The sequence below is a fragment of the Bacillus stratosphericus genome (assembly GCF_020524495.1).
Taxonomy (GTDB): domain Bacteria; phylum Bacillota; class Bacilli; order Bacillales; family Bacillaceae; genus Bacillus; species Bacillus stratosphericus_B.
The window spans coordinates 57,672-106,762 of record NZ_JAIVLB010000005.1 but is presented as its reverse complement, the minus strand read 5'-3'; the positions used below and the strand labels follow the sequence as shown (position 1 = coordinate 106,762).

General features: G+C 40.6%; 54 protein-coding genes (1 of these 54 only partly in view). 10 read left to right on the top strand and 44 right to left on the bottom strand.

All coding sequences use genetic code 11. From position 1 onward, the window contains the following. Positions 1-144 precede the first annotated feature (144 nt). The 7 genes from pstB (LC033_RS03425) to LC033_RS03395 all read right to left on the bottom strand — a co-directional run bounded on the left by pstB (LC033_RS03425) (position 145) and on the right by LC033_RS03395 (position 8,346). Entirely contained in the window at positions 145-927 is a 783-nt protein-coding gene (gene pstB, locus LC033_RS03425) for a phosphate ABC transporter ATP-binding protein PstB (RefSeq protein WP_226566863.1), read from the bottom strand. A 15-nt stretch (positions 928-942) separates the two neighbouring features. Next, a complete protein-coding gene (pstB, locus tag LC033_RS03420) occupies positions 943-1,755 on the bottom strand; it encodes a phosphate ABC transporter ATP-binding protein PstB (RefSeq protein WP_376776395.1) in 813 nt (270 codons plus the stop codon). A 23-nt stretch (positions 1,756-1,778) separates the two neighbouring features. Then, positions 1,779-2,663 (bottom strand): phosphate ABC transporter permease PstA, encoded by an 885-nt coding sequence (pstA, locus tag LC033_RS03415; protein WP_226566862.1) that lies wholly within the window; start codon positions 2,661-2,663, stop codon positions 1,779-1,781. Further along, positions 2,663-3,589 carry a phosphate ABC transporter permease subunit PstC gene (gene pstC, locus LC033_RS03410; RefSeq protein WP_226566861.1) on the bottom strand — a complete coding sequence of 309 codons (927 nt, stop codon included), beginning with the start codon at positions 3,587-3,589 and terminating at the stop codon, positions 2,663-2,665. The genes pstA and pstC overlap by 1 nt, the downstream gene beginning before the upstream one ends. Positions 3,590-3,668: 79 nt before the next feature. Continuing rightward, a complete protein-coding gene (locus LC033_RS03405) occupies positions 3,669-4,586 on the bottom strand; it encodes a phosphate ABC transporter substrate-binding protein (protein ID WP_226566860.1) in 918 nt (305 codons plus the stop codon). Positions 4,587-4,801: 215 nt separating this feature from the next. Further along, positions 4,802-6,937 (bottom strand): peptidoglycan D,D-transpeptidase FtsI family protein, encoded by a 2,136-nt coding sequence (locus LC033_RS03400; RefSeq protein WP_264188617.1) that lies wholly within the window; start codon positions 6,935-6,937, stop codon positions 4,802-4,804. 122 nt (positions 6,938-7,059) lie between these two features. Then, entirely contained in the window at positions 7,060-8,346 is a 1,287-nt protein-coding gene (locus LC033_RS03395) for an MFS transporter (protein WP_226566858.1), read from the bottom strand. Between the two features lie 174 nt (positions 8,347-8,520). On the opposite strand from LC033_RS03395, the gene LC033_RS03390 reads away from it, so the two are divergent. Beyond that, positions 8,521-8,703: a hypothetical protein gene (locus LC033_RS03390; RefSeq protein WP_226566857.1), complete on the top strand. Its 183-nt coding sequence runs from the start codon at positions 8,521-8,523 to the stop codon at positions 8,701-8,703. 75 nt (positions 8,704-8,778) lie between these two features. After that, the gene (locus LC033_RS03385; protein ID WP_312887855.1) at positions 8,779-8,916 is read left to right on the top strand and encodes an IS3 family transposase; all 138 of its coding nucleotides are present in this window, start codon (positions 8,779-8,781) and stop codon (positions 8,914-8,916) included. A gap of 39 nt (positions 8,917-8,955) precedes the next feature. On the opposite strand, the gene sodA is transcribed toward LC033_RS03385, so the two are convergent. After that, positions 8,956-9,564 (bottom strand): superoxide dismutase, encoded by a 609-nt coding sequence (sodA, locus tag LC033_RS03380; RefSeq protein WP_226566856.1) that lies wholly within the window; start codon positions 9,562-9,564, stop codon positions 8,956-8,958. A 184-nt stretch (positions 9,565-9,748) separates the two neighbouring features. After that, positions 9,749-10,234 (bottom strand): DUF456 domain-containing protein, encoded by a 486-nt coding sequence (locus LC033_RS03375; RefSeq protein ID WP_226566855.1) that lies wholly within the window; start codon positions 10,232-10,234, stop codon positions 9,749-9,751. Between the two features lie 143 nt (positions 10,235-10,377). Between LC033_RS03375 and LC033_RS03370 the strand changes: the two genes are divergently transcribed. The 3 genes from LC033_RS03370 (at position 10,378) to ispG (ending at position 12,798) form a co-directional block, all read left to right on the top strand. Further along, positions 10,378-11,130: a DUF1189 domain-containing protein gene (locus LC033_RS03370; protein ID WP_264188616.1), complete on the top strand. Its 753-nt coding sequence runs from the start codon at positions 10,378-10,380 to the stop codon at positions 11,128-11,130. A 145-nt stretch (positions 11,131-11,275) separates the two neighbouring features. After that, on the top strand, positions 11,276-11,578 hold the full coding sequence (gene yqfZ / locus LC033_RS03365) for a protein YqfZ (RefSeq protein ID WP_226566853.1): 303 nt from the start codon (positions 11,276-11,278) through the stop codon (positions 11,576-11,578). A 104-nt stretch (positions 11,579-11,682) separates the two neighbouring features. Then, positions 11,683-12,798, top strand: a complete 1,116-nt coding sequence (gene ispG / locus LC033_RS03360; RefSeq protein WP_226566852.1) for a flavodoxin-dependent (E)-4-hydroxy-3-methylbut-2-enyl-diphosphate synthase — start codon at positions 11,683-11,685, stop codon at positions 12,796-12,798. Between the two features lie 42 nt (positions 12,799-12,840). Here the strand turns inward: ispG and LC033_RS03355 are convergent, their stop codons facing one another. Beyond that, positions 12,841-13,203, bottom strand: coding sequence for a DUF308 domain-containing protein (locus LC033_RS03355; RefSeq protein ID WP_226566851.1), 363 nt, complete (start codon positions 13,201-13,203; stop codon positions 12,841-12,843). A 138-nt stretch (positions 13,204-13,341) separates the two neighbouring features. On the opposite strand from LC033_RS03355, the gene LC033_RS03350 reads away from it, so the two are divergent. Continuing rightward, positions 13,342-13,920 (top strand): 5' nucleotidase, NT5C type, encoded by a 579-nt coding sequence (locus LC033_RS03350; protein WP_226566850.1) that lies wholly within the window; start codon positions 13,342-13,344, stop codon positions 13,918-13,920. A gap of 438 nt (positions 13,921-14,358) precedes the next feature. On the opposite strand, the gene zur is transcribed toward LC033_RS03350, so the two are convergent. The 4 genes from zur to LC033_RS03330 form a co-directional block, all read right to left on the bottom strand. Next, positions 14,359-14,778, bottom strand: a complete 420-nt coding sequence (gene zur, locus LC033_RS03345) for a zinc uptake transcriptional repressor Zur (RefSeq protein WP_226566849.1) — start codon at positions 14,776-14,778, stop codon at positions 14,359-14,361. Further along, complete coding sequence (locus tag LC033_RS03340) at positions 14,756-15,616, bottom strand: metal ABC transporter permease (RefSeq protein ID WP_226566848.1); 861 nt, start codon at positions 15,614-15,616, stop codon at positions 14,756-14,758. Before LC033_RS03340 ends, zur begins: the two co-directional genes overlap by 23 nt. Continuing rightward, the gene (locus LC033_RS03335) at positions 15,616-16,392 is read right to left on the bottom strand and encodes a metal ABC transporter ATP-binding protein (protein ID WP_226566847.1); all 777 of its coding nucleotides are present in this window, start codon (positions 16,390-16,392) and stop codon (positions 15,616-15,618) included. Before LC033_RS03335 ends, LC033_RS03340 begins: the two co-directional genes overlap by 1 nt. Positions 16,393-16,527: 135 nt before the next feature. Continuing rightward, positions 16,528-17,409: a YitT family protein gene (locus LC033_RS03330; RefSeq protein ID WP_226566846.1), complete on the bottom strand. Its 882-nt coding sequence runs from the start codon at positions 17,407-17,409 to the stop codon at positions 16,528-16,530. Between the two features lie 140 nt (positions 17,410-17,549). Between LC033_RS03330 and LC033_RS03325 the strand changes: the two genes are divergently transcribed. After that, positions 17,550-17,804 carry a DUF2624 domain-containing protein gene (locus LC033_RS03325; RefSeq protein WP_226566845.1) on the top strand — a complete coding sequence of 85 codons (255 nt, stop codon included), beginning with the start codon at positions 17,550-17,552 and terminating at the stop codon, positions 17,802-17,804. A gap of 49 nt (positions 17,805-17,853) precedes the next feature. Here the strand turns inward: LC033_RS03325 and LC033_RS03320 are convergent, their stop codons facing one another. Both LC033_RS03320 and LC033_RS03315 read right to left on the bottom strand, forming a co-directional pair. After that, entirely contained in the window at positions 17,854-18,747 is an 894-nt protein-coding gene (locus LC033_RS03320) for a deoxyribonuclease IV (protein WP_226566844.1), read from the bottom strand. Further along, positions 18,741-20,075, bottom strand: coding sequence for a DEAD/DEAH box helicase (locus LC033_RS03315; RefSeq protein WP_226566843.1), 1,335 nt, complete (start codon positions 20,073-20,075; stop codon positions 18,741-18,743). Before LC033_RS03315 ends, LC033_RS03320 begins: the two co-directional genes overlap by 7 nt. A 155-nt stretch (positions 20,076-20,230) precedes the next feature. Between LC033_RS03315 and vrrA the strand changes: the two genes are divergently transcribed. Together vrrA and LC033_RS03305 are read left to right on the top strand one after the other, a co-directional pair. Continuing rightward, a complete protein-coding gene (gene vrrA, locus LC033_RS03310) occupies positions 20,231-20,947 on the top strand; it encodes a VrrA/YqfQ family protein (RefSeq protein WP_226566842.1) in 717 nt (238 codons plus the stop codon). 159 nt (positions 20,948-21,106) lie between these two features. Then, positions 21,107-22,051, top strand: coding sequence for a 4-hydroxy-3-methylbut-2-enyl diphosphate reductase (locus LC033_RS03305; protein ID WP_226566841.1), 945 nt, complete (start codon positions 21,107-21,109; stop codon positions 22,049-22,051). Between the two features lie 36 nt (positions 22,052-22,087). Here the strand turns inward: LC033_RS03305 and LC033_RS03300 are convergent, their stop codons facing one another. The 25 genes from LC033_RS03300 to rpsU all read right to left on the bottom strand — a co-directional run bounded on the left by LC033_RS03300 (position 22,088) and on the right by rpsU (position 45,387). Continuing rightward, complete coding sequence (locus tag LC033_RS03300; protein ID WP_226566840.1) at positions 22,088-23,209, bottom strand: Nif3-like dinuclear metal center hexameric protein; 1,122 nt, start codon at positions 23,207-23,209, stop codon at positions 22,088-22,090. Beyond that, a complete protein-coding gene (locus tag LC033_RS03295) occupies positions 23,202-23,918 on the bottom strand; it encodes a tRNA (adenine(22)-N(1))-methyltransferase (RefSeq protein ID WP_226566839.1) in 717 nt (238 codons plus the stop codon). The genes LC033_RS03300 and LC033_RS03295 overlap by 8 nt, the downstream gene beginning before the upstream one ends. Positions 23,919-24,037: 119 nt before the next feature. Continuing rightward, complete coding sequence (gene cccA, locus LC033_RS03290) at positions 24,038-24,397, bottom strand: cytochrome c550 (RefSeq protein WP_226566838.1); 360 nt, start codon at positions 24,395-24,397, stop codon at positions 24,038-24,040. Between the two features lie 301 nt (positions 24,398-24,698). Further along, the gene (gene rpoD / locus LC033_RS03285) at positions 24,699-25,820 is read right to left on the bottom strand and encodes an RNA polymerase sigma factor RpoD (RefSeq protein WP_008342392.1); all 1,122 of its coding nucleotides are present in this window, start codon (positions 25,818-25,820) and stop codon (positions 24,699-24,701) included. Positions 25,821-26,022: 202 nt separating this feature from the next. Next, positions 26,023-27,852 carry a DNA primase gene (gene dnaG, locus LC033_RS03280; protein WP_226566837.1) on the bottom strand — a complete coding sequence of 610 codons (1,830 nt, stop codon included), beginning with the start codon at positions 27,850-27,852 and terminating at the stop codon, positions 26,023-26,025. 33 nt (positions 27,853-27,885) lie between these two features. After that, complete coding sequence (locus LC033_RS03275; RefSeq protein ID WP_226566836.1) at positions 27,886-28,386, bottom strand: YaiI/YqxD family protein; 501 nt, start codon at positions 28,384-28,386, stop codon at positions 27,886-27,888. 260 nt (positions 28,387-28,646) lie between these two features. After that, positions 28,647-29,468 carry a pyruvate, water dikinase regulatory protein gene (locus tag LC033_RS03270; RefSeq protein ID WP_226566835.1) on the bottom strand — a complete coding sequence of 274 codons (822 nt, stop codon included), beginning with the start codon at positions 29,466-29,468 and terminating at the stop codon, positions 28,647-28,649. Between the two features lie 25 nt (positions 29,469-29,493). Next, on the bottom strand, positions 29,494-30,132 hold the full coding sequence (ccpN, locus tag LC033_RS03265; RefSeq protein WP_024423017.1) for a transcriptional regulator CcpN: 639 nt from the start codon (positions 30,130-30,132) through the stop codon (positions 29,494-29,496). Between the two features lie 166 nt (positions 30,133-30,298). Then, on the bottom strand, positions 30,299-32,344 hold the full coding sequence (gene glyS, locus LC033_RS03260) for a glycine--tRNA ligase subunit beta (protein WP_226566834.1): 2,046 nt from the start codon (positions 32,342-32,344) through the stop codon (positions 30,299-30,301). Then, on the bottom strand, positions 32,337-33,224 hold the full coding sequence (glyQ, locus tag LC033_RS03255; RefSeq protein WP_226566833.1) for a glycine--tRNA ligase subunit alpha: 888 nt from the start codon (positions 33,222-33,224) through the stop codon (positions 32,337-32,339). The genes glyS and glyQ overlap by 8 nt, the downstream gene beginning before the upstream one ends. 330 nt (positions 33,225-33,554) lie before the next feature. Then, positions 33,555-34,325, bottom strand: coding sequence for a DNA repair protein RecO (recO, locus tag LC033_RS03250; protein WP_226566832.1), 771 nt, complete (start codon positions 34,323-34,325; stop codon positions 33,555-33,557). A 35-nt stretch (positions 34,326-34,360) separates the two neighbouring features. Continuing rightward, positions 34,361-34,504 (bottom strand): YqzL family protein, encoded by a 144-nt coding sequence (locus LC033_RS03245; protein ID WP_226566831.1) that lies wholly within the window; start codon positions 34,502-34,504, stop codon positions 34,361-34,363. 135 nt (positions 34,505-34,639) lie between these two features. Then, a complete protein-coding gene (era, locus tag LC033_RS03240) occupies positions 34,640-35,545 on the bottom strand; it encodes a GTPase Era (protein ID WP_226566830.1) in 906 nt (301 codons plus the stop codon). Beyond that, positions 35,538-35,936 carry a cytidine deaminase gene (locus LC033_RS03235; RefSeq protein ID WP_226566829.1) on the bottom strand — a complete coding sequence of 133 codons (399 nt, stop codon included), beginning with the start codon at positions 35,934-35,936 and terminating at the stop codon, positions 35,538-35,540. The genes era and LC033_RS03235 overlap by 8 nt, the downstream gene beginning before the upstream one ends. Positions 35,937-36,052: 116 nt before the next feature. Beyond that, entirely contained in the window at positions 36,053-36,436 is a 384-nt protein-coding gene (locus tag LC033_RS03230) for a diacylglycerol kinase family protein (protein WP_226566828.1), read from the bottom strand. Then, the gene (ybeY, locus tag LC033_RS03225) at positions 36,414-36,893 is read right to left on the bottom strand and encodes an rRNA maturation RNase YbeY (RefSeq protein ID WP_226566827.1); all 480 of its coding nucleotides are present in this window, start codon (positions 36,891-36,893) and stop codon (positions 36,414-36,416) included. The genes LC033_RS03230 and ybeY overlap by 23 nt, the downstream gene beginning before the upstream one ends. Next, on the bottom strand, positions 36,894-39,023 hold the full coding sequence (locus tag LC033_RS03220; protein ID WP_376776393.1) for an HD family phosphohydrolase: 2,130 nt from the start codon (positions 39,021-39,023) through the stop codon (positions 36,894-36,896). Positions 39,024-39,099: 76 nt separating this feature from the next. Next, positions 39,100-40,059 (bottom strand): PhoH family protein, encoded by a 960-nt coding sequence (locus LC033_RS03215; protein ID WP_226566826.1) that lies wholly within the window; start codon positions 40,057-40,059, stop codon positions 39,100-39,102. Between the two features lie 3 nt (positions 40,060-40,062). After that, positions 40,063-41,253: a sporulation protein YqfD gene (yqfD, locus tag LC033_RS03210; protein ID WP_226566825.1), complete on the bottom strand. Its 1,191-nt coding sequence runs from the start codon at positions 41,251-41,253 to the stop codon at positions 40,063-40,065. Between the two features lie 18 nt (positions 41,254-41,271). Continuing rightward, positions 41,272-41,553: a sporulation protein YqfC gene (gene yqfC / locus LC033_RS03205; protein ID WP_012010618.1), complete on the bottom strand. Its 282-nt coding sequence runs from the start codon at positions 41,551-41,553 to the stop codon at positions 41,272-41,274. Between the two features lie 204 nt (positions 41,554-41,757). Continuing rightward, the gene (locus tag LC033_RS03200) at positions 41,758-42,240 is read right to left on the bottom strand and encodes a YqfB family membrane protein (protein WP_226566824.1); all 483 of its coding nucleotides are present in this window, start codon (positions 42,238-42,240) and stop codon (positions 41,758-41,760) included. A 31-nt stretch (positions 42,241-42,271) separates the two neighbouring features. Beyond that, complete coding sequence (gene floA / locus LC033_RS03195; RefSeq protein WP_226566823.1) at positions 42,272-43,264, bottom strand: flotillin-like protein FloA; 993 nt, start codon at positions 43,262-43,264, stop codon at positions 42,272-42,274. A gap of 26 nt (positions 43,265-43,290) precedes the next feature. Then, a complete protein-coding gene (locus LC033_RS03190; RefSeq protein ID WP_226566822.1) occupies positions 43,291-44,604 on the bottom strand; it encodes an NfeD family protein in 1,314 nt (437 codons plus the stop codon). A gap of 145 nt (positions 44,605-44,749) precedes the next feature. Then, the gene (locus tag LC033_RS03185; RefSeq protein WP_226566821.1) at positions 44,750-45,199 is read right to left on the bottom strand and encodes a GatB/YqeY domain-containing protein; all 450 of its coding nucleotides are present in this window, start codon (positions 45,197-45,199) and stop codon (positions 44,750-44,752) included. Positions 45,200-45,213: 14 nt separating this feature from the next. Then, positions 45,214-45,387: a 30S ribosomal protein S21 gene (gene rpsU, locus LC033_RS03180; RefSeq protein ID WP_003152957.1), complete on the bottom strand. Its 174-nt coding sequence runs from the start codon at positions 45,385-45,387 to the stop codon at positions 45,214-45,216. Between the two features lie 181 nt (positions 45,388-45,568). On the opposite strand from rpsU, the gene LC033_RS03175 reads away from it, so the two are divergent. After that, positions 45,569-46,498 carry a Na/Pi symporter gene (locus LC033_RS03175; RefSeq protein ID WP_226566820.1) on the top strand — a complete coding sequence of 310 codons (930 nt, stop codon included), beginning with the start codon at positions 45,569-45,571 and terminating at the stop codon, positions 46,496-46,498. Positions 46,499-46,537: 39 nt separating this feature from the next. Here LC033_RS03175 and mtaB read toward each other — a convergent pair whose 3' ends face one another. The 3 genes in view from mtaB to prmA are tightly spaced (at most 22 nt apart) and all read right to left on the bottom strand, a layout consistent with a single transcriptional unit that may run on beyond the window. Further along, positions 46,538-47,896, bottom strand: coding sequence for a tRNA (N(6)-L-threonylcarbamoyladenosine(37)-C(2))-methylthiotransferase MtaB (mtaB, locus tag LC033_RS03170; RefSeq protein ID WP_226566819.1), 1,359 nt, complete (start codon positions 47,894-47,896; stop codon positions 46,538-46,540). Next, complete coding sequence (locus LC033_RS03165; RefSeq protein ID WP_226566818.1) at positions 47,884-48,666, bottom strand: 16S rRNA (uracil(1498)-N(3))-methyltransferase; 783 nt, start codon at positions 48,664-48,666, stop codon at positions 47,884-47,886. The genes mtaB and LC033_RS03165 overlap by 13 nt, the downstream gene beginning before the upstream one ends. Before the next feature lie 22 nt (positions 48,667-48,688). Continuing rightward, positions 48,689-49,091, bottom strand: partial view of a 50S ribosomal protein L11 methyltransferase gene (gene prmA, locus LC033_RS03160; protein WP_226566868.1) — the 3' portion only. 533 nt of this gene lie beyond the right edge of the window; only the last 403 of its 936 coding nucleotides appear in the window; the start codon falls outside the window, past its right edge — the gene reads right to left on this strand; it ends in the stop codon at positions 48,689-48,691.

The window sequence follows — 49,091 nt, the reverse complement described above, 5'->3', positions numbered from 1 at the left end:
TGGATAACTCACTCTTGTCCCCATAGAAAAAACACCTCCATGTTTTATTTCGGATCACAACGGTCCGTTTTCAAACTTGAAGGTGTTTTTTATTTGTCTCATCTTAGGGGGTCAGTCCCGCACTGATTTCCAGGGGGTTTTTTATTATCCAAAACGTCCAGATATATAATCATTCGTCCTTTGATCGTTTGGCTCTGAGAACATCACATTCGTATCATTGACCTCAACAAGCTCGCCCATCAAGAAAAAGGCTGTTCGATCTGAAACCCTTGCCGCCTGCTGCATATTGTGTGTGACAATGGCAATCGAGTATTTTTCTTTCAGTTTCATAATCAATTCTTCAATCTTTAAAGTTGAAACAGGATCAAGCGCTGATGTGGGTTCATCCATTAATAGGATGTCTGGGCTTGTGGCAATCGCTCTTGCGATACAAAGACGCTGCTGCTGACCGCCGGAAAGACCTAATGCAGGCGCACTTAAACGATCTTTCACTTCATCCCAAAGAGCGACATCACGAAGCGCTTTTTCAGCGATTTCTTTCAATTGCTGCTTGCTCTTCACACCATGAATTCTTGGGCCATATACGACATTATCAAAGATAGACTGAGGGAATGGATTCCCTTTTTGAAACACCATTCCCACGTTTTTACGTAGTTCAACTAAATCGACACGGCCTTTTAAGATGTTTTCACCGTTATACATCATATCCCCTGTGATTTTCACACCTGGCACTGTTTTGACCATGAGATTTAAAGTTTTAATAAATGTTGACTTCCCGCAGCCTGAAGGGCCGATAATCGCTGTGACTTCATGCTTCCTAATGGCTAAGTCGATATGTTTCAGTGCATGATGCTCCCCATACCAAAGGTTCATATCATGCACACGAAACACTTCTTTTGCTGCTGTTTCAGTTGCTACTGCATTCATCAAAATCCACCCGCCTTATCCAAATCGACCATTGATATAGTCTTCTGTTTTTTGCTGCGCAGGACGTGTAAAGATACGTTCAGTGGCATCATATTCCACTAGATCACCGTTCAGGAAAAAGGCCGTATGATCAGATACACGTAACGCCTGCTGCATGTTGTGTGTGACAATGACGATGGAATAATCATTTTTTAATTCTGTCAATAGCTCTTCAATTTTTGCATTTGAGATTGGGTCTAGGGCAGAAGCTGGTTCATCTAATAGAAGCACACTCGGTTTCATCGCAAGAGTACGTGCAATACACAGACGCTGCTGCTGACCACCTGATAATGACAATGCAGAGCGGTGCAGACGATCTTTGACCTCATCCCATAACGCTGCTTTTGTTAAGCTTTCCTCTACTGCATCATCAAGCACTGATTTTCTTTTTTCACCCGCATACTTTAACGCATGGGTAATGTTATTGTAGATCGATTTTGGGAATGGATTTGGCTTTTGAAAGACCATCCCGATTTCTCTTCTTAAATTCACCACATTAATGCGATCATCAAGAATGTTCAACCCTTCGTACATGATCGCGCCTTCACTTCTCGCACCTGGAATCAGGTCGTTCATTCGGTTAATGCTGCGTAAAAAAGTTGATTTCCCGCAGCCTGAAGGGCCGATTAAAGCGGTAATGGCGTTCTTTTCAATTTCGAATGAAATTTGATTAACTGCACTTTTTTCACCATAATAAATACTTAAATCCTGCACCTGTAAAATTTGTTCCGCCTGAAGTGGAGCCTTTTTTGCTGCAATCTCTTTTTTCTCTGCGAGCATTTGAACCATATCCCCTTCACACCTCTCTCAATTTATTTTGACGTAAGCTTCTTATGAATAAATGAACCAAGCCATCTAGCTGCTAAGTTAAAAAGTAGAACTGAAAGCACAAGTACGGCTGAAGCACCATTTGCAATGGCCTCTGCATCAGGAATGATCCCTTGTGTATTGACGTTCCAAATATGAACGGCCAACGTTTCTGCCGGTCTAAAAATATTTAGTGGTGACGTATCGGAGAAAGGATTCCAGTTCGTAAAATTAAGCCGTGGTGTTGTCAGACCTGCTGTGAAAAGAAGTGCTGCCGCCTCACCAAAGACTCTTCCTGATGCTAAAATAGCGCCAGTAATAATAGACGGAATTGCGCCTGGAATAAGAACGGTCTTGACTGTGTGCCACTTTGTCACACCGAGTGCAAGTGATGCTTCCTTTTGATCCTTGGGTACTGAACGAATCGCGTCTTCTGTTACCCTGACCATCACTGGTAAGTTAAACACAGTGAGCGCAAGAGCTCCTCCAATGATCGTATAACCCCAGCCTGTTAAATTAACAAACATCAGTAAACCAAACATACCAATGACGATTGATGGTAGTGACGATAGCACTTCAATACATGTACGAATAAAATCCGTGACTTTGTTTTGAGGTGCATACTCAGCCATATACACTCCGCCACCGACGCCAAGTGGAACAGTGATCATCATTGTAATAAACAGAATGTAAAACGAGTTAAACAGTTGATCTCGAATTCCGCCGCCAGACCCAATCGCACTTGAGCGTGTTGTCAGAAAATCAAAATTTAATTCTTTTGCACCGTTGAAAATGATATAAGAAAACAAACCAACAAGTATTGCGGTAATAATGGCGGCACATAATCCAAAAACAAACGTGGCAAAACGATCCGTCATTTTACTATTCATTAAATCTTCCTCCTAGACGATAAGTATCTGATCATGAGTATAAACATAAATGATACAACTAGAAGGACAAGTCCCATTGACCAAAGTGTATTATTTTCAACACTTCCATACGTAGTGTGACCCATGTTTAACGTAATAATGGTTGTTAAGGTACCAGCTGTGTCCATAATGCTCTCTGGTAGATTACGCGTGTTTCCAATGACCATCTGAACGGCAAGTGCTTCTCCAAATGCTCTAGCCATCCCAAGTACGACCGCTGTCATTAATGTCGGAAGAGCTGCCGGTACTAGAACACGTCTGATCGTTTGCCATCTTGTTGCTCCTAATGCATACGATCCCTCACGTAAACTTTTTGGAAGTGAAGCCATTGCATCAGTGGCAATGGATGTAACAGTAGGCAGAATCATAATAGACAGGACAATCGTTGCTGCTAAAACACTATGCCCTGAGCCGCTTGACTTAAAGTGTCCAATAAACGGCACCAATACTGTAAGACCTATGAATCCGTAAACTACGGATGGAATCCCTACAAGCAATTCAATGACTGGTTGGAGAATTTTCCGTCCCCATGCAGGTGCAATTTCCGTCATAAAGATCGCTCCTGCGATGCCTAGCGGTGCTGCAATGAGTGCCGATAGGAGCGTGACGGCGATTGATCCAAAAATAAATGGAAACGCGCCGTATTGCGGGTTTTCTGCTGTTGGGTTCCAATTGATACTGGTTAAGAACTCAATTGGGCTTACACCATTTACGATGAAAGATTGTAAACCCTTAATGCCAAGGAAGATCGTGATGGCGATCGATACAGCAATCATTAAGAAAGCGCAAAATCTCACCAAAATACTTCCTATTACTTCATCCATTTGCCTATTTTTCTTCGAGCTGATCAGTCGATCGCTCGCTTCTGTATGTTCTATCTGTTTCATCTTTTTCTACACTCCTATGAATGTCATAAAAGGAAAAGTGAAAAGTTCCACTTTTCCTTCATCATCAATTCAAGACCTCTTACTTATCTGTTTGTTTGCCTGTTGCATCTCTTTCTACTTGCATATTAGAGACTGAGATGTAGCCTTGGTCTTTGATAATTTCTTTTTGTACTTCGTCACTCATTAGGTAATCTATAAATTGTTTTGTTAGACCTTCTGGCTCACCTTTTGTATAAGAGTGCTCGTATGCCCAAATTGTATATTTACCGCTTTCTACATTGCTTTCTTCCGGTTTCACCCCATCAATGCTAAGCGGTGTAATGTTGTCATCTGTTAAATAAGAGAATGCTAGGTATCCAATCGCACCTGGTGTTTCTGCAATCAGTTTTTTCACTGTGTTTGAAGAATCTTCTGTGATTCCTTCTGCAGGAGTTTCACCATCAAGTGCATATTTCACAAATGTTGCACGCGTTCCTGAAGAATCAGGTCTGTTGACAAGTGTGATTTTTTGGTCTTTCCCACCAAGCTCTTTCCAGTTTTTGATTTTGCCAGTAAAGATTTTTTTCAATTCGTCCTTTGTGATGTCTTTGACACCAACTTCAGGGTTTACAGCTGCTGCCATTCCAACAACTGCCACTTTGTGGTCTTTTAAAACGTTTGCGTCGATTCCGTCTTTCTCTTCTGCGAATACATCTGAGTTACCAATTTGTACAGATCCTTCAGATACTTGAGAAAGGCCTGTTCCTGAACCGCCGGCTTGTACTTGAATATCGGCTTTTGGATGTTTATCCATGAATTTTTCTGCTGCCGCAAGAACTAAAGGCTGCATCGCAGATGATCCTGAGATGGTAATGGAACCTGATGCCTCATCTTTGTTTGAAGCATTTTCTTTACTGTCTTTTGAATCATCGCTTGAGCTGCTGTTTCCGCATGCTGTGACGAATGCTAACAATGCGATAGTAAGGAAAGTAAGCAGCCATAATTTGTTCTTTTTCATTTCAAGAATACCCCCTGAATAATTTGTCCTACGAGTAATACATTAAAGGTTTTTTATTAATTTCGTTTAAATGGAATGTTAAGTTTTTGTAAATGCCGAAGATTTGTAGAGATCTTGCGGAGTTTTTTATGTTTTTTGTCAATTTGAATCGAAAAGTTTGAAGAAAACATAAAAAAATCGCCCACAAAAAGTGAGCGTTTTTACCTATGAAAGGTCTAGTTATTTGTTTCTGCTTCATTTTCAATTTTATTTTTATTTTTTGCTTGTGTATCATCGCTTTCCTGTTTCGATTTCAGTTCAAAGTATTTGTCTAATACTTGTTCACCAATGTCATTCGTAATCGAATAACGCTGGTTGTAGTCTTGATACACCCACGGGACAACGACCGAAATGGCCACTTCTGGATTATCAGCAGGCGCATATGCAACAAGTGTTGTGTTATACGTCTGTGTGCCGCGTTTGCTTTTAATTGGGCCGTCATAGAACGATTGAGCGGTCCCTGTCTTTCCAGCTGGATTATAATTTTTGTTGCCAAAGTTCGAATACGCTGTTCCTCTTGGGTTTTGCATAACAAGTTTGAACCCTTGCTGTACCCGCTTGATCTCATCACTTGTCATATCCAGCTTATTCAAAACATCCGGTTTAACAGATTCGGTCACAGCGCCAATGCCGCGCTGCGGATCTGGCTCTCTGACTTCTTTTACAAGCTGCGGACGTAAACGGTAACCGCCATTTGCAATCGTTGAGACGTATTGCGCCATTTGCAGCGGAGTAAACGTGTCGTATTGTCCAATCGCATAGTCAAGTAAGAGACCAGATTGTGTAGACGTTCCTCGATAGCCAGTTGCTTCGTTCGGAAGATCAATACCTGTTTTGACTCCAAGACCAAATTTACTGAAATTATAGCGGAACGTATCAAATGCTTTCGTATCAATTGGGAGCGGCTGATTCTTCCGATATTCCCCTTTCCCAATCGCAATCGCTGTTTTGAACATATAAACGTTTGACGAACGCTCTAGTGCAGTTAAATCATTAATGAGTCCCATATTTTGATAGGATTTCTTTGGCGGTGATTGCGCGATATAGAGAGGTTCATCATACTGGGTGCTTCCAATATGAATGACGCCTGTTTTATATCCTGTCAGTACTGTTGCTCCTTTCACTGCTGATCCCATTGCATAAGAAGATGTCATGGATCCTAATGCATAGTCATCGAATTTGTATTTTCCATTTTTGTTTGTAATCTGCTTACCTGCAATAGAGAGAACCTCTCCATTTCTCGGATCCATCATGACCACAAACGCACGATCAAGAAGCTCTGTTCCACCTCGTTGCTTCGCACTTCTCAAATTCTTTTCAATGATTTTTTCGACCTCTTTTTGCAGCTGAATATCAATGGTAAGCACGAGGTCTTTCCCGCTTTTCCCTTCTGTTAAGACTTTAGAGCTTGTGACATTACCCTCTTTATCGGTTGTATTCTGTTCTTTTTCTTTTTGACCTTGCAATACATCTTCATATTGATATTCAAGATAGCTTTTTCCTACACGGTCATTTCGGCTGTAGCCTAGTGACAGATAATGTTCAAGCAGCGATTGCGGAAGGCCTTCATCACTTGAAGACACACTACCGAGCATACTGCGGAGCAACCCTTTATATGGATAACTGCGCATCCAGTCTGTTGTGACATCAACGCCTGGCAGCTCGTCCAAATGCTCTGAGACGTAAGCAATTTCGCTTGGCTTCACATCTTCATTTTTGATGAATTGAGGTGTAAGCGCATAGCCTGCATCCATCTGTCTTTTAATCGCAAGCACTTGCAAATCTTTTTTCGTCAGCTGATTTAATTCCTTGTCTGTGATGCGTTTAAGTTGAAGTTCGTATAGTTTATCATCAGAGAGCTTATCGTCACCCTTTAATTCTGATTCCTTTTGAACAAGCTTTTTGGCTTCATTCGGATGCGTTAAGATCCAAAAATCTTTTTTATCACGATCTGTGACTTTTTTCGTACTCACATGAATCATATCCGCTAATTTTGTTGCCACTTTGAGTCGCTCTTCTTGTGATGTCGTCGAGGTTCTCGTATATGTAATGGCATTTAGCGCTTTATTGCTGACGATCGTGTTATAGTTTCGATCATAAATTTTTCCGCGCGGAGCAGATGAGCTGACATTCACATCATTTTGTTTCTCTGCCTGCTTTTTATAATCTTCTCCATTGACAATTTGCACAAAACCGAGTCTGACCACAACACCGGTAAAAATTATGAATGCAGCTAAAAATAATAAATTTAACCGAATCGGAAGTGTTTTGCGCCCTTCCTTCGCATCTTTTTTGTTTTTCTTGTTTCTCATCACATCACCTTTTCTATAAAGAAAGAAATGACACCCCTTTTTGTGTATAAAAGATGCCATCATCATTTTAGCGTTTTTTCTATGATTTATCTAGAAATTTGCTGTTCCAATGGTAAGAAATTTTACCTTTCTCCCTTAATAAGGTTTGTGTGAGATACTGGCTTTTGACTGTCAGCCTCTTTCATATCAGCTGTTTTTTCTTTTAATTGAATATCCTTTACAAAATAATAAATAAGAGTATGTCCCGCTCCGAGAACAACTAATGATGCAGGAATGCCAACCTCATCGCCTAGTAAGGTGACAAACAAAAGAAACAACACAATGGAGCAAATACGTCCCGCATTTAAAAATAGTTCTCTAACCACAATATATTCAATCCGGGCTTTTCTTGCATACCTAGCGTGGCCGATCACATCGTAGGTTAATGATACATACGGGACAAGCAGGAGCGGATATCCTATGGCAATGGCCACTGCATACATGAGAAGCGATACATAGGACAAGTGAAAAACAATTAAAAATAGTGCGCCAAATAAAATAAGCCCACCAAGCATAATCGCTTTCTTCCGCCATTTTTTCTTAATTAGACGTGTAGCGAAAAAATAAGCAAAAAAGGCGACACCTGAGTTCACTAAACCAAATGTTCCAAGAGCAAGCTCACTGTTTGTCGCAATAAACACAAAAACACTAATTAAAAAGACAAAGACGCCTTCTCTAAGCCCCTGAAAGAAGTGAGCCGTTGTAATCTTACGCCAATTCTCGTCTGCATGCCGCTCTTTCCAAATTTGCTTGATCATAAACTTCCCTTTTGACTGCCTTCTCTTGAGAAAGAAACTCATGACGACCGCTAATGAAAACAAAAGAAGCGATAACGTAAAAATGACTGTATAACCCGTATCATCCGTTAGTTTAGAAATGACAATACCAGCAATTAGTGGACCGATCATGCCAGCTGTAGACGTGAGCACTCCTAGAAATCCATTGAAGAAATCTCTTGTTTCAGGTTCAGTGATTTCAAAGGTGAGTACATTAAAAGCAAGCCAGTAAAAACCATAGCCGATCCCAAGGACACTCCCTAATAAGACAAGCCGCGCAGCCGCTTGTTCTCCTGCCATTAGTACAATTAAGTAAAAAGCGGATAAGAAGATGACACCGAAACGAAGGACAAACGCACGGTCTATTTTTTTAGCGAGCCGACCAGCAAATAAAAAAGTAATGGGCTGAAGCACAACAATCGCCAAGTTATAAATCGCAAGATCCGTAAATCGCCCTGACTGTTTCCATAAGTACACATTCACAAACGTATTCGAAAGTGCAATGGCAAGTGCGTACAATCCGCCAATCGTTAGGAGGAGCAATAAATCTCTTGTGACATCCATGTCCCCGAACATTTTCTTTAATCTGCTCATATATTTCATTCTCCTTTTCTACACAATAGTCTGTCTCATCACAAGGCAGATATGTAAGAAAAGGAGGGAAAATATAAAAAGACCCGCTTTATGGTATGTTCCCATCTAAGTAGACAGTGTAGAAAGCCCAATTTTCATAATCGGCTGTTACACTATACTTGGAGGGGATTTTTTATGGCGAGAAAAGGACAATCTTTTGAAGACATAGGAAAAAATACAAAGTCAGAAAATCCTTTTAGTGGATGTCCTAAGTCTATCTTTAAAAGTGTGGAAGAAGAAAAAGATTATTTAAAGGCACAGGTAAGCGTTATCCAAATCTTCACGGGGAGGACGGATTTTGAAGACTGCACGGTTTGAAGTTGTTCACGAATTAAAGACCCTTTATCTGTTGACATGGCTGGTGTATCCATGGCGTAAGAATCAAGGGTTTGAATCGAATTATTTTTCTCTCATCTCAAAACACTTCACAAGAGCATAGAAGATTACATTCAATTCTATAATCACGATCCATTCCAGAAAAAATTAAACCAGTGTGCTCCGGTAGAATACCGTCACACACTGGCTACTTAGGCTTTTTATATGTGTCTACTTGACAGGGATTAGACCAATTTATTTTGCTTGGCTGTAAAGGCGAGCCACTTCATCCCAGTTCACAACATTCCAGAATGCAGAAATGTAATCAGGACGACGGTTTTGGTAGTTTAAGTAGTAAGCATGCTCCCAAACGTCAAGTCCTAGGATTGGTGTTTTCCCTTCAGTTAAAGGAGAATCTTGGTTTGGAGTGCTTGTGATTTCAAGTTTGCCGTTGTTCACAACAAGCCATGCCCAACCAGAACCAAAGCGTCCTGCAGCTGCTGCAGCAAAATCAGATTTGAATTTTTCAAATCCACCTAATTCTTTTTCGACCGCATCTGCAAGTTCACCAGTTGGTGCGCCGCCTCCGTTTGGTGAAAGAAGGGTCCAGAATAATGAGTGGTTAGCGTGTCCTCCGCCATTGTTACGTACAGCTGTACGAACATTTTCAGGTACAGAGTTCAGGTTAGCCACTAGCTCTTCAATTGATTGATCTTCAAGAGCTGACACTCCTTCGATTGCTTTACTTAAGTTTGTTACGTAAGTATTATGGTGTTTTGTGTGGTGAATTGTCATTGTTTCCTTGTCGATATGTGGTTCTAATGCATCGTAAGCATATGGTAATTCTGGAAGTTTAAAAGCCATGGTAAAATTCCTCCTTAGAAATGTATGTACTGAAATGCTTCCTTTGTAAGCAAGCAATTTCACCTTACTCAAAGAGTATCAAAAGAAACGACTTGTTTCAACGTTATTGTTCATGATATGAAACATTTCAGTGCTTATTTTGTATTTAGCCCTTTAGAAAGAATTTTAAACACCCATTCTCGAATTAGAGTAGCACATAAAGTAAAAAGATTCCCAGCATTAGTGCTTGGATCAATCCTTTTGCAAATACACCTGACACAAATCCAATGAGTGAGCCTAAGCCTACTTTCATACTTGTCTTCACATCTTTTTGATGAACAAGAAGCTCTGCTATGACGCTGCCTATAAATGGACCAATGATAATCCCTGCAATTGGAATGACAAATGGACCGATTAATAAGCCTATAGTGCTTCCCCAAATGGCTGCTCGACTACCGCCAAAGTGCTTTACACCAATGAGATTTGAGACATAATCCGCTGCAAATAACACGGCTGTAAACATGGCTTGAATGAGCCAAAATGTCAGTGTCAACGGCTCGAAGCTGAAAAAGAAGCCATACAGAATAAAACCAAAAATGATAAAGACCACACTAGGGATGATTGGATAGACGAGCCCAACAAATGCAATGATAAATGCACAGCCAATTAGAATCCAGTACAGCACGTCCACGTCACGGCCGCCTCCTTTTTATATGCTGTATACATTATGCCTCATTCCTGCTGTCTTAACCAGCGATGAAGGCCGTACTTGTACTTGATGGATAGACATTGATACAATGTGAGAAATAGAAAAGAATGTAGGAAGTGAAACAGTTGAACGTATTTAGTCTATTGTTAAAAGGAATTTATTCACCAAAAGATATTGCAAGAGCACGGTTTACTGGAATTGGAAAACCCATTTTGTACATTTTTATCCTTTCCATCATCGCAACTGTTCCTCAGGGCTATCATATGAGTCAAGAGATTTCGAGCGCAATGTCAGGATTTCAGCATGTGATCAAAAAAGAGTTACCCGACTTTTCAATTGAAAAAGGGAAGCTTCAAGCTGATCAAAGCGCACCGATAGAAAAAGAAGAAAACGGGATTACGATCTTCTTTGACCCTTCTGAGAAAATAAAAATGAGTGAGCTTGAAACAAAACAAACAGCCATCGCTTTATTAAAAGACAAAGCAGTGATTGCCATTGACGGACAAATGACGGATATACCATATCAGCTTCTTGGCGGGACACTGACAAAAGATGACCTCGCTCGCGTGATAAACCAAAACCAAACGATCATTATCCCCGTCATTTGTGCGCTGCTTTATCTTTCAACTGCTGCTCTCATGTTTATCAGCGCCACATTCCTTGCGATGCTTGGGACATTTATTAAACGGATGCAGCAAAAAGAGCTTTCCTTCCAAATGCTATGGAAGCTCTCAGCCTATTCACTCACATTAACGACGGTCTTTTTCGCTATCATGAGTGCGTTAAACACCCCTGTTGCGAACTCATTTTTATTAAATTGGGTGATTAACTTTATCTTTTTATACCTTGTCGTAAAAGAAATACCTGCTAAAAAATAAGCCACTTGTCAAAGTGGTTTTTCATTCCGTTACAAGCCTTACTAGAACAAACTAGAACCATCCTCTCTAGCTTTTCTCCCCTTTTTGGTTCTATCATTTCAGCACATGCATACACTGAAGTAAAATCATAAAAGCGGTGAGTGAAATGCGGCGAATTATTTTTTTACTTATTAGTTTGTTTGTGCTTTTTATTATCTTTTTTGATTTAAAAAATGGAACGATTCCTGTTCAAGAAGAGCAGGCCGTTCCCGCAAGTGCGTTTCAGTCTTCTGAGAAAAAAACGTATAAGACCCTTACTGTCAAACAAGGTCAAACCGTTGTATCCATCGTACATACAAGTAAACCTCTTGATGAGGTCATTGAAGATTTCGAAGAGCTGAATAAAGGCGTCAAAGCGAACGAAATTCGAGCAGGCAGCACATATAAGTTTCCGGTATATCAAAGATAAAACGTTAATTCCTTGTCATTCATACAAAGAGACTGTTACAATATGACATGTAAAACACGTCGTACACTGCAAACGAACTGTGTACACTAAGGAGCGATTGACAAGTGAGTGAAGTCACACATCGTACAAAAACGCGTCCCGTCAAAGTGGGACCTTTAACTATAGGTGGAAATAATGAAGTGGTCATTCAAAGTATGGCCACAACCAAAACACATGATGTCAAAGCGACAGTAGCTGAAATTAAACGTCTTGAAGAAGCAGGCTGTCAGATCGTGCGTGTCGCATGTCCAGATGAACGCGCTGCAAACGCCATTGCGGACATCAAAAAACAAATTGATATTCCGCTTGTTGTCGATATTCATTTTGACTACAAGCTTGCACTGAAGGCCATTGAAGCAGGCGCAGACAAAATTCGAATCAATCCAGGAAACATCGGCAGACGAGAAAAAGTCGAAGCGGTTGTCAAAGCAGCAAAAGAAAAAGGCATTCCAATCCGTATTGGCGTAAACGCCGGTTCATTAGAGAAAAAAATCCTTGATAAATACGGCTATCCAACAGCTGATGGTATGGTCGAAAGTGCACTGCATCACATTAAAATTCTAGAAGATCTAGACTTTCATGACATCATCGTCAGCATGAAAGCATCTGATGTCAATCTAGCAATTGAGGCGTACGAAAAAGCAGCAAAAGCATTTGACTACCCTCTTCACCTTGGTATTACAGAGTCAGGCACTTTATTTGCAGGTACGGTAAAAAGTGCAGCGGGTCTTGGCGCTATTTTGAATATGGGGATTGGGAACACACTCCGCATCTCATTAAGTGCTGATCCCGTTGAAGAGGTCAAAGTAGCACGCGAGTTATTGAAATCATTTGGTCTTGCATCAAACGCAGCCACACTCATCTCTTGCCCAACTTGTGGAAGAATTGAAATTGACCTCATTAGCATTGCAAATGAAGTCGAAGAATATATCTCCAAAATTAAAGCACCGATCAAAGTAGCTGTGCTAGGTTGCGCTGTAAACGGTCCAGGTGAAGCGCGTGAAGCTGACATTGGAATCGCAGGCGCGAGAGGCGAAGGTCTATTGTTCCGTAAAGGTGAAATTGTTCGTAAAGTACCCGAAGAAACAATGGTCGAAGAGCTGAAAAAAGAAATCGATAAAATTGCTGAAGAACACTATGCAAAAATGGAAGCTGTAAAAGAAAAACAAGCTAACGCATAGCAAAAACGCCTGACGTCACTGTCAGGCGTTTTTCTGTTCTTGTTAAAAGAACGGGGTGATAAAAATTCCAAGGATGACGGAAACGATTCCGATTCCAATTGACCACGCACCAAGCGTATGTGCTCCTTTTCTTCTTGCAATATAACCAACGACGATTGCCGCTATCCCTAATAGCACAGGCAAGACAAATAATGAGATAATCGCAATTGCGAGTGCTGTATAGCCTATCCCTTTACTGCCTAAATCGTCACCTACATGGTCACGTTCTAATCTGTCTTCTTGATCTCTTGATGCTTGATATGGCTCTGCGATTTCAGCAGCTGTTTCCTCTAAATAGCCATCATCATGACTAAAATCTGTGTCGATTTCACGATCTTTTCGTTTGAAATCCTCGTCTCTTTCCATGAGCAATTCCCCCTTTTGGTTAATAGAAAGGAGCTTTTTTAGTATGAGCAAAAATGTCTATTTCATGTTTGCTAAAACTTGCTGGAATTGTGAAATGATTATGATACACTTAAGAGTATAAATATGAGGAGTGTGGGCATGTTACGTTTAGGAATTGATATTGATGGCACAGTGACGGCACAAGACACCTTTGTTCCCTACTTAAATGAGTCGTTTCAATGTGCCATCACACTAGATGATATGACGGAATATGATTTGACAAAGCTTTTAAGGATTTCAAATGAAGAATTTTGGGGCTGGATGGATCAGCATGAGCCTCTTATTTATAAACAGGCAAAGCCTGCAGACGGTGCAAAAGAGATCCTTGATCAAATGAAAAAGCACCACAAACTGATTTATATCACAGCAAGAAGACAGTGTCACGCTGATGTCACCTACACGTGGTTTCAAGAACATCAGGTGCACTATAATAATATTGAGCTTGTTGGCGGTCATCATAAGTTGGAAGCTGTCCAAAAACACAATATTGATGTGTTTTTCGAGGATCATCATGGCAATGCCACAATGATTGCAAAAGAAGCTGACATCCCGGTCATTCTTTTTAACTCACCTTATAATCAAATGCCAATTGATGACAGGATCATCCGTGTTAACAACTGGAAAGAAGCGGCTCAATGGATTAAACAATATGAACAGCGACTACAAACTGCCCATTAATTCATTGATGAGAAAAAGCAGACACCTTAATGTATCTGCTTTTTTGATGTATCAAGGAATTCTTCTTTCATTAAGAAATGCAGCGTCCCCTTTATACCTGCCTGATTCAGGTAGTAGCTCGGCTCCAGTTTCACCTCAATGTCCTTCCATGCAATGTATGTTCATGCTTATCAATGTTTGGTATCAAATCTGGCTTCCACTCACGCCTCACCAATGAGAAATTTCTCTGAATTGAGGACAGTCACTACGTAAATTCCGATGGCTATTTGTTTGTCACTGATCCAGCATTTTCTGAATGGACAGATCATGCGCAGCCTGTTCAAAAAAAGACTCAAAATTGTTTAGCGTCATACCTGATGATCTCATTCTAATGAAACGGATGTCTTTTGTAAAACGTTTTCAAAAGACAAAATAAAAAACCAGCTCGTCGGCTGGTCTTCACAAATAAACTTCACAAGAAGGACACGTCCCATATATTTCAAACTTATGTCCGATAATGTGGCAATCCTCTAAATCCACTTCTAACTGGTCCATTGGACAGGCATCGATTTCCTTTGTTTTACCGCACACAAGACAAATAAAGTGGTGATGGTGATGGGAAAATGAACATTTAAAACGAAATAGCTTCTCACCTGACAATTCCGTTGTCTCTAATATCCCAAGCTCTACATATAAGGACAGGTTTCGATAAATGGTATCGAAGCTAAGACCCGGGTAGTCTTCACTTAATGCTGTTAACACATTTTTAGCAGTCAAGTATTTGTCAGAATCAGCAAACAATTGAAGCATATCTTCACGCTTGCTTGTATATTTGTAGCCTTTTTCCTTTAATAAATCAAGTGCTTCTTGTACGTTCATGATGATTCCCCCTTCTAACTTTTCCAATACTAATACACCCGATTAAAATCAAAATGGACAGCATCACAATGGTGCCACCCGGCGCTAGATCTAAATAATAGCTTAAGATCAATCCGACCATAACAGACAATTCACCAAACAATATAGAAAGGAAAATCGCCTGTTTAAATCCTTTAGCAATTCGAATACTCGCCGCAACAGGGAGCGTCATTAGAGCGGATACAAGCAGTGTGCCCACGATACGCATAGATGCTGCAATGACGAGCGCGACGACCAAGATAAAGATAAAATGAATCCATTTCGCTGAAATACCTGAAGCTTTTGCATGCTCTTCATCAAATGAAAGCAAGAACAATTCTTTATATAAAAGCACGACAACTAAAACAACAACGAGTGAAATCCCAACAATAATCCAAAGATCCAGTCTTGAAACCGCACTGACACTTCCGAACAAATAACTAAACAAATCTGTATTAAAGCCATTTGCAAGTGAAATGAAAATGACGGAAATTCCAATACCGCCGGATAAAATAATAGGAATGGCTAGTTCTTGATAATGTTTATACACCGAGCGAAGACGTTCAATAAACAATGAACCTGCTACAGAAAACGCCATCCCCATGTACAGCGGGCTAACCCCTGTCAGAAGTCCAAATTTCTTATCTAAGAACAGGCTCGCTGCAATCCCTGCAAGTGACACGTGACTAAGAGCATCTGCAATAAGTGAAAGCCTTCTCACGACAATAAATACACCAAGTAAGGGCGCAATAAAACCGATCAGCATTCCTGCGATAAACGCATTTTGTAAGAATTCATAATGAAAAAATGGAAATAGCATTATTCGTGTCCCCCATGATGATGATGGTCGTGATGAATCACTTGAATGTCATGTCCATAAAATTGCGATAACGCTTGATCATCCATTGAATCAAACGTTTTTGCGTCTCCATGAAAATGCAATTGCTGATTTAAACAAGCCACATGGGTTACTTTATCAGAAACGGTTCCAACGTCATGCGTGACGAGAATTAAAGACATTCCTTTTTCTTTATTTAATGTTTCTAACAGCTGATAAAATCCTTCTACTGTTTTTTGGTCAACCCCAACAGTCGGCTCATCTAAAATGAGCAGCTTTGGTTGGCTGACGAGCGCACGGGCGATAAATGCACGTTGCTGCTGGCCACCAGAGAGCTCACCAATGTTTTGGTGCTTTAGATCTTGTATACCAACTGAACGAACGGCCTCTTCAACCTGCCATTTATCCTGCTTACTCATTCGCTTGAATAAACCAATTCTCGCCGTCAATCCACTTGCGACCACCTCGTACACTGAAGCAGGAAAACCTGTATTAAAGCTGTTTGCTTTTTGTGAAACAAACCCAACTTGATCCCAGTCTCTGAATTTTGAAACAGGGGTGCCAAATATCTTTAATTCACCCTGTTGGGGTTTAATTAGCCCAAGCAAACATTTTAATAGGGTTGTTTTACCTGATCCATTCGGTCCAACAAGTGCAAGAAAATTTCCTTCCTCTACTGTTAAATGAACGTGATCAATGACATTTCGCTGCCCATACGAGTAGGAAACATCCTTCATTTCAATAATTGGCTTTGCCATGAATCTTTCCACCTTTAATCCCTTATAAAAAGAATGATTACGATTTATACAACAAAAAGAAAATGGCAAAAGCCATTTTCTCGTCCATACATAAATTCTATTATATAAAAGAAAGACAAAAAAGTAAAATAAAAGCTAATGAATGGCTGTTTTAAATTTCCCACCTCTAGTTTCATGCGTATTCATAATGGTAATAAAGGCATTACTGTCTATTTCAAAGACAATGGTTTTGAGCTTTGTTATTTCAAGTCTCGTCACAACGGCGTAGATGACGTCTTTTTCTTCATCTGTATAGCCGCCTTTTCCTCTAAGCTTTGTTGTTCCCCTGCCAAGACGGTGAAGAATTGCATCTGAAATTTCATCATAATGATCCGACACGATAATAACAGCTTTTGTTTCATCGAGCCCTTGAATGACAGCATCAATTGTTTTCATTGCCAAATAATATGTCATGACAGAATACATAGCTTGTTCTGGTCCAAAGACAAAGCCAGCCCAAATAAAAATGAACACATTGACGATCATGACAAACTCACCAACGGAAAAAGGGATTTTTTTTGTAAGCAGAATTCCTAAAATTTCTGTCCCGTCCATTGAACCCCCATTACGTATGACAAGCCCAACACCAAATCCAAGTAATAATCCTCCAAATACAGTAGCTAAAATCGGCTGATCTGTAAATGCTTCTACATGATGAAGTGAAGACTCAATCACGGCCAAGCTGACAATCCCAATCACAGTAGAAATAAGGAAGGTTTTCCCAATATGTTTGTATCCTGATATCATAAATGGAATATTTAAAATGACAACAATCGTCGCAAAATTAATAAATGGGTTATCAGTAAAGAGATAATCCAAAATAAGCGAAATGCCGATGATGCCCCCGTCAATAATCTTGTTTGGCACTAAAAATAATTCAATGCTGACTGCTGCACAAGCAGCGCCTACTAGGATCAATAAAATTCTCAAAATAAAATGAGGCACTGATTCCTTTCTATGCTGTTTACTATTTGCCATACGTTCTCCCTTCTACACTTGTTAAATTTTCAATGAATATTTCATTCACTTTTCTATTTTATCATTTCACAGAGTAAAATAAAGTTTTTGGAACATTTTCCGTTTTCGCCCATACATTATTACAGAGGGGAGGAATGGCATTGATTTTAATTCAAAAAATTGTGCTACAACGGCTCAATCAGATGACAGCCAATGATCTATTAAGGTATGCAAAACAGTATGGGGTCAGCTTAACTCCAAATCAGGCTGTAGAGGTCGCTAAACTGATGAACGGAAAAAACGTGAATATTTTTAATGATGCAGAGCGCAATCGACTTCTTAAGCAAGTGGAAGCGATTACTTCTAAACAGATAGCACAGACCGTCAACGATCTGTTTAATCAATTTACAAGTTAGGCAAAAAAGGGCCGCATTTAGCGGCACCTCATCATGTTACATGTGTTTTTTACTGTTCAGTAATTTTTTCTAGTAAGTCTTCATCAAATTGTTTTTCTTTCAGCATCGCAATTTCGAATTTGTAAGGTGGTTTTTTGTTCTTTTTATCTTCACCTACATAAGGCGTTTCTAGAATTTTTGGTACATCTTGAAGCTGTGGATGATGCACTATATCATTTAGCGCATTGAAGCCAATTTCGCCAAAACCGATATTTTCATGTCGGTCTTTTCTTGCGCCTTGCACGTTTTTACTATCATTGATATGAAGAACCTTGATTCGGTCAATGCCGACGATTCGATCAAATTCTTCTAATACACCATCAAAGTCTCTCACAATCGAATAACCAGCATCGTGCGTGTGACATGTATCAAAGCAGACAGAAAGTGCTTCGTTATGTGTCACACCGTCGATAATTTGGGCAAGCTCTTCAAAGCTTCTTCCGCACTCTGAACCTTTGCCTGCCATTGTTTCAAGTGCAATTTGAACCTCTTGCCCTTTTACAATAACCTCGTTTAAACCCTCGATAATTTTCTGAATACCAGCTTCTGCCCCTGCTCCTACATGCGCCCCTGGATGAAGAACGATTTGTTTTGCACCAATTGCTTCAGTACGCTCTATTTCTGAGCGAAGAAAGTCAACACCAAGCTCAAATGTAGACGGATTGACTGTGTTCCCAATATTTATAATATACGGAGCATGAACGATGATATCTGTCATACCATGCTCTTTCATATGAGCATGTCCAGCTTCAATATTAAGGTCTTCAATTTTTTTACGGCGCGTATTTTGAGGTGCACCTGTATAAATCATAAAAGTATTCGAACCATAAGAGGCTGCTTCTTGGCTCGCTGCATAAAGCATATGCTTTCCGCTCATGGATACATGTGATCCAATCTTCAACAATGTTTCCCCCTACTTTCCATTCGCTTTGACTTTCTTCGTTCCTGTCTTTTGATTTTATCCACCTCACGTGACATTTTCTTTTTATATCCAGGTTTGACGGCTTTTGGTTTTCTAACAAGACGCTTTGCTTTTTCTTCAATTTCATTTGGTGCTTTTTTACGTCTTTGACGCTTCAACCGGTCCTCCGCATCTCGCCATTCTCCATGAACGATTGTTTTGTTTTCAAACACAACGCCCATTTTCTCGATCTGAACAAGTGCATTCTCATCTGCCAAGTCGTAAATAGTCATCGCAATTCCAGAAGAACCCGCTCGAGCCGTTCGTCCTACACGGTGAATATAGAAATCAAGATCAGATGGAAGTTCATAGTTGATCACGTGGCTAACGCCCTTAATATCAATCCCGCGGGCTGCAAGATCAGAAGCCACAATATAGGTAAACTCTAAATTTTCAATTTGTTTCATCACTTTTTTACGTTCGCGTGGTGTTAATCCACCATGAAGCACACCAATTCTCATTCCTTTTTCCTGTAGGAATGAGGCAATTTCATCAACGGTGGTTTTTGTATTGGCAAAAATGATTCCTAAATAAGGCTGTACATTTGTCACCATTTCTTGCAGTAATTTTAATTTGTCACGCTGTTTAGATGGGACTAAAATATGCTGAATATTTTCGGCCGTAATACGTCTCGGTTCAACATGGGCGTACTTTGGATTGTCCATATATTTTTTGAGGAAGGGCTTTAGCTTTTCCGGAATAGTTGCTGAGAACACTAGCATTTGCAACTGCTCTGGCATTTGTGCACCAATACGGTCCACATCTTCTAGAAATCCCATATCTAGCATTAAATCCGCTTCATCAATGACAAGGGAAGTCGCTTTATATACATTCAGTGCTTGCTCATGAATGAGGTCAGCAATACGCCCAGGTGTGCCGACAACCAAATGCGGCTGGTTCTTTAGCTTTTGAATGGATTTCTGCTTGTCCGTTCCGCCAATGTAAAGCTTTGCCAGGATTTCTTCTTCTGGAGATGTGGTTTTTAGGATCGTTTGGGCTTCCTTGAAAATTTGATTGGCTAATTCTCGTGTTGGTGCAGTAATCACCACTTGTACTTGCTCTTTGCTTGGATCAATCGAATGAATAAGCGGCAATAAATATGCGTGGGTTTTTCCTGTTCCTGTTTGTGACTGACCAATCACGCTTTCTCTTTTTAAAACCGCAGGGATGATTCTTTTTTGAATATCAGTTGGCTCATAAAAACCTAGTTCATGAATAGCATCTATAATAAAAGGCTTTAATTCATATGTCGTAAATTTCGTTTCTTTCATGTTTTCACTCCTTAAGGCAATGCCTTTTTGCTCATCTCCTCATTATAGCTGATTTTCAGCGAAAAAACCATGTCCCCTTTTCTTACAGGAAACCAATTGACGCTTACTTGCATAACCTATGAAGAGAAAGAGAATGCAGTAAGGGAGGTACAAGTATGTTAGGGCAAAGGCCTATGGGCGATTTTCAGCCGCATCGTCCCTCACGACGGCACCTTGGAAATGGCGGACAGCCCAGCATTTTTCAAAGGAGACAGCAGGCTCCTATCGAACAGCCTTTTCAAGGGCAAGGGAATCCATTTCAACAAATGATGCCTCGCTCCCCGTCTGTACAGGGCGGCGGTTTGCGCGAGATGGGGGGGGTTCCAGTTGGCGAGAGCCGTGCACTAGGCGGCGGAGCCGGAATCAAGGGAATGCTCACTAAATTTCTTCCTGGAGCTGGAGGAGCAGGGATCTCTGGAGGTGGTGCGGGATTACAAGGAATCCAGAGCTTCACAAATCCTGCAACCCTCTCAAGCATGTTAGGAAATGTTCAAAAAGTGCTCGGTATGGCGCAGCAATTCACGCCAATGATTCAGCAATACGGCCCTTTAGTGAGAAATCTACCTGGGATGATTAAGCTGTACAGCCAGCTTGGCAGTGCGGATGATGATGAAACGAATGTGAATGATGCTGACGCAGAACCAAAAGAGATCGGTGAGAAAACAGAGGTCCCACAGGAAGAAACAGCACCAGATGATGAAATAAATGAACATGCAAAACCAGAGGACATTCTTGTCAAAAAAACAGGTGCAACCTCATCGCATGCTCCTTCCTCTACTGAAGCAAAACCCCAAAAAAGATCTGGCAGCTCTGTTCCAAAACTATATGTCTAGTGATCTTTGAAGGGCAAAGTGTTCACCGCGTATAACAATCTTTGATATATGCGCTTACTTTGGCTATAATGGAAGGAAGAGAATGATAAAAAGCCGTTTCCTACGGCTTTTTATATTGTTTTTCTCTTTTGCAGCACTTCCCTACAGGAGGACGAATAAATGAATGTGATTAAAATATCACCGCGTGGCTATTGCTATGGCGTTGTGGATGCTATGGTCATTGCTAAAAATGCCGCACTTGATAAAAACTTGCCACGCCCAATTTATATATTAGGTATGATTGTGCACAACAAACATGTGACAGATGCCTTTGAAGAAGATGGGATCTACACACTAGATGGACCAAACCGCTTGGACATTTTAAAACAGGTTAAAAGCGGAACGGTGATTTTCACCGCTCACGGAGTTTCTCCTGAGGTTCGCCAAATCGCAAAAGAAAAAGGGCTAGTAGCTATTGATGCCACCTGTCCAGATGTGACGAAAACACATGAACTCATTTCAGAAAAAACAGCGGATGGTTATGATATTATTTATATCGGGAAAAAGGGTCACCCTGAGCCAGAAGGAGCTGTCGGAGTTGCACCTGACAAAGTGCATCTTGTTGAGACAGAAGCCGACATTGAAGCGCTCGATTTAGCGTCAGATAAACTGCTCATCACCAATCAGACGACAATGTCTCAGTGGGATGTCCATGACTTGATGGAGCTCATTAAGGAGAAATATCCTCACGTCGAGTACCATCAAGAAATTTGTCTTGCAACACAGGTGCGTCAGGAAGCTGTTTCACAGCAAGCTTGCCAAGCCGACCTAACCATTGTTGTAGGCGACCCGAAAAGTAATAACTCCAACCGTCTTGCACAAGTGTCAATGGAGATTGCAGGAACGCAGGCTTATCGTATTGGTGACCTCAGTGAGCTTAATCTAGGATGGCTGCAAGGCGTAAAAACCGTTGCCGTCACCGCTGGTGCTTCCACACCAACACCTATTACAAAAGAGGTCATTCACTTCTTAGAAAATTATGAACCGGACGATGAAACGACTTGGAAGGTTGAACATGCTGTTCCTCTTTCGAAAATTCTACCTCGCGTGAAAACGAAGAAATAAGAAAACGTCAGAGCTACTGTGCTCTGACGTTTTTGTTTACAAAAATTGAAATGGGTTTGTATTTGATTCTGAAACAAAGAGCTGTACATCATATTTTTTATCTGTACATAGCGACTCAAGCTTCGATTTCACGCCATCTTTCATGATCTTTTCAGCATAATGACCTGGGTCCACTACATTCAGTCCGAGCATCATCGCATCGTGAGCGACATGGAAATAGAGATCTCCTGTCACATACACATCAGCACCCATTCTTTTCGCTTGATGGATGTATTTATTTCCGTCTCCACCAAGCACAGCTACTTTTTTCACAACCGCTTCCTTATCTCCTACAAAACGAGCACCATTCACACCTAGCTTTGTTTTCACAAATTGCGTAAAGTCTCCAAGTGTCATTGGCTCTCTTAACTCTCCAATACGGCCGAGACCTTTTTGAATAGGAGGAAGATCCGTCGTATGTACACTGTAGGCAACTTCTTCATAAGGATGTGCTTTGATCATTTCATCAATCACTAGTTTTTCAATACTTGCTGGAAAAATGGTTTCGATTCGCATTTCTTTCACAAATTCTAGCTTACCCGTTTCACCAATAAATGGTGTTGCATCATCTGATGGCAGAAAGCTGCCTGTCCCTTCACTTGAAAAAGCACAATGACTGTAGTTACCAATATGTCCAGCTCCCGCATTTCCTAAAGCCGTTCTGATGGCCTCTTCAAATTCCTCTGGAACATACAGGACAAGCTGCTTTATCTGTTCTTCATATGTCGGAACTAACACACTTGTTTTTTTGAGCTCTAAATCTTCAGCAAGCAAGTCATTGACTCCTCCATCAGCTACGTCTAAATTTGTATGTGCCACATATACCGCAATATCATGTTTGATGCATTTCTCAATGATACGTCCAGCCGGTTGATCTGTCGCTACATGCTTTAATGGACGGAAAATCGGCGGATGGTGGGCGATGATAAGGTCGACATTCCTCTCAATGGCTTCATCTACCACATTCTCTAACACATCCAAGGTGATCATGACATTGGTGACACGTTTATTTAATGTACCAATCTGGAGCCCGATTTTATCACCTTCCATGGCATATGCCTTTGGTGAAAATTGTTCAAACAATTGGATGATTTCCTGCCCATTTACTGTTTTAGCCAACAGTCAAAACCTCCTTTAGAATGTTTATTTTCGCATTTAGCTCTTTCAGGCGTTCTTTGTTCTCTTCTGTCGGAGCTGCCTTTTGTATTTGACCTTTTATATTCTCCATATGCTGAAGCTCTTGCATCCACTTGCGCAGGAAAACGTGATTTTGCTCCTTGGCAAGAAACGGACCAACGAGCATTCCTGCTTCAACTGACATGCCTTCATAGGGTTTATCTTGATCGCCTTTTTCCGCAATGATGATTTCGTATATTTTTCCATCCTCTTCTAAAATGACTTCATCCATCAGTTCATACCCTTCTTGATACAGCCATAAACGAATATGGTAAGCATGGATATTCGGCTGAAGAATGAGCCGTTCATGGCCTGCAAGCTTATGCTTGCCTTCGTTTAGAATGCTTGCGATGAGTGCACCACCCATACCTGCAATCGTTACAGCACTCACCTCACCTTGTTCAATGACTTCAAGGCCATTTCCTTTTCTCACCGAGATCTGTGCATCTAATTCAAGTCTATGTACTTGCTGCTTGGCAGATTGAAGCGGTCCATCAGTAACTTCACCAGCAATGGCTTTCACTGCTTTTTGATATAAAATCGCATAGCATGGCAAATAGGCATGATCTGAGCCAATATCAGCAAAGACAGCCTCCTTTGGTAAAAAGTCTGCAACTCTTTTCAATCGCTTTGATAAATTCATTTCATTCATATGTATCACTACTTTTCTTTAATGTTTATACTTGTCTATCTTATATAAATTATGGACTTTTTAAAAGCCGTTTTCAAATGAAAAAAGCTCTTCCTTAAAAAAGAGCTTTTTGCGTAACATTATTTAATGTTGGATACCCATTCCGCCATTTCATCTAACTTTTCATTCGGAATCAACCCGCCTGGCATCCCGTTTCCACCTTCTTGGATTTTCTTCTTGATGTCTGCCACTTCAAGCTTATCGCCAACACCTTTTAATGCAGGACCTGCGCCACCTTCATAGTTTTCCCCATGACAGCTCAGACAGTTCTGCTTATACAATTCTTCCGGCGTCGCATTTGCTGTCTCTTCTTGTTTTTGCTCTTCACCCCCAGAGGCAATTTTCTCTTCATCTTTCAGTCCCTTCAGTGATAAGAAAAAAGTGAGTCCAATTCCTAAAATGGCAATCAATAAGAATGGTATAAGTGGATTCCGTTTCATTTCTTTCATCCTCCCCTTTGTGAAAACCCCTTTGAGACTATGCAAACAATTCTAATTCTACTTTAATTTTACAGAAAGTAAACGAATTATGATACAAAATTTTGGTCAAGTTCACAGATTAGACAAAAATGAATCAAGATGAGAAATGAAGCCTTCAGCACATTTTGATGTATTTTTTTTACATATTTTCTCTAAGAACGTTGCAAATTCATTTGTTATTCAGTAAAATATAATCAGATTGAAAAAAGCGTTTTCATTTTGATGAAGAAAGAACGGATCTCTTTCAAGATCCGTCCGGTTTCTATTCTAAGAAGTCTTTTAAACGTTTACTTCTGCTAGGATGTCTTAATTTCCGAAGAGCTTTCGCTTCAATTTGGCGGATACGCTCTCTTGTTACGCCAAACACCTTTCCAACCTCTTCTAACGTGCGTGTTCTTCCGTCATCTAGTCCGAAACGTAGTCTCAGCACATTTTCTTCACGATCCGTTAGCGTGTCTAATACATCTTCAAGCTGCTCTTTTAACAATTCATATGCAGCATGGTCAGATGGAGATGTCGCCTCTTGATCTTCAATAAAATCACCAAGATGCGAGTCATCTTCTTCACCAATAGGTGTTTCTAAAGATACAGGCTCTTGTGCAATTTTAAGAATTTCTCTTACCTTTTCTGGTGTTAAATCCATATCTTCAGCAATTTCTTCTGGCGTTGGTTCTCTGCCTAAATCTTGCAGAAGCTGTCTTTGAACACGAATCAATTTATTAATTGTTTCCACCATATGCACTGGAATCCGGATCGTTCTCGCCTGATCGGCAATGGCTCGCGTGATCGCCTGTCTAATCCACCAAGTCGCATATGTTGAGAATTTGTATCCTTTTCGATAATCAAACTTCTCAACTGCCTTCATGAGACCCATGTTTCCTTCTTGAATCAAGTCAAGGAACAGCATACCACGACCGACGTAGCGTTTCGCAATGCTGACAACGAGACGAAGGTTCGCTTCCGCTAATCTTCTTTTTGATTCCTCATCGCCTTCTTCGATTTTTTGAGCATACGTAATTTCTTCTTTAGCAGATAACAAATTGACGCGTCCGATTTCTTTTAAGTACATACGAACAGGATCATTAATTTTGACACCTGGTGGTACGCTTAAATCATTCAGGTCAAATTCCTCTTCTGCTTTAGCCAACTGCTGAACATTTGGGTCTTCTGTCTCTTCGTTTTCACTAATGAGCTCTACACCCTGTTCACCTAAGTATTCATAGTATTCATCCATTTGGTCTGATTCAATTTCAAAGCTAGACATACGCTCTGCAATTTCTTCGTATGTTAAAACGCCCCGTTTTTTACCGGTTTCAGTGAGTTTATCCCTCACCTGTTCAAAGGTTAATTCAGTTTCGGTTTCGTGGGCTTGTTTATCAGCCATTATGGATCCCTCCTTCCAAAGCTTGCAACGAATTCTAAAGTAACTTGCGATTTGCTTCCGCTCTGCTTTTCTCTCTCTATCAAACAGGATAAGCAAATAAGAATAAAATAAATAATGATGAAAGCAAGATGCTTGCGGTCTTTTGCTCCTCCCCAAAAGGATTCATTGCCAGCCGTAAGTCTTGTCATAAATATTTGACGTATTACTTCAGCGAACGGTTCAATTGAATAATTTCTTTTGCAAGTGTTGCCGCTTTGAAGAAATCTTTTTGCCTCTCCGCCTCTGCACGTTCCAGTTCTTTTTCCTTTATCATTGACAAATTCCGATGATTCAACACTTTTTTTACATAATCACTTAATTCAGCTTCACTTAGCTCGTCTCCAACTTGAATCATTAATATATCCGTCAAAAGCTGATTCATGAAATCATCTTCAAAACGATTCATCAGATGCTGCGGAGCCGGTTCTTTACCTTCTTCATGCAATGCATAAATGTACGTTGCCAGCGCCCTGTGTGAATCTATATTAAATTCAATCCCGACTCTGTCAAGTACTTTACTGATCACGTCATCGCTTTTTAACATATGAGCAAGCAGCATTCGCTCTGCATTTTCATATGCCGGCCTTAGACGCTTTCTTCTTACCTGTGTTGAAAGATGTGCACGCCTCTTATCAAGCCCATTTTTTTCTTGCGAGCTTTTGGTTTCTTGCCGCTGCTTTTTTTCAAACAGCTCCAATTGTTCCTTTAATGAGTCAAGTGAGATAGAGAACTCTCCAGCAAGCTGTTTCATGTAAATCTCTTGTTCCAAGGAGCCGTTTAACCGGCTGATTTCTCGGAGAACTTGCTTCATATAAGCAAGTCGGTCTCCTTCATCTGATAAATTCTTCCCTCTACGGAAAAAATTCATCTTAAATGTCATTAATGTCACGCTTGCATCTATGATGTCATTCCTAAATTTCTCGCCGCCATATTTACGAATGTAATCATCTGGATCGAGTCCATCTGGCACCATGGCAATGCGAACTTTACATCCTCTTTTTTCAAGCAAATCTGACGCTTTCATAGTCGCTTCATACCCGGCCGTGTCAGAGTCATAGCATAGGATGATCTCTTCTACATTCCGCCTGAGAAGTTTGACGTGCTCTTCTGTTAAAGACGTACCCATTGTTGCAACACTTTCGCCAACACCAGATGTGACAGCCGAGATGACGTCAGCAAATCCTTCGAAAAGGACAGCCCGCTCGCGCTTTCTAATATGCATACGCGCATCATGAAAGTGATAAAGCAACTTACTTTTATGAAAAAGTGGCGTTTCAGGACTATTCATATACTTAGGCTGCTGATCACCAAGCGATCTTCCGGAAAAAGCGACAACCGTTCCGTGATGATCATGAATGGGAAACATCACACGATCTCTAAAGCGGTCAAAAAAGCCTGTGCCGTTTTCACGTTGAATCAAAAGACCAGCCTTCTCCATCATCACTGGATCAAACCCTCGTTTTTCTAAAAACTTGGTCATGAAATCCCAGGAGTCAAGAGCATACCCGATCTCAAACTTGGCAATTGTTTCATCAATAAAGCCCCTGGACCGTAAATAATCGAGTGCGTTTTGACCTTCCTTTGTATTTACCAGCAAATGGTGGTAAAATTTCTTAAGAAGCTCATTGGCGTCAATCATTTGATGATCTGCTGTATCCTCTTGCTGAGAGGAACTGATCTGAGCATTCGCTACATGATCAGGCAAATCAATATGGTACTTATCAGCAACATGTGAAACGGCTTCAATGAATGAGTAGCCTTCCATTTGTCTGAGGAACGAAAACACATTACCTCCAGCACCACAGCCAAAACAATGGAAAATTTGCTTATCTGCTGAAACAGAGAATGAAGGAGTATTTTCACCATGGAATGGACAAAGACCGAAGTAATTCCGACCTTGCTTTCTAAGCTGTACATATTCTCCAATCACTTCGACAATGTCTGCGTTTTTTTGGATCTGCTCCAAAAGTTCATCTGGTATACGTTTGCTCATCCTAATAACACTCCGTCGTACATTATTCGCCTTTTAATTCGAAAATCCTTCATGATTCGACAGGATTTTTTGCAGTTGGGCAATAAATCGCTTTTTATCCTCTTCTAAAAGCTTTTTGGGACCTTTTCCGTATACACCTTTTCTACGTTGTTTACTGGAAACATGCCTGCGTTCCAAATGAAAATCAATTGTTTCGTTTGTGTACATTCGTCCTCTTTCAGACAAAACAATGACATGTCTTGGAAGCAGTAAGGAGGCAAGACCAATATCTTGGGTGACGACAATATCGAGTGCGACAGCTGAGTTAGCAATGACTAAATCCGCTGCTTCCTTATGTGTATCAACAAACCGCCAATCTTCAAGTGGTGATCTTTTGGTTTGAAAATGCTCATATGAAGCAATGAAAGTCACAGGTACTTGAAATTGAGATGCGACAGAAAGGATTTCGTCTTTTACAGGACAAGCATCTGCATCGACATAAATCGTCCTGTCTTTTTTACGTTCATTCAGGTGACTAATTCTCCATCCCTCCACCTTATTCCTGCTTTAGAGAAGCAAAAAGACCATACTTTTCCCCCATAAAGCAATCAACAGTAAAACTCATTTTGTCGAAAAGTTATGTTCAGAATCACTTGACTTCTGCCAATATTAGTTTATTCGTTCTTGACTTAACTTAAACCTAAAATAAATGATTTTATCACAATTTTTTATTATAATACAAATACAGCAAACATGCCATTGTTTTTGTTTACCCTTTCCCACCAAAGGAAAAACCCAGGAGGAGCATCCTGAGTTTATTCGGAACCTCTTTTGGTCAGCATTTGATGAATGACATTTGCCGTTTCCTCAACTGCTTTATTCGATACATCGACAACTTGACAGTTAATTCGGTCAACCACTTTTTCAAAATACTCTAGTTCCTCTTTAATCCGCTCGATGTTTGCATAAATCGCTCGATCATTTAAACCAAGAGATTTCAAACGCTCTTTACGAATGTGATTTAGTTTGTCTGGACTAATTTTCAGGCCAATGCATTTCATTGGGTCAACTGAAAATATCTCCTCTGGCGGATCTACTTCAGGAACAATCGGAACGTTCGCTACCTTCAGCCGCTTATGCGCCAAATATTGAGAAAGGGGTGTCTTGGACGTGCGCGATACACCAATCAATACAATATCAGCCTTTAGGATTCCTCTTGGGTCTCTGCCATCATCATATTTCACAGCGAACTCAATGGCTTCTACCTTTTTAAAATAGTCTTCATCTAATTGACGTACACGCCCCGGCTCATGTTTCGCTTCATTTCCATATGCGGTCTCCATTTTATCAATGAGTGGACCGATAATGTCATAGTAAACGACTCCATTTGCTTCTGCCTCTTCTATTAAAAATTGGCGCATTTCTGGCACAACAAGAGTAAAGCAGACGATCCCGTTATCTGCTTTCGCCAATGAAATGACTTCTTTAATCGTACCGATATCCTCTACATATGGGATTCTTCTAATATTTGAATGGTCTGATGAGCCCCCATCAAATTGGCTAAGTGCCGCTTTGACCACGAGCTCTGCCGTTTCTCCTACTGAATCTGATACAACAAAAATTACGCGATTACTCATAACATCCCCTCGCAGTCTTCTGTAATTAGATAATTTCATTCTCCGATAAGCTAACAAGTATTTTCGTCATGTTTGTTTTCGTAATTCTACCGACAACTTCAAAGCCTTTATCCGTATCTTTTATGACAGGAAGTGCGTCTATTTGCTTTTCAATCAAGTGCTTGGCCACATCCATAATAAAATCTTCCTTGCGGCAAACGGTGATGTTCGGCATTCTTGTCATAATAATATGGACAGGTATAGATGGAAGCTCCTGTTTTCCAATACTTGCTCGAAGAAGGTCTTTTCTTGATAACACGCCTGTTAAAATAGAGTGATCGTCCACAACGAATAATGTGCCCACATCCTCTAAAAACATCGTACAAATCGCATCATAAACTGAAACATTCTCATGTATCACCACAGGAATGGATTGGAAATCTTTCACTTGAAGTTTTTTCAGCTTATCTGCCAGAAGCTGCGTGCCTGTTTTACCTGTGAAAAAGTAGCCGACCCTTGGTCTTGCTTCTAAAAAGCCAGACATCGTTAAAATGGCTAAATCCGGTCTGAGGGTAGCCCTTGTTAAGTTCAGCCGATCTGCGATATGCTCTCCAGTAATCGGACCATTCTCTTTGACAATCTGTAAAATCTGCTCTTGCCGTTTATTTAACTCGATTGTACTCACCACCTTTAAATAGAGAAAGCGAACCTTTACTTTATGTATATCATTTTCATAACTCATCATATTATAGCGCATCTTTGTCCGAATGAAACAAAAATCCACTCAAAATCTATGAATTAAATGAGTAAAAAACGATTGCCCTTTGGAAAAGGCAACCGTTCTTAGGAATTTATTTTACATTTAAATTGTGCATATTTGCAAATGATTGAATAACTTTTGCTAGTTTGACCATTTGCGCCAAACGATTTTGCTTCAGTTTTTCATCATCCGCATGAACCATTGTATGATCGAAATAATGAACAATTGGTGCTTTTAGCGTATCTAACGCCTCAAGTGCTAAGTTGTAATTTCCTGCTGCCGCATGTTCCTTTACAGCTTTCTTTACGTTTTGATACGCCTCAAATAGCGTTTGCTCATGTTCATTTTCAAACAGTGCAGGCTGAATTTCTAAATCTTCCCCTTTTTTACTGATTGAAATGACGCGGCCTAATGCCTCAGCTGTTTCTTTGAAGCTTTCTTGTTTCACGCTCTCTTCAAGAACAGCTGTTTTTTTTACGACTGCATAAGGCTCAATATTTTCAACATCAAGGACTGCATCAACAACATCATGGCGGATATGCTCTGCTTGAAGGACATATTTTAAACGTTGCGTCAAAAATTCAATGAGAGCAGCTTCATGTTCTGTCTCTACTTGAGCAAGCGCTAAAAGCTCTTTAAATGAAATATTCCAATGACGGTCGAGAAGAATTTGGACAATACCACTTGCTTGTCTTCTTAGTCCATAAGGATCTTGAGAACCCGTTGGAATGACATCAATTGAGAAGAAGGAACAAATAGAATCTAGTTTGTCCGCTACTGCTACAATCGCTCCAATAAGAGTAGAAGGCGCCTCGTCACCAGCAAAACGCGGCATATAATGCTCATTTATGCTCTTTGCCACTTCTTCATGTTCACCAAGGGCTTTTGCATATTTCTCACCCATGATTCCCTGTAATTCTGGGAATTCATAGACCATTTGGGTGACAAGGTCAAACTTAGAAATGCTCGCTGCTCTTGCCACACGTTTTGATGTTTCGTCATCTGCACCGACATGCGCTGCTAAGCGGGTCGCAATGTCTGTGACTCTCTTCAGCTTGTCACCAATCGTTCCAAGCTTCTCATGGAATACAACTTTATCAAGTTTTTTAATATTGTCTTCAATGACTAGTTTACTGTCTTCTTTATAGAAGAATGCAGCATCTGATAAACGTGCACGAAGAACTTTTTCATTTCCTCTTGCGACATTTTCTAGCGCCTCACTGTTTCCGTTTCTCACCGTAATAAAGTGTGGCAATATTTCCCCTTGCTCATTTTTTACCGGGAAATAGCGCTGATGCTCTTTCATCGTCGTGACCAATACTTCTTCTGGCAATGCAAGAAACTCTTCTTCAAAGGAACCAAACAGCACTGTGGGGTATTCAACTAGATTATTGACTTCTTCTAAAAGCTCAGAATCAACTGGAATGACCCAACCTTTTTCTGAAGAAAGGGCATTTAGCTGTTCAGTAATCCATTGTTTTCTCTTATCTGAATCAGCAATGACAAACTGGTCTTGTAATGTTTGCTCATAAGAACCAGGTGAGTCAATGCTAGCTGTCATGCCTAGGAAACGATGCCCTCTTGTCTCACGGCCGCTTTTCACGCCTGCAATTTCAACAGGAACAATCTCATGTCCAAATAAGCAAACAATCCATTTAATCGGACGGATATAGCGTAAATCTTTACTTCCCCATCTCATGTTCTTTGGAAAGCTTAATGAGGCGGCAATATCACCTAGTGCTAGGAGAAGGTCCTTCACTTGCTTTCCTTCTTGAAACTTTTGGACATGGACATAATCCACACCTTTGATCTCTTTGAAATAAAGATCATCTGTTGAAGCACCTTGTCCTCGGGCAAAGCCTTCGGCCGCTATTGTCCAATTGCCTTCATTGTCTTGAGCAATCTTTTTAGCTGGACCTCTTGCTTCTTCTTTGATGTCTTCTTGTTTTTCTGCGACACTTTTGACTAGCACGGCAAGACGTCTTGGTGAGTTGAATAAGGCAACGTCTTCGAATGAAATATTTTGCATTTCAAACCAAGCTTTTACTTTCTCACCAAGCTGCTTTGTGCTCTCTGCCATGAAACGAGCCGGCATCTCTTCTAAGCCGATTTCCAGTAATACATCTTGTTTATTCATGAGAAGCCGCCTCCTTTTTTAGCATAGGGAATCCAAGTTTTTCTCGTTCTTCGTAATACGTTTTGGCTACCTTTCTCGCTAACTGACGTACTCTTCCGATATAGCCCGTTCGCTCAGTGACAGAAATAGCGCCCTTTGCATCTAGCAGGTTGAACGTATGGGAGCATTTGAGCACATAATCGTATGCCGGGTGAACAAGTCCTTTGTCCATTTGCTTATGCGCTTCTTTCTCATAGGTTGTAAACAAATCAAACAGCATGTCAGTATTAGATGTTTCAAATGTATATACAGAGTGCTCATATTCAGCCATTAAGAATAAATCTCTTACAGTAAATCCGTCTGTCCATTCAAGGTCAAAGACATTTTCTTTGTCCTGGATGTAAGAAGCAAGACGTTCTATACCGTATGTGATTTCAACGGAAACTGGCTTACATTCTAAGCCGCCGACTTGCTGGAAATAAGTAAATTGCGTAATTTCCATGCCATCAAGCCATACTTCCCAACCAAGCCCTGCACAGCCAAGAGATGGATTTTCCCAGTTGTCTTCAACAAAACGAATATCATGTTTTAACGGGTCAATGCCAAGTGCCTTCAATGACTCAAGATATAGCTCTTGAATATTGTCAGGTGATGGCTTAATGATCACTTGAAATTGATGATGCTGATACAATCTATTTGGGTTTTCTCCATATCTACCATCAGCAGGGCGTCTTGAAGGCTCTACATATGCTACCTTCCACGGCTCTGGTCCGATGCTTCGCAGGAACGTGTATGGACTCATCGTTCCAGCACCTTTTTCTGTGTCATACGCCTGCATTAATACGCAGCCTTCATGTGACCAATGCTTTTGCAACGTCAAAATCATGTCTTGAATATTCAATGATCGCACCTCCATCTTTTCTACACCATCCGCTATGTATGACGGGTGGGGACTAGAACCTCGCAAGAGAACACAAAAACTCCCGTCCCTATGTTCGCAAGGCTCCTTGCAAACATAGGGACGAGAGTTTTTCCCGCGGTTCCACCCTATTTGCTGGTGTCGTAGCATCCAGCCGCTTTGTTTACGTTGCTCAAGAATGCCCTTCGTTACGCCTCCATCCTTAGCTCACACCGCCCTAAGGTCGCTTTTAATGGATTCTACGTAAGTACTTCTTTCTGTCAATGCAACATATTTGATCTTAGATGATCTTACAAAAAGTCATGGGAGATGTCAACTTTTGTTTTCGCCGCCCATAAGCTTTTTCATGGATTCCATTTGATTCATGAATTTTTTTGATTTTAAATAAAGGCCTGAATATTCGTCATAATAGTGATCGAGCACTTGACGAATTTCTTGTTTCGTCTGCGGTTTCACATCAACCGAACCGAGCCTTGATAAGTCAAAATAATGAAACAAACGGAGCAGCCTTGCAGCTGCTGGGGATAAGGGCAGTTTATAAGGATCTTTAGAAAAGCAATTTTGGCAAATGAATCCATTATCTCTAATCGAGAAATGGAACTGCCCTTCTTTTTGACCACAGTGGACACATTGATCCAGTTCAGGCTTCATCCCCATTACTGATAACATTTTGACCTCTACGATAAATAAAATAATATCAGCATCTGTGCCTTCATTGAGATGGCGCAGAGATTGAAGCAGGAGCTCAAATAAATAAGGGTTTGGCTTTTTTTCTTCTGTTCCTTTATCAAATAACTCTGTCATATATGCAGCATATGCGGTCAGAAATAAATCTTCCCGAATGGTCCGCATGCTTTCGATCATTTCACCTTGCTGGAGCGTTCCAAGTCCTGTTGATGATTGGATAAGGAAGGTTCCGTATAAGAACGGCTGGCTTATGGCTGACAGGCGGCTATTTGACTTTTTAGCGCCTCTTGCCATTACACCAAATTTCCCATGTTCTCTAGTGAGCAGCGTGACAATTTTGTTTGTTTCGCCATAATTTGTTGTTCTAAGGACAATTCCTTCACTTTTAATGAGCATTTGTCTACACTCCGAGCATTGGAGGGAGTCAAGATTTATAAAATTGGAAAATCAAGTCGTGCTATTTCTTCTTTAAGTACATCGGGTCTTTCCAGGTTCTCCTTTTCTAACTCTTTGAAAAGCAGATACGTGTCAACGCTGCCTGTTTGTGAAAATACGTTCCATGTAAAATTCAACATAAAAACCCCACCTTTCTTTATTAGAAGCAGCAACGCTACATCCAACATATTTAATTTTATCTTGACCAGACTACCTCCATTTCATAATAAACAATTTTTACTAATCGAGCCGCACTATTGTCAATTGCTCGTTTTTTAATATTCATCTTCTCTAAATCCAAAATCACGGAGGTGAGTGGATTTATTACGCCAGTCCTTCTGAACTTTTACCCAAAGCTCCAGATACACTTTTGAGCCTAGAAGTGCTTCAATATCTCTGCGCGCTTTTTGTCCCACTTCTTTTAATAAGCTGCCTCGTTTACCAATGACGATCCCTTTTTGCGAATCACGTTCGACGACAATGGTTGCCGCAACATGGACCTTACCATTTTCATCAGGCTTAATAGATTCGATCGCAACCGCAATACTGTGAGGAATTTCTTCTCTCGTTAAATGCAACACTTTCTCACGAATTAATTCAGAAATAATAAACCGCTCTGGGTGATCTGTTACTTGATCTGCTGGGTAAAATTGAGGCCCCTCTGGAAGAGAACCTTCAATCTGTTGAAGAAGCGTATCAATGTTGTTGCCTTCAAGAGCTGAAATTGGCACAATTTCCTTAAACGGATAACGTGTGCGGTATTCATCAATTAAAAGGAACAGTTCATCTGGGTGAATTTGATCAATTTTATTGACGACAAGGAATACAGGTGTAGATGTTTGCTTTAGTCGTTCAATAATGAATTCATCACCTTTGCCATAGCTTTCCTGTGCATTGATCATAAACAAGATCAGGTCGACTTCCTTCAGTGTATTTTGAGCCACTCTCATCATAAAATCACCAAGCTTATGCTTAGGTTTATGGATCCCTGGTGTATCGATAAAGATTGTTTGTGAGGTGTTCGTTGTCAGGACACCTTGGACTTTGTTTCGTGTTGTTTGAGGCTTATCACTCATAATGGCAATCTTTTGTCCAATGACACGATTAAGAAAGGTTGATTTTCCTACATTTGGTCTTCCAATAATTGAAACAAATCCTGATTTGAAGCTTTCGTTAGTCATTTAAATCCTCCGATGAAAATGCGCCTGGCAATAATTCGTTTACTGTAGTTTCGTATATATGTCCTTTTAAGTTCGTTAGAATCACTGGCATATCAGGTGCACATAGCTCTGAAATAACCTGTCTGCATGCGCCGCATGGTGAAACAGGTCGATCTGTATCAGCTACTACTGCAAGCATTTGAAAAGATGTAATGCCTTCTGAATAGGCTTTAAAAAGTGCTGTTCTTTCCGCACAATTACACATGCCATATGCCGCATTTTCAATGTTGCAGCCGCCATACACTTTTCCATTGTTCGACAATAATGCTGCACCGACTTTGAATTTAGAATAGGGTACATATGCAAAATCTCTTGCTTTAATTGCTTCTGAAATCAACTCTTGTTTGTTCATTCCTAGTTCCCACTTTCAGAAGAAATGGTATCACTGTCACATTTATATTTTACATAATTTACATGACATTTTCACGCCCATTTCCAATAATGTTAATAAATAGTAACATTGTTCTATTACATGATCTTCGGTAAAAAGATGATCAACCCAATCATAACCGAAATTGCGGCGTAAACGCAAACGGCGCCAGCTGCAGCGTCCTTCGCTCTCTCTGCAAGCGGATGCTTTTCATCTGTCAAAAGGTCCACTGTATGTTCAATGGCTGTATTGACAAGTTCAAGCGCAAACATCCCCCCGCACAAAAGCAGAACGATCATCCATTCAACTTGCTCAATCTGAAACCAACAGCCGCATATCACCACGATGATGGTTGCGACTGCGTGAAATCGAAAATTCCGTTCATTCAAGAAAGTTCGCCATATTCCTCTAAACGCATAATAAAAACTCCGAAAAAAACGGGCAAGCGGACTCCGTTTCTTACAATGATCTTGAAAGGCCATAATTATCCAATATTTTTGTCTGTTTGGCGAACATTTCTTTTTCATCTTCCTCTGTCATATGATCATAACCAAGTAAATGAAGAAAACCATGAATCGTTAAAAATCCAAGCTCTCTCATAAAGGAATGTCCATACTCCTCTGCTTGCTCTTTCGTTCGATCAACACTAATGATAATGTCACCGAGTACCGGCGGGATGTCATCAGCGCCAACGATTTCAATTTCCCCTTCGCCTTCTTCCTCAAGTGCAAAGGAGACCACATCTGTCGGCCCATCCTTCCCCCTGTATTCTTTGTTGATCTGATGAATTTCTTCGTTCGAGACGATTGTCACTGAAACTTCCGCTTGATCTTTTACCTCAAGGACATCAGCAGCAAATTGAAGAAGCTTTTCCACTTCTTCTAGCTGCTCTTTTGATACTTGTCCTGTTTCATCTATGAAATCGATTAACAATGTCATTTACTTCACCTTCTGCTTTGGGGCATCTGGATATTCAATCCGAGAATGGAAAATCCCCTTTAATGTTGTACAAATCGTTTGACTAATAATATTTAATTCTTTAAAAGTTAAATCACATTCACTAAATTGCCCGTCCTGCATTTTATCTGAAATTATGCCTTTGACAAGCTTTTCAATCCGTTCTGGATTTGGGTTATGCATCGAGCGTACCGCCGCTTCAACGCTGTCAGCCACAGAGATAATCGCCGCTTCTTTTGATTGCGGTTTTGGACCAGGATAACGAAATTCTTCTTCTGTCACCTGATCATCCCGTTCTTTTGCTTTATAATAAAAGAACTTTAAAAGCGATTTCCCATGATGCTGTTCTGCAATATCGACAAGCTCTTCTGGAAACTTCTTTTCTCTCAGCATATCAGCTCCATCTGTCGTATGGGCAATAATAATATTTTTACTCAACTGAGGAGAAAGCTTGTCATGCGGATTATCAATGTTCATTTGGTTTTCGATAAAGTATTGCGGCCTTTTCGTTTTCCCAATGTCATGATAATATGCGCCAACCCTCGCTAAAAGTCCGTTTGCTCCTACTGCTTCACATGCAGCATCCGCTAAATTGGCCACCATGACACTATGATGATATGTACCTGGTGTCTCTGTTAAAATCTTTTTAAGCAGCGGATGATTTGGGTTAGATAATTCAATGAGTTTCATTGTCGAAAGAATACCAAACATGCTCTCAAAAACAGGCATTAATCCAATGACCAAAATAGATGATGCAAACCCAGACACAATAGCCATCATTAGATTCACACCAATCTCAAGCCAAGATGGAGAGGAATTTTGGATCAGAGTAATGGATAGAACCACAAGAATATTCACCGCAGCAACCAAAAGCCCCGCCTGCAAAATTTTTGATCTCGCATTATGTTTTCTGAGAAACAAAATTCCTGCCATCCCGCTAATGAGATAGTAAGCGCAGATGACATAATTAAAGACGCCGGTAACTCCTTGATTAAACATCATACTGCCACAAAGGGCAAATACGAGACCAGAGAAGATCGCTAAGCGCTCATTGATGAGCAGCTTGATTAGCATCGTCCCAAGTGCCACTGGCACGACATAACCAATCGTTGTGTATTTTGTTTCCTGGAAGAGACTGAATACTTCCATGATGATTAAAATAATGGTGAAAATGAGCGAGTAGAGCAGTAATGATTTATTCTTATGGGCAACCGATTTCTTCCTCGTTTCAAATGAGTGAATAATGGCTGCTAAAAAGAGACCAATCAATATCATAAGACCGCTTACAGGCTTAAACAAATTTGAGCTATTTAATAGACCAGTTAGCTCTAATTTACGATAAACTTCCCGGTCGATGAGTTCCCCTTCCTCCACTAAAATTTGCCCTTGCTTGATTTGAATTGGCTGAATATTATCAGCTGCTTCTTGCCTTTTCTTCTCTGTTGCCACAGGATCAAATACATAGTTTGGAATAATCGCAAATTCACCAATTTCCTTTGCTGCATTTAAGTATTTTGACGGAATTGAATTGTTTTCAAGCTCTGTTTTCACTTTTTTTTTCTCATCGTGTAACTTAGCCGCTGTGATTTCCTTACTCATCAGTGAATTGACCACTGTGATGATGGAATCCTTTGTAAAAGAAAGATTTTCGTCACTTGCTTGGAGCAACACTTTAATGGATTGATCCGAAACAGCTTCCTGCATATCAGTTGTTAGTTTTTCTTTTACACGTTTGACTTGGGGATTCTCTTTTGCTGCTTTCTTTTCTTCCTTAATGGCTTCAAATAGGGATGAAATGAGATCGACACGATTATCAGAATACGCTTTTTTGAGCGTATATTGGTCTTCTACTTGATCCGTTGCTTCTTGTTTCTTTTCTTCTGTCGCTTCTTGATCATCAACGGTTGACGGAGAATAGATGGTCTGTTCACTCACTGAAAACAAATCTAAATCGAGCGATTCAGGCTTCACATGGAAGAAGAGCACCACAAACAGAATGGCTGCTAACGCAGCATATAACAACACGTTGATATGACGTGAGCGCTCCATTTTCTGAGGTTCTTTTTTAGACAGCAGTCTTTTGCGCTTACTGCCTTTCTGATTCTTTCTCAAGGAAAAGTCCCTCCTTTTTTACTTTAAACCACGATCGAAACAAAATGACCCGATGAAGACGATCGGGTCACTCAGTTCATTTTTGCTTTTCGTATGCTCCAATGATCTTTGCCACAAGCGGGTGTCTGACCACATCTGTTTGATCTAATTCAATGAATGAAATGCCCTTGATTTCTGCAAGCATGTCCTTTGCAGCTGCAAGCCCTGACTCCACACCCTTTGGCAGATCAATTTGTGTAATATCTCCTGTAATGACCATTTTAGAGCCAAACCCTAATCTCGTCAAAAACATTTTCATTTGGGCTGGCGTTGTATTCTGCGCTTCATCTAAAATAACAAATGCATCATCAAGCGTCCGCCCTCTCATATAGGCGAGAGGTGCTATTTCAATCACACCACGCTCAATTAAACGTTCCGTATGATCACTGCCAAGTACATCATGCAAGGCATCATAAAGTGGTCTTAAGTAAGGATCGACTTTTTCCTTTAAATCACCTGGCAGAAATCCAAGACTTTCTCCCGCTTCAACAGCTGGTCTTGTCAGGATAATCCGTTTCACATGTCCATTTTTCAGAGCATGTACTGCGTTGACCACTGCCAAATACGTTTTACCTGTACCAGCAGGCCCAATCCCAAAGACCAGATCATCTTTTTTCATTGCCGCAGCATATTCACGCTGGCCGATCGTTTTGACTCTGATGGACTTTCCTTTGGCATTTTTCGTAATTTCATCTTCATACATATTTTCAAAATAATTGAGCTTACTTTTTTGAGCCATTTTAATGGCATAGACAATATCCCGTTCTGAAATCTCGATACCTTTTCGAATGAGGTGTAAGAGAGATGTGATCAAATGGCTCGCTGTATCTCTTGATGCTTCCTGACCAGAAACATACACTTTTTCTCCACGCGTAATAATGGAGACATTCAGCTCGTTTTCCATCAGTTTCAGATAAGCATCTTGATTACCGAATAAAGCAATGGCTTCGTTTGGGCTATCCAATTTTTGTTGAATCTCAAGTAAATGTTCTGTCATTCTCTAGTCTCCCTGAACAATAGGTCTTGGTTGAACAATATCTTCTATTACTTGGTAAAGTATGATTAGCTTAACTTTACCATTCCCTGTTGTCTCGTGCAAAACTTTTTCACTTTTCACCTCGCCTGTTTGACCTAGCTTCTCTGCTAATTCTTTTTTACCCATTTTAATCCCTGCTTGAACCGCTTCTTTATTTGTGTATTCTCGATTTATTTTTTCACTTTCGCGTGTGATTTCCTTTTCGTAGGAGAATGGCAGTTGAACGTTCAAGAAATGAAGTGGATGAATTTCTGTTTCTGTTTTTGGGTGCTCAAAATCATCTTTTTTAAAGGTAAATCCCCAAAATAGCAGTGAACCTCCAAATAAGGAGAGCTTGTGCTTTGTCTTCATTTTACCCGTAAAGACGTCAAAAGATGTTTGAAGAGGGACAGAAACTTCAGAACGATACCATGTCTCACCATAAATATTTGCTTTAGCTCCTACTTTTTTTTGTTGATCTTCGCTTCCAATCAGTCCAGAAACGAGCATCTGACCCTTTTTCACATGTTCATCAACCTCGGCAAGCGGCTCTCCTTTTTCTACATACATTCTCGTGATGACTGCTTTTTTCTTAGCGACGATGTGCTGAGGACTTGTATATTTCTCTTTTTCTGGCTCATTTTTTTCAACAACTTTCATTTGAAACGTCGTTCCATTTAATTCTACGCCAACCCATGTAATGCTTTGAATATTGCTTGTCAGGGATTTTTGTATTTTTTCAGGTGTACCCATGAGAAACTGAAACCGGCCTTTTTGTACACCAATATCGTCTAAATGCTTTCTAATTTGATGTTCTGTCTCTGGATTGGCTCCTGTGATATCAATTTTCCATACCATATTTGAAAGGGCCAATATTGTCATCAAAAAGAAAACAATCCCAAGGGTAAATCCAATATTCCTTCTTGACCATAGGAGAAGAAACGGAAAACCCTTCTTTTGATGAAATGAGCATTTCACCTCATGATGTCTGCGCACTTTTCTAAAGGCATGTACATCTGATAAGCGAATAAATAAGCGCACGCTGTCTTGACGGCGGCTCACTTGAAAAATTGTGATTCCCTGTCTCGTGCACTCATTGATGACCCGCTCAATACCGCTTCCTTTGATCTCCACTTCCACTCTGCCAATAAAATAGGCAAACCATTTATTCTTCACGTTTCTCCCCTCCGCCAGTTAAGAATCAATATAACGGACCTCATCGATTTTCCCTTCTAATAAAATTTCTTCTGGCAAAATCGTTTTAATCACAAAATCTTTCCCTGAAATTATGCATTGTCCTTGTTTCAGCATCAGCCTTACCTCTTGATCACTGAAAAGTAAAAGCCCTTTGTGGTTCTCTATGTAAATGTGGAGTCTGCCAACCATCGTAATACGGGGAAGATCCATCATCACGTCCGGAGGGATTTCAAGTGTTCTTGTCAGCCATGCTTTAAGTCGATTTTTCCTTTTTCCCATTCAATAAGAACCCCTTCCCACCTCATGTGTATGAGATCAAAACTGAAAGATGGTGAGACTGATAAGAAAGCCTCTATATCATCCTATTCCTGAGCGGTTCATATCATGCTAATGAATCCCGTAAAACAGCGAGTTCATCGTTTATCAATTATTTTACTGATGGAAAACCGCAAAAAAAGCCCCCCTTTACAGGGGGCTTTCTTCTTACCTTTTATACGGCCGTTTCATCGTTCGATGTGGACTTTTAGCGCGGGGCTCTCCAAACACTTCGCCAAGAAGCATGCCTTGAACAACAGTGTTTTGGTTAAGCTTTTCAATGATGTGCGGCTTCATTTCAAGTGCTGAGACTTTTGGGCTTGCCAGCTGCCTTTCAAGCGATTGAAACTCTTTACTTAGCTCACTTTTTCGTTCTTCCATTTTGACTAGTGTATCCGTATAGCGATCTTGTAAGGACTGAGACGTTTTTTCCATCCGGCCATGATCATGTACATCGCCAAAATCGTCTTGCTGGTCCGTCACGACTGGATCGCGACTTGTTTGTTCTGTTTGCTTTTGGGGCATCGGCTTACGCTGAGGAGCCGGCTTGTTTTGCTCATTCTCCTCCTGTTTGCCAATTTTCCCAAAAACAACAGAGATGATACCGATGATAATCGCAATTAGTAATGGGTTTTCAAATAGAATGTCCAATGGGCTCCCTCCTTAAAACGTGAGAGGATGCTTATTTGTTTTCATTATCAGATGGACCTTTTGTCATTTTACCAAATGAATCTCTCATATCCGTATCAGCATCGATATTTTTAATGTTCATGTAGTCCATGACACCAATATTGCCTTCGCGTAGTGCTTCAGCCATTGCAAGTGGTACTTCAGCCTCTGCTTCTACTACCTTCGCGCGCATTTCTTCCACTTTCGCACGCATTTCTTGTTCTTGTGCAACAGCCATTGCGCGGCGTTCTTCCGCTTTAGCCTGTGCAATATTTTTGTCTGCTTCTGCTTGGTCTGTTTGCAGAATAGCCCCAATGTTCTTACCGATATCAACATCTGCGATATCAATCGAGAGAATTTCAAACGCAGTACCTGAATCTAATCCTTTTCCTAGAACCGTTTGAGAAATCATATCAGGATTTTCCAGAACCCTTTTATGATTATTTGATGAACCGATTGTAGAGACAATCCCTTCACCTACACGAGCAATGATTGTTTCTTCCCCTGCACCACCAACAAGTCGTTCGATGTTTGCACGAACTGTAATACGTGCTTTTGCTTTTACTTCAATCCCGTCCATTGCCACACCAGAGATAAATGGTGTTTCAATCACTTTAGGGTTTACACTCATTTGTACCGCTTCCAGTACGTCACGGCCTGCTAGGTCGATCGCTGCACAGCGTGCAAAATTTAATTCGATATTCGCACGTTGAGCGGCAATCAATGCATTTACTACACGGTCAACGTTACCACCTGCAAGATAGTGGCTTTCTAACTGGTTAATCGACACATCAAGACCTGCTTTATGTGCTTTGATGAGCGGATTCACCACTCGGTTTGGAATAACGCGACGAAGTCTCATTCCTACAAGTGTAAAAATGCTCACTCTTACGCCAGCCGCTAGGGCAGAAATCCACAGCATCACCGGTACAAAGGTGAAGAAGATCGATAAAACGATCAAACCTGCTACGATAATCACAAATAATAGTAATGTAGATGGATCCATTTTATTCCTCCTATAAATCAGTATATCTATACTTTCCTCACGACAATGCGTGAGCCTTCCGCTTTTACAATCTTGACTTGTTCATCCTTCTCAATAAACGCACCTTCAGATACAACGTCAACGCGCTCATCTCCTAGTAGAATCGTTCCAGACGGACGAAGTGCTGTTAAAGTGACAGCAATCTGTCCAACAAGATCCTCTCTTGTTTCATTGGAGACATAACCACTTTCTTTATTGGTTGAATCAGTTAAAATGAACTTTCTAAAAAACTTCATACGTTTCCCCAACACCTTTGTCAATATGATAACTGCTATGATTGAAACAGCAGTGGCAATCAAGATGGAAATCGCCATTTCTGTAAAGCTTCCAGCTGCTAAAAATAAGCTGACAACGACACAGATAAGTCCAATGACACCTACGATTCCCCCTGGCAAAACCAATTCAAGAATAATGAGCGCAATTCCTGCTAAAAACAGGAACAATGTCTCATACCCTGCAAAGCCTGCCACGAGATGACCATAAAAAAATAGAAGAAGCGCTGTAATCCCCATAGTGCCTGGAACCCCAAAGCCGGGAGAATAGAGTTCAACGATTAATCCTAAGCTTGCGATGGATAAAAGGATTGGAATGACGATTGGATGCGTGAGAAAACGCGCAACCTTTTCAGCAAAGCTCACTTCATCATATTGAACAGACACACCTGCTAAATTAAGCTTCTTAAGCAAGTCACCCATATTCTTGGCTTCACCTTCTGCGTAGCCAAATTGAAGCGCTCGATCTGTATTAAAGGTGAGCAATTCACCTTTTGGTGCGCCAGCTTCTTTTGCATCTATATCTACATCTGCCATTGCAAGAGCATACTTTGGATCACGCCCCTGCTTTTCCGCAGCATCACCCATTTCAGCAAGCCATAGAGATTCAGATTTTTGATCGGCTGCATTGCCTTCTCCATCAATGATCGCAGCAGCCCCCATCTTTCCGTTTGGGGTCATATAAATTTCATCAGCATTTAATGCAAGGAAGGCCCCTGCTGAAAGCGCTCTATGATTGACAAACGCTGTCACTGGGATATCGGACGAACGAATGGTATCTGCGATCTCAAGAGCCGCATCGACTGCACCGCCTGGTGTATTGATGTCAAGAATAATGTGTTTCGCCTGTTCGGACTCTGCTTGCTCAAATGATCGTTCAATGAATTTAGAAAGTCCTTTTTCTACTGTATCCTCAATTGGTATGACATGAACTCTCTGCTCTGCTGATTTCGCGGTCAATTGAACCCCTAATAACAAGCATATTATAAAACAACTGAAGAGAGCAATAGAAATTTTTATTTTTTTCATCTATTTGTTGATCACTCCTCTCCTTTTTTATTTTACCGTTCATTTACATTTACATACGTTACAAATGTATCATAGGTTTCATTTTTATATGACAGATTTAAGAGGGTATAAAAAAGTATCCTTCTAACAATAGAAGGATACTTTTTTATTGAGACAGCTGCTCGCTGACAAGTCTATTTATGACAGCACCATCAGCTTTACCTTTTACTTTTGGCATAATAGCGCTCATCACTTTACCCATATCAGCCTTCGTTGAAGCTCCTGTTTCAGCGATCGTTTCTTTCACAACCGTTTGCAGTTCTTCTTCAGAAAGCTGTTCAGGTAAATAAACGTCTAAGATGTCAATCTCTTTTTGAACTTTATCTACTAAATCTAAGCGATTAGCTTTCGAAAATTCATGGAGGGAGTCTTTACGTTGCTTAATCTCGCGGGAAAGGACGGTTAGTTCCTCATCGCTGGTCAAACTGTCTTTCTTAAGCTTTATTGCTTCATTTTGGAGTGAAGCCTTTACCATACGAATGACAACAAGCTTGTCTTTCTCACGGTTTTTCATCATCAGCTTCATATCAGAGTTTAATTGCTCAAGAAGACTCATAAATCCACCCTCTTTTAAAATTTGCGTTTTCTAGCAGCTTCGGACTTTTTCTTGCGCTTTACGCTAGGCTTTTCATAAAATTCACGCTTTCTTGCTTCTTGCAATGTTCCAGTTTTTGATACACTGCGTTTAAAGCGACGAAGAGCATCTTCAAGCGATTCGTTTTTTCTAACGACCGTTTTTGACATTCTCTTTCCCTCCCTCCGAATACACCAATCGACTGCATTAAAAAAAGATATACATGCAAACATGTACCTAGACATTATAATATAAGCCTAGTGTGAGGTCAACTAAGTGATTTGGAAATATATTTTCGTCATGAGCAGGTAGACAAGTCCATATATTTATTGGTAAGAGGAGGACTTTTCTATGATGGCGATCATTTATTTTTGTGCACTTATTTTCATTTTTTTATGGTCAATGGGTTTAATGAGAAAAGGATTAATGGCTCTCGCATCGTCTCGTATTGAGAAATCACTTCTTCTCTTTACAGATCACTCGTTAAAAGCATTCTTGGTTAGTATTGTGTTTACAGGTATTCTTCAAAGCAGTTCAGCGTTTATGGTCATTGTCATCGGCTTTGTGAGCACAGGCATTCTCACTTTTAAAAAGTCGATTCCGATGATCCTTGGGACCAATATCGGGTCCACTTTTACAACAGAATTTATTGCGATCAAAATGGACGTGTTCATGTGGATTTTGATTGCAGTTGGTCTTTTATGTATCATTTTTGGCCGAAGGTCCTTCAAATATGCGGGAAAAAGTATATTTGGACTTGGTATGATCTTTTTTTGCATTCAAGGCTTTTCAAAAATTGCGGGTATGATGACAAGCCAGCCAGAGACATTGCGTTTCCTTGAAATGATGCAGCACTCTGACTGGAGAGCTCTCGTCTCCGGTACGATTTTAACTGCCATTGTTCATTCGAGCTCTGTATGTATTGGCATTTTGATGGGCTTTATGAATGAAGGGACTGTGGCATTACAGGAGGGTATCAGTTTTGTTTTAGGATCCAATATCGGAACATGCATTACGGCTGTCATGGCTGCAATATCAGGCGGCTATGCAGCACGTCAAACGGCCTACGCACACGTCGTGTTTAATGTTCTCGGGGTTCTTTTGTGCCTGCCTTTTCTTGCCATTATCACTCAATTCGTTGCGCTTCTGGCGAGCTCTCCTGCACAGCAAATTGCCCACTTCAGTCTGCTGTTTAATGTCGCGAGTTCTCTACTCTTCTTCCCGTTTATTCGCCCTTTTCATGCGTTGATATTGTTTCTTTTGCCGAATCAGTCGAAATAAAAGAAACCGGATTGCCCTGTGGCAGCCGGTTTTTGATTATTATGAAGTCATTCTCACTTTATCTGTTTGCACGTCATCACTGATACGGACGAATTGTCCTTCGTTATAAGGATAACCTGCCTTTGTAATTTTCACTTTCACCAAACGACCAATCATATCCTCTGTACCTTCAAATACAACCTTCATATAGTTATCTGTATAACCAACATAAAGATTGTGTTTTCCATCTTGTTCTTTGAAGGATTCTTCTGGAATAATCTCTAAGACATCTCCTTCATATTCCGATGCATATTCTTTCGCAAGCTGGTCAGAAAGAGCGATTAAGCGATGAACGCGTTCGTTTTTCACATGTTCATCCACTTGATCTTCCATTCTTGCAGCTGGTGTACCTGTACGTTTGCTGTAAGGAAATACGTGGAGCTCAGAGAATTGATGGTCTTTCACAAAATTATAAGTTTCCATAAATTCTTCTTCTGTTTCCCCAGGGAATCCTACGATCACATCAGAGGTCACAGCAAGGCCTGGCAATGCTTTTTTCAGCTTTGTTAAACGCTCTGCAAAAAATTCCATCGTGTATTTACGGCGCATTCTTTTCAGCACAGTATTAGAGCCAGATTGAAGCGGAATGTGTAAATGCCTGACAATTTTATCTGACTGATCGAGCACTTCAATCACTTCATCTGTAATTTGACTTGCTTCAATGGATGAAATGCGGATTCGTTTTAAGCCAATCACACGTTCATCTAATTCTTTCAGAAGCTTAGCAAAGTCATAATCTTTAAGGTCTTCACCGTATCCGCCTGTATGAATACCTGTTAACACAATTTCTTTATAGCCGGCAACCACAAGCTGCTGCGCTTGATTGATGACCTCTTCTGGATCACGAGAACGAAGAAGTCCACGAGCCCAAGGGATGATGCAGAATGTACAGAAATTGTTACAGCCTTCTTGGATTTTTAAAGAAGCACGTGTGCGGTCTGTAAAAGCAGGAACATCTAGCTCTTCAAACACGCGTGCTTTCATGATGTTGCCAACTCCATTGATCGGTTGTCTTTCTCTACGGTATTCTTCAATGTAACCAAGCAATTGATGTCTGTCTTGTGTTCCAACCACAATATCAACGCCAGGAATGGCCATGATTTCTGCCGGAGACGTTTGTGCATAACAGCCTGTTACACAAATGACACCATCTGGGTTATGACGAATGGCTCTTCTAATGACTTGACGGCTTTTTTTATCGCCTGTATTCGTAACCGTACATGTATTAATAACATATACGTCTGCCTTTGATTCATAATCTTTTCTTTCAAAACCCGCTTCTTTAAACAGCTGCCAGATGGCTTCTGTTTCATAGTGATTGACCTTACAGCCAAGTGTATGGAACGCTACTGTTCCCATAATGATTCACCTCTTAATAACTCTGTTTGATAAGAAATAGCAGAAAGCGCGTAAAGAGGAGCTGTTTCCGTTCTTAAAATGCGTGGTCCAAGTCCACAAATGACTGCACCTAGCTTTTCAAGCTCTTCAATCTCCTTTTCTGTCAAACCGCCTTCAGGCCCAAAAACAATTAATAGGGTTTGTCCGCCTTTCATCTGTTGAAGCACAGTTTTAAACCTGCTTTGCTCTCCTTCTTTCGATAATTCTTCGTAGGCAACGACACATTTATCGAATTCACCGGCCATTTGAATCAGCTCTTTACACGTTGATACTGGAAGAACACGGGGAATGATATTCCGATAGGACTGCTCGGCTGATTCTTTTGCTATTTTTTTCCATCGCTCTCGTTTTTTATGTGACTTCTTTTGGTCAAGCTTTGTAATGGAACGAGCCGCTTGAAACGGCACAAAAGCACTCGCGCCAAGCTCGGTACCCTTTTGGATAATCAGCTCAAACTTATCTCCTTTTGGCAGACCACTTGCTATCGTCACCCTAATCGGAAGTTCTCTATTTTGATTCGTCCAGCCTTTAAGGTGACAAATCACTTCTTCCTTTGTTATTGTATCAATTTTACTGAGCGCTTCAAAGCCGTCTGTCGTTAAGCAAAGGATGTCCTGCCCTGCTTTCATCCGCATGACGTTTGAAAGGTGATGTACATCTTCACCTTTTATGACGATGGCTCCCTTTGCCATCACTTCCTCTTTCGTGAGGTCGATAAAATATCGTTGCATACGTGACTGACACCTACTCGCTTTATTTTTTCGCTATAATGCTGACCCAATCTTCCATTGACAGCACTTCCACAATCTCAAAACCAGCTTCTTCTAGTGCCGTTTTGACTTGTAACTTCTTCTGACCGATGATTCCTGATGTAATGAAATAGCCATTTTTCTTCAATAAGGCATATGCTTGATCTGTAAATCGTAAAATGACCTCTGCAAGAATGTTGGCAACGATCACATCACGTTCACCTGAAATACCATCAAGTAAATTGTTTTGCTTCACAGTCACTTGATCACGAACACCATTTAGATCAATATTTTGCTTCGCACTTTCAACTGCAACGGCGTCGAGATCAAAGGCATGAATGTCTCTCGCACCAAGTATCGCTGCAGCAATACTTAAAACCCCAGATCCTGTTCCAACATCAATCACC

What these genes read in the sequence shown, in the direction of transcription:
- cccA (WP_226566838.1), bottom strand. Translation starts at nt 24,397, where the DNA reads ATGAAACGGAATCCACTTATACCATTCTTATTGATTGCCATTTTAGGA.
- mtaB (WP_226566819.1), bottom strand. Translation starts at nt 47,896, where the DNA reads ATGGGAACAGTAGCGTTCCATACACTTGGCTGTAAGGTCAATCACTAT.
- era (WP_226566830.1), bottom strand. Translation starts at nt 35,545, where the DNA reads ATGACTAACGAAAGCTTCAAATCAGGATTTGTTTCAATTATTGGAAGA.
- LC033_RS03315 (WP_226566843.1), bottom strand. Translation starts at nt 20,075, where the DNA reads ATGAAAGAAACGAAATTTACGACATATGAATTAAAGCCTTTTATTATA.
- zur (WP_226566849.1), bottom strand. Translation starts at nt 14,778, where the DNA reads ATGAACGTACAAGAAGCACTTGATTTATTAAAGGAAAAAGGCTACAAA.
- LC033_RS03335 (WP_226566847.1), bottom strand. Translation starts at nt 16,392, where the DNA reads ATGGCAAAGCCAATTATTGAAATGAAGGATGTTTCCTACTCGTATGGG.
- LC033_RS03355 (WP_226566851.1), bottom strand. Translation starts at nt 13,203, where the DNA reads ATGGAAAGAGACGAGGATTTCAAACGAAAAGATCGTGAAATCGACACA.
- rpsU (WP_003152957.1), bottom strand. Translation starts at nt 45,387, where the DNA reads ATGTCAAAAACGGTCGTTAGAAAAAACGAATCGCTTGAAGATGCTCTT.
- LC033_RS03185 (WP_226566821.1), bottom strand. Translation starts at nt 45,199, where the DNA reads ATGAGTCTTCTTGAGCAATTAAACTCTGATATGAAGCTGATGATGAAA.
- LC033_RS03235 (WP_226566829.1), bottom strand. Translation starts at nt 35,936, where the DNA reads ATGAACAAACAAGAGTTGATTTCAGAAGCAATTAAAGCAAGAGATTTT.
- recO (WP_226566832.1), bottom strand. Translation starts at nt 34,325, where the DNA reads ATGCTCATTAAAAGTGAAGGAATTGTCCTTAGAACAACAAATTATGGC.
- LC033_RS03295 (WP_226566839.1), bottom strand. Translation starts at nt 23,918, where the DNA reads ATGAATGAAATGAATTTATCAAAGCGATTGAAAAGAGTTGCAGACTTT.
- pstC (WP_226566861.1), bottom strand. Translation starts at nt 3,589, where the DNA reads ATGAAACAGATAGAACATACAGAAGCGAGCGATCGACTGATCAGCTCG.
- LC033_RS03175 (WP_226566820.1), top strand. Translation starts at nt 45,569, where the DNA reads ATGATGGCGATCATTTATTTTTGTGCACTTATTTTCATTTTTTTATGG.
- pstB (WP_376776395.1), bottom strand. Translation starts at nt 1,755, where the DNA reads ATGGTTCAAATGCTCGCAGAGAAAAAAGAGATTGCAGCAAAAAAGGCT.
- LC033_RS03390 (WP_226566857.1), top strand. Translation starts at nt 8,521, where the DNA reads ATGGCGAGAAAAGGACAATCTTTTGAAGACATAGGAAAAAATACAAAG.
- LC033_RS03165 (WP_226566818.1), bottom strand. Translation starts at nt 48,666, where the DNA reads ATGCAACGATATTTTATCGACCTCACGAAAGAGGAAGTGATGGCAAAG.
- pstB (WP_226566863.1), bottom strand. Translation starts at nt 927, where the DNA reads ATGAATGCAGTAGCAACTGAAACAGCAGCAAAAGAAGTGTTTCGTGTG.
- LC033_RS03245 (WP_226566831.1), bottom strand. Translation starts at nt 34,504, where the DNA reads ATGTTGAATTTTACATGGAACGTATTTTCACAAACAGGCAGCGTTGAC.
- sodA (WP_226566856.1), bottom strand. Translation starts at nt 9,564, where the DNA reads ATGGCTTTTAAACTTCCAGAATTACCATATGCTTACGATGCATTAGAA.
- ybeY (WP_226566827.1), bottom strand. Translation starts at nt 36,893, where the DNA reads ATGACATTGTTAATCGATTTCATAGATGAAACAGGACAAGTATCAAAA.
- LC033_RS03405 (WP_226566860.1), bottom strand. Translation starts at nt 4,586, where the DNA reads ATGAAAAAGAACAAATTATGGCTGCTTACTTTCCTTACTATCGCATTG.
- LC033_RS03395 (WP_226566858.1), bottom strand. Translation starts at nt 8,346, where the DNA reads ATGAGCAGATTAAAGAAAATGTTCGGGGACATGGATGTCACAAGAGAT.
- LC033_RS03215 (WP_226566826.1), bottom strand. Translation starts at nt 40,059, where the DNA reads ATGACAGAACATTTACTTGAGATTCAACAAAAATTGGATAGCCCAAAC.
- LC033_RS03230 (WP_226566828.1), bottom strand. Translation starts at nt 36,436, where the DNA reads ATGGCCTTTCAAGATCATTGTAAGAAACGGAGTCCGCTTGCCCGTTTT.
- pstA (WP_226566862.1), bottom strand. Translation starts at nt 2,663, where the DNA reads ATGAATAGTAAAATGACGGATCGTTTTGCCACGTTTGTTTTTGGATTA.
- glyS (WP_226566834.1), bottom strand. Translation starts at nt 32,344, where the DNA reads ATGAATAAACAAGATGTATTACTGGAAATCGGCTTAGAAGAGATGCCG.
- LC033_RS03190 (WP_226566822.1), bottom strand. Translation starts at nt 44,604, where the DNA reads ATGAAAAAAATAAAAATTTCTATTGCTCTCTTCAGTTGTTTTATAATA.
- LC033_RS03305 (WP_226566841.1), top strand. Translation starts at nt 21,107, where the DNA reads ATGAATGTGATTAAAATATCACCGCGTGGCTATTGCTATGGCGTTGTG.
- yqfZ (WP_226566853.1), top strand. Translation starts at nt 11,276, where the DNA reads ATGCGGCGAATTATTTTTTTACTTATTAGTTTGTTTGTGCTTTTTATT.
- rpoD (WP_008342392.1), bottom strand. Translation starts at nt 25,820, where the DNA reads ATGGCTGATAAACAAGCCCACGAAACCGAAACTGAATTAACCTTTGAA.
- LC033_RS03330 (WP_226566846.1), bottom strand. Translation starts at nt 17,409, where the DNA reads ATGGCAAATAGTAAACAGCATAGAAAGGAATCAGTGCCTCATTTTATT.
- LC033_RS03340 (WP_226566848.1), bottom strand. Translation starts at nt 15,616, where the DNA reads ATGCTATTTCCATTTTTTCATTATGAATTCTTACAAAATGCGTTTATC.
- floA (WP_226566823.1), bottom strand. Translation starts at nt 43,264, where the DNA reads ATGGATCCATCTACATTACTATTATTTGTGATTATCGTAGCAGGTTTG.
- LC033_RS03270 (WP_226566835.1), bottom strand. Translation starts at nt 29,468, where the DNA reads ATGAGTAATCGCGTAATTTTTGTTGTATCAGATTCAGTAGGAGAAACG.
- vrrA (WP_226566842.1), top strand. Translation starts at nt 20,231, where the DNA reads ATGTTAGGGCAAAGGCCTATGGGCGATTTTCAGCCGCATCGTCCCTCA.
- dnaG (WP_226566837.1), bottom strand. Translation starts at nt 27,852, where the DNA reads ATGAGCAAACGTATACCAGATGAACTTTTGGAGCAGATCCAAAAAAAC.
- yqfC (WP_012010618.1), bottom strand. Translation starts at nt 41,553, where the DNA reads ATGGGAAAAAGGAAAAATCGACTTAAAGCATGGCTGACAAGAACACTT.
- LC033_RS03400 (WP_264188617.1), bottom strand. Translation starts at nt 6,937, where the DNA reads ATGAGAAACAAGAAAAACAAAAAAGATGCGAAGGAAGGGCGCAAAACA.
- LC033_RS03350 (WP_226566850.1), top strand. Translation starts at nt 13,342, where the DNA reads ATGTTACGTTTAGGAATTGATATTGATGGCACAGTGACGGCACAAGAC.